This is a genomic window from Pseudomonas sp. (genome assembly GCF_017744435.1).
Classification (GTDB): Bacteria; Pseudomonadota; Gammaproteobacteria; order Pseudomonadales; family Pseudomonadaceae; genus Aquipseudomonas.
The window spans coordinates 168,529-224,555 of the sequence record NZ_JAGIBG010000008.1; the positions used below are offsets into that span (position 1 = coordinate 168,529).

The 56,027-nt window shown below is 64.3% G+C and carries 52 protein-coding genes (2 of these 52 only partly in view); 19 read left to right on the forward strand and 33 right to left on the reverse strand.

Features of this window, described 5'->3' with window-relative positions:
* Positions 1-114, reverse strand: the start of a protein-coding gene (locus J7573_RS08280) for a pirin family protein (protein ID WP_294332330.1). The gene continues 585 nt to the left of window position 1, outside the view; only the first 114 of its 699 coding nucleotides appear in the window; it begins with the start codon at positions 112-114; its stop codon lies beyond the left edge, outside the window.
* A 186-nt stretch (positions 115-300) separates the two neighbouring features.
* Between J7573_RS08280 and J7573_RS08285 the strand changes: the two genes are divergently transcribed.
* Positions 301-2,733 (forward strand): UvrD-helicase domain-containing protein, encoded by a 2,433-nt coding sequence (locus tag J7573_RS08285; RefSeq protein ID WP_294332332.1) that lies wholly within the window; start codon positions 301-303, stop codon positions 2,731-2,733.
* Positions 2,734-2,740: 7 nt separating this feature from the next.
* Here J7573_RS08285 and J7573_RS08290 read toward each other — a convergent pair whose 3' ends face one another.
* Entirely contained in the window at positions 2,741-7,621 is a 4,881-nt protein-coding gene (locus J7573_RS08290; RefSeq protein WP_363263416.1) for an NEL-type E3 ubiquitin ligase domain-containing protein, read from the reverse strand.
* 256 nt (positions 7,622-7,877) lie between these two features.
* Here J7573_RS08290 and J7573_RS08295 point away from each other — a divergent pair, with 256 nt between their 5' ends.
* From J7573_RS08295 to J7573_RS08310, 4 genes are all read left to right on the forward strand, one after another.
* Positions 7,878-8,804, forward strand: coding sequence for an alpha/beta hydrolase (locus J7573_RS08295; RefSeq protein ID WP_294332335.1), 927 nt, complete (start codon positions 7,878-7,880; stop codon positions 8,802-8,804).
* Positions 8,805-8,880: 76 nt separating this feature from the next.
* Entirely contained in the window at positions 8,881-9,300 is a 420-nt protein-coding gene (locus J7573_RS08300) for a VOC family protein (RefSeq protein WP_294332338.1), read from the forward strand.
* Entirely contained in the window at positions 9,297-10,076 is a 780-nt protein-coding gene (locus tag J7573_RS08305) for an alpha/beta hydrolase (protein WP_294332341.1), read from the forward strand. The genes J7573_RS08300 and J7573_RS08305 overlap by 4 nt, the downstream gene beginning before the upstream one ends.
* Positions 10,077-10,265: 189 nt before the next feature.
* Positions 10,266-11,939 (forward strand): MFS transporter, encoded by a 1,674-nt coding sequence (locus J7573_RS08310; RefSeq protein ID WP_294332342.1) that lies wholly within the window; start codon positions 10,266-10,268, stop codon positions 11,937-11,939.
* 117 nt (positions 11,940-12,056) lie between these two features.
* On the opposite strand, the gene J7573_RS08315 is transcribed toward J7573_RS08310, so the two are convergent.
* Both J7573_RS08315 and J7573_RS08320 read right to left on the reverse strand, forming a co-directional pair.
* Positions 12,057-12,626, reverse strand: a complete 570-nt coding sequence (locus J7573_RS08315) for a hypothetical protein (RefSeq protein ID WP_294332345.1) — start codon at positions 12,624-12,626, stop codon at positions 12,057-12,059.
* 75 nt (positions 12,627-12,701) lie between these two features.
* Entirely contained in the window at positions 12,702-13,088 is a 387-nt protein-coding gene (locus J7573_RS08320; protein WP_294332347.1) for a VOC family protein, read from the reverse strand.
* A gap of 207 nt (positions 13,089-13,295) precedes the next feature.
* On the opposite strand from J7573_RS08320, the gene J7573_RS08325 reads away from it, so the two are divergent.
* Complete coding sequence (locus tag J7573_RS08325; protein ID WP_085677657.1) at positions 13,296-14,201, forward strand: LysR family transcriptional regulator; 906 nt, start codon at positions 13,296-13,298, stop codon at positions 14,199-14,201.
* A gap of 127 nt (positions 14,202-14,328) precedes the next feature.
* On the opposite strand, the gene J7573_RS08330 is transcribed toward J7573_RS08325, so the two are convergent.
* Positions 14,329-14,745, reverse strand: a complete 417-nt coding sequence (locus J7573_RS08330; RefSeq protein ID WP_014590706.1) for a RidA family protein — start codon at positions 14,743-14,745, stop codon at positions 14,329-14,331.
* Positions 14,745-16,061 carry an NAD(P)/FAD-dependent oxidoreductase gene (locus tag J7573_RS08335; RefSeq protein ID WP_294332379.1) on the reverse strand — a complete coding sequence of 439 codons (1,317 nt, stop codon included), beginning with the start codon at positions 16,059-16,061 and terminating at the stop codon, positions 14,745-14,747. Before J7573_RS08335 ends, J7573_RS08330 begins: the two co-directional genes overlap by 1 nt.
* Before the next feature lie 293 nt (positions 16,062-16,354).
* Here J7573_RS08335 and J7573_RS08340 point away from each other — a divergent pair, with 293 nt between their 5' ends.
* The gene (locus J7573_RS08340) at positions 16,355-17,032 is read left to right on the forward strand and encodes a DUF1028 domain-containing protein (protein WP_103447616.1); all 678 of its coding nucleotides are present in this window, start codon (positions 16,355-16,357) and stop codon (positions 17,030-17,032) included.
* The gene (gene argE / locus J7573_RS08345) at positions 17,025-18,185 is read left to right on the forward strand and encodes an acetylornithine deacetylase (protein ID WP_294332385.1); all 1,161 of its coding nucleotides are present in this window, start codon (positions 17,025-17,027) and stop codon (positions 18,183-18,185) included. The genes J7573_RS08340 and argE overlap by 8 nt, the downstream gene beginning before the upstream one ends.
* A 120-nt stretch (positions 18,186-18,305) precedes the next feature.
* On the opposite strand, the gene J7573_RS08350 is transcribed toward argE, so the two are convergent.
* From J7573_RS08350 to J7573_RS08365, 4 genes are all read right to left on the reverse strand, one after another.
* Positions 18,306-19,574: a carbohydrate porin gene (locus J7573_RS08350; protein WP_294332387.1), complete on the reverse strand. Its 1,269-nt coding sequence runs from the start codon at positions 19,572-19,574 to the stop codon at positions 18,306-18,308.
* 111 nt (positions 19,575-19,685) lie between these two features.
* The gene (locus tag J7573_RS08355) at positions 19,686-22,103 is read right to left on the reverse strand and encodes a glucose/quinate/shikimate family membrane-bound PQQ-dependent dehydrogenase (RefSeq protein WP_294332391.1); all 2,418 of its coding nucleotides are present in this window, start codon (positions 22,101-22,103) and stop codon (positions 19,686-19,688) included.
* 281 nt (positions 22,104-22,384) lie between these two features.
* Positions 22,385-23,752 carry a hypothetical protein gene (locus J7573_RS08360; protein ID WP_294332394.1) on the reverse strand — a complete coding sequence of 456 codons (1,368 nt, stop codon included), beginning with the start codon at positions 23,750-23,752 and terminating at the stop codon, positions 22,385-22,387.
* A 234-nt stretch (positions 23,753-23,986) separates the two neighbouring features.
* The gene (locus tag J7573_RS08365; protein ID WP_294332397.1) at positions 23,987-24,340 is read right to left on the reverse strand and encodes a cupin; all 354 of its coding nucleotides are present in this window, start codon (positions 24,338-24,340) and stop codon (positions 23,987-23,989) included.
* A gap of 118 nt (positions 24,341-24,458) precedes the next feature.
* Here J7573_RS08365 and J7573_RS08370 point away from each other — a divergent pair, with 118 nt between their 5' ends.
* Both J7573_RS08370 and J7573_RS08375 read left to right on the forward strand, forming a co-directional pair.
* Positions 24,459-25,358, forward strand: coding sequence for a LysR family transcriptional regulator (locus J7573_RS08370; protein WP_294332401.1), 900 nt, complete (start codon positions 24,459-24,461; stop codon positions 25,356-25,358).
* Positions 25,359-25,471: 113 nt separating this feature from the next.
* Positions 25,472-26,671, forward strand: a complete 1,200-nt coding sequence (locus tag J7573_RS08375) for an MFS transporter (protein WP_294332404.1) — start codon at positions 25,472-25,474, stop codon at positions 26,669-26,671.
* Positions 26,672-26,675: 4 nt separating this feature from the next.
* Here J7573_RS08375 and J7573_RS08380 read toward each other — a convergent pair whose 3' ends face one another.
* Positions 26,676-27,287, reverse strand: coding sequence for a LysE family transporter (locus J7573_RS08380; RefSeq protein WP_294332407.1), 612 nt, complete (start codon positions 27,285-27,287; stop codon positions 26,676-26,678).
* 102 nt (positions 27,288-27,389) lie between these two features.
* On the opposite strand from J7573_RS08380, the gene J7573_RS08385 reads away from it, so the two are divergent.
* On the forward strand, positions 27,390-28,388 hold the full coding sequence (locus J7573_RS08385; protein ID WP_294332409.1) for a helix-turn-helix domain-containing protein: 999 nt from the start codon (positions 27,390-27,392) through the stop codon (positions 28,386-28,388).
* Here the strand turns inward: J7573_RS08385 and J7573_RS08390 are convergent.
* The 4 genes from J7573_RS08390 to J7573_RS08405 all read right to left on the reverse strand — a co-directional run bounded on the left by J7573_RS08390 (position 28,355) and on the right by J7573_RS08405 (position 31,912).
* Positions 28,355-29,206 carry a CAP domain-containing protein gene (locus tag J7573_RS08390; protein WP_294332412.1) on the reverse strand — a complete coding sequence of 284 codons (852 nt, stop codon included), beginning with the start codon at positions 29,204-29,206 and terminating at the stop codon, positions 28,355-28,357. The genes J7573_RS08385 and J7573_RS08390 overlap by 34 nt on opposite strands.
* 165 nt (positions 29,207-29,371) lie before the next feature.
* A complete protein-coding gene (locus J7573_RS08395; RefSeq protein WP_294332416.1) occupies positions 29,372-29,983 on the reverse strand; it encodes a cell wall hydrolase in 612 nt (203 codons plus the stop codon).
* A gap of 48 nt (positions 29,984-30,031) precedes the next feature.
* Positions 30,032-30,949: an AEC family transporter gene (locus J7573_RS08400; RefSeq protein WP_294332418.1), complete on the reverse strand. Its 918-nt coding sequence runs from the start codon at positions 30,947-30,949 to the stop codon at positions 30,032-30,034.
* 99 nt (positions 30,950-31,048) lie between these two features.
* Complete coding sequence (locus tag J7573_RS08405; RefSeq protein WP_294332421.1) at positions 31,049-31,912, reverse strand: LysR family transcriptional regulator; 864 nt, start codon at positions 31,910-31,912, stop codon at positions 31,049-31,051.
* A gap of 127 nt (positions 31,913-32,039) precedes the next feature.
* Here J7573_RS08405 and sodC point away from each other — a divergent pair, with 127 nt between their 5' ends.
* Entirely contained in the window at positions 32,040-32,555 is a 516-nt protein-coding gene (gene sodC, locus J7573_RS08410) for a superoxide dismutase [Cu-Zn] SodC (RefSeq protein WP_294332424.1), read from the forward strand.
* Between the two features lie 111 nt (positions 32,556-32,666).
* Here the strand turns inward: sodC and J7573_RS08415 are convergent, their stop codons facing one another.
* The 5 genes from J7573_RS08415 to J7573_RS08435 form a co-directional block, all read right to left on the reverse strand.
* Positions 32,667-33,587, reverse strand: a complete 921-nt coding sequence (locus tag J7573_RS08415; RefSeq protein ID WP_294332427.1) for a LysR substrate-binding domain-containing protein — start codon at positions 33,585-33,587, stop codon at positions 32,667-32,669.
* An 82-nt stretch (positions 33,588-33,669) separates the two neighbouring features.
* Positions 33,670-34,269: an START domain-containing protein gene (locus J7573_RS08420; protein WP_294332430.1), complete on the reverse strand. Its 600-nt coding sequence runs from the start codon at positions 34,267-34,269 to the stop codon at positions 33,670-33,672.
* A gap of 90 nt (positions 34,270-34,359) precedes the next feature.
* Positions 34,360-35,196, reverse strand: a complete 837-nt coding sequence (locus J7573_RS08425; protein ID WP_027918838.1) for a bifunctional allantoicase/(S)-ureidoglycine aminohydrolase — start codon at positions 35,194-35,196, stop codon at positions 34,360-34,362.
* A 132-nt stretch (positions 35,197-35,328) separates the two neighbouring features.
* Positions 35,329-36,693, reverse strand: coding sequence for an LLM class flavin-dependent oxidoreductase (locus J7573_RS08430; RefSeq protein WP_294332436.1), 1,365 nt, complete (start codon positions 36,691-36,693; stop codon positions 35,329-35,331).
* A 16-nt stretch (positions 36,694-36,709) separates the two neighbouring features.
* Positions 36,710-37,681, reverse strand: a complete 972-nt coding sequence (locus J7573_RS08435; RefSeq protein ID WP_294332438.1) for an aliphatic sulfonate ABC transporter substrate-binding protein — start codon at positions 37,679-37,681, stop codon at positions 36,710-36,712.
* Between the two features lie 192 nt (positions 37,682-37,873).
* On the opposite strand from J7573_RS08435, the gene J7573_RS08440 reads away from it, so the two are divergent.
* Positions 37,874-38,752: a hypothetical protein gene (locus tag J7573_RS08440; RefSeq protein ID WP_294332441.1), complete on the forward strand. Its 879-nt coding sequence runs from the start codon at positions 37,874-37,876 to the stop codon at positions 38,750-38,752.
* Here the strand turns inward: J7573_RS08440 and J7573_RS08445 are convergent.
* The 9 genes from J7573_RS08445 to J7573_RS08485 all read right to left on the reverse strand — a co-directional run bounded on the left by J7573_RS08445 (position 38,749) and on the right by J7573_RS08485 (position 47,644).
* A complete protein-coding gene (locus J7573_RS08445) occupies positions 38,749-39,633 on the reverse strand; it encodes a DMT family transporter (RefSeq protein WP_294332443.1) in 885 nt (294 codons plus the stop codon). The two genes, J7573_RS08440 and J7573_RS08445, sit on opposite strands and share 4 nt — an antisense overlap.
* Before the next feature lie 181 nt (positions 39,634-39,814).
* Complete coding sequence (locus tag J7573_RS08450; RefSeq protein WP_294332445.1) at positions 39,815-40,477, reverse strand: class I SAM-dependent methyltransferase; 663 nt, start codon at positions 40,475-40,477, stop codon at positions 39,815-39,817.
* A gap of 27 nt (positions 40,478-40,504) precedes the next feature.
* On the reverse strand, positions 40,505-41,326 hold the full coding sequence (locus tag J7573_RS08455; RefSeq protein ID WP_294332447.1) for a phosphatase PAP2 family protein: 822 nt from the start codon (positions 41,324-41,326) through the stop codon (positions 40,505-40,507).
* A 2-nt stretch (positions 41,327-41,328) separates the two neighbouring features.
* Positions 41,329-42,006 (reverse strand): histidine phosphatase family protein, encoded by a 678-nt coding sequence (locus J7573_RS08460; RefSeq protein WP_294332449.1) that lies wholly within the window; start codon positions 42,004-42,006, stop codon positions 41,329-41,331.
* Positions 42,007-42,164: 158 nt separating this feature from the next.
* Positions 42,165-43,370, reverse strand: a complete 1,206-nt coding sequence (locus J7573_RS08465) for an MFS transporter (protein WP_294332452.1) — start codon at positions 43,368-43,370, stop codon at positions 42,165-42,167.
* 72 nt (positions 43,371-43,442) lie between these two features.
* A complete protein-coding gene (locus tag J7573_RS08470) occupies positions 43,443-44,489 on the reverse strand; it encodes a DUF3445 domain-containing protein (RefSeq protein ID WP_294332456.1) in 1,047 nt (348 codons plus the stop codon).
* 17 nt (positions 44,490-44,506) lie between these two features.
* Complete coding sequence (locus J7573_RS08475; protein WP_294332458.1) at positions 44,507-45,475, reverse strand: PDR/VanB family oxidoreductase; 969 nt, start codon at positions 45,473-45,475, stop codon at positions 44,507-44,509.
* A complete protein-coding gene (locus J7573_RS08480; protein WP_294332461.1) occupies positions 45,472-46,077 on the reverse strand; it encodes a dimethylamine monooxygenase subunit DmmA family protein in 606 nt (201 codons plus the stop codon). The genes J7573_RS08475 and J7573_RS08480 overlap by 4 nt, the downstream gene beginning before the upstream one ends.
* A gap of 142 nt (positions 46,078-46,219) precedes the next feature.
* On the reverse strand, positions 46,220-47,644 hold the full coding sequence (locus J7573_RS08485; protein WP_294332465.1) for a gamma-aminobutyraldehyde dehydrogenase: 1,425 nt from the start codon (positions 47,642-47,644) through the stop codon (positions 46,220-46,222).
* 216 nt (positions 47,645-47,860) lie between these two features.
* Between J7573_RS08485 and J7573_RS08490 the strand changes: the two genes are divergently transcribed.
* Positions 47,861-48,610, forward strand: a complete 750-nt coding sequence (locus J7573_RS08490; protein ID WP_103447590.1) for an FCD domain-containing protein — start codon at positions 47,861-47,863, stop codon at positions 48,608-48,610.
* Between the two features lie 42 nt (positions 48,611-48,652).
* Entirely contained in the window at positions 48,653-49,399 is a 747-nt protein-coding gene (locus J7573_RS08495) for a cache domain-containing protein (RefSeq protein WP_294332476.1), read from the forward strand.
* A gap of 119 nt (positions 49,400-49,518) precedes the next feature.
* Here J7573_RS08495 and J7573_RS08500 read toward each other — a convergent pair whose 3' ends face one another.
* On the reverse strand, positions 49,519-49,974 hold the full coding sequence (locus tag J7573_RS08500) for a GNAT family N-acetyltransferase (protein ID WP_294332479.1): 456 nt from the start codon (positions 49,972-49,974) through the stop codon (positions 49,519-49,521).
* Positions 49,975-50,108: 134 nt separating this feature from the next.
* Here J7573_RS08500 and J7573_RS08505 point away from each other — a divergent pair, with 134 nt between their 5' ends.
* Genes J7573_RS08505 through J7573_RS08515 form a run of 3 tightly spaced genes read left to right on the forward strand, consistent with a single transcriptional unit; the run spans position 50,109 to position 52,249 of the window.
* The gene (locus J7573_RS08505; RefSeq protein ID WP_294332483.1) at positions 50,109-51,305 is read left to right on the forward strand and encodes an MFS transporter; all 1,197 of its coding nucleotides are present in this window, start codon (positions 50,109-50,111) and stop codon (positions 51,303-51,305) included.
* A gap of 54 nt (positions 51,306-51,359) precedes the next feature.
* Positions 51,360-51,560: a DUF1289 domain-containing protein gene (locus J7573_RS08510; protein WP_103447586.1), complete on the forward strand. Its 201-nt coding sequence runs from the start codon at positions 51,360-51,362 to the stop codon at positions 51,558-51,560.
* A 53-nt stretch (positions 51,561-51,613) separates the two neighbouring features.
* Entirely contained in the window at positions 51,614-52,249 is a 636-nt protein-coding gene (locus J7573_RS08515) for a LysE family translocator (protein ID WP_294332491.1), read from the forward strand.
* 27 nt (positions 52,250-52,276) lie between these two features.
* Here the strand turns inward: J7573_RS08515 and J7573_RS08520 are convergent, their stop codons facing one another.
* The 3 genes from J7573_RS08520 to J7573_RS08530 form a co-directional block, all read right to left on the reverse strand.
* Positions 52,277-53,578: a nitrate/sulfonate/bicarbonate ABC transporter ATP-binding protein gene (locus J7573_RS08520; protein WP_294332493.1), complete on the reverse strand. Its 1,302-nt coding sequence runs from the start codon at positions 53,576-53,578 to the stop codon at positions 52,277-52,279.
* 9 nt (positions 53,579-53,587) lie between these two features.
* Positions 53,588-55,309: an ABC transporter permease subunit gene (locus tag J7573_RS08525; protein ID WP_294332496.1), complete on the reverse strand. Its 1,722-nt coding sequence runs from the start codon at positions 55,307-55,309 to the stop codon at positions 53,588-53,590.
* Positions 55,310-55,644: 335 nt separating this feature from the next.
* A complete protein-coding gene (locus tag J7573_RS08530; protein ID WP_159410264.1) occupies positions 55,645-55,827 on the reverse strand; it encodes a DUF2986 domain-containing protein in 183 nt (60 codons plus the stop codon).
* Positions 55,828-55,951: 124 nt separating this feature from the next.
* Between J7573_RS08530 and J7573_RS08535 the strand changes: the two genes are divergently transcribed.
* On the forward strand, positions 55,952-56,027 hold the 5' end (the start) of the coding sequence (locus tag J7573_RS08535) for a tetratricopeptide repeat protein (protein ID WP_294332503.1). 329 nt of this gene lie beyond the right edge of the window; only the first 76 of its 405 coding nucleotides appear in the window; it begins with the start codon at positions 55,952-55,954; its stop codon lies beyond the right edge, outside the window.

Sequence of the window (56,027 nt, forward strand, 5' to 3'; positions counted from 1 at the left end):
GCCCCAGTGCATGCGCGCCGGGTCGTAGTATTCGGCAAACGAGAAGTGGTGGTGGGCATCGAGCCAGCCGTGGTTGGCATGGCCGAGGCCTTCGAACGGTCGCAGTTGCAGCATGGTCGTGCTCCTTGAATCAGTGGAATGGAGCCATGATGCGCCTAAAATAGATCGAAAATAAGCGTAAATATCGGCTGATTATCATCATATAAATAGATTGATAGTAGCGATGTGGATTATGCGATTCATCGCCTAATCCACTGATCTGCAAGCATTCGCTGGTGATTTTCGGCAGATACGGCGAACATGGCCGCTGATCTGATTTTCAACGGAGTGACCGTGGCCCACGAGCAACCCCAGGCCCCCGCCGAACTGACCCCGCCCGCCCAACTGCCGTGGTTGCGCCGCCTGGCCGCCCGCCTGCTGGGCCGTGGCTTGAACCGCCTGCAGGCGCAGCACCGCGAATCCTGGTCTCTTGGTTATGAGGCCGGTCGCCAGTTGCTGGTTATCCGCGACGCGCGCCCTGACACCGCTGCCGTGCCCGGGCAGGACGACAACCTGTTCGACGATTGGCGCCTGCCGTTGAGCGCCGAACTGAAAAAGCGCTTCAAGGCTGATGTGGCCCAGCGCCTGCCCGCCGAGGCCCAGCCCAGCGCGGCGCAGTGGAAGCTGATCTTCAGCGACACACCGTCCACCTGCGTGGTGGCCGGCGCCGGGGCGGGCAAGTCGACCTCGCTGGTGCTACGCATTCTGCTGCTGCGTCACTACCTGGGCTACGAGCTGGACGCGATGACCGTGGTCACCTTCACCCGGGAATCGCGCAAGGACTTCATCAAGCGCCTGGTGCAGGTGTTCGCCCTCTGGCAACTCGACCTGCAACCGGCCAAGGCTCGCGAGCTGGTGCGTACCTTCCATTCGCGAATCCTGCCGTTGGTGCGCAGCTTGCCGGGCTTCAGCCAGGTGCGCGCGTTCGAGACCCTGGGCAACGAGATGCCGGCTGGCCATGAGGCAGAAGCCGAGAGCAACCCGTTCGACCTGCGCCTGAACGATGCCCAGCGCCAACAGCTCAACCAGTGCTACAGCCAGTTGCTCGGCGACAGCCCACGCTTCGCCGAGATCGTCGCCACCTTGCGCCGTGAGGCCTTGCAACTCAAGCCACTGGACCCGGACCACCCGGATGTGCAGAAGCGGGTGCAGGTCACCCAGCTGGCCGCACAGCGTGACGAAGAATTGTGCGACGTGATCGAGGACCTGTGGTTTGCCGCTGGCGCCTGGCCAATCAAGGGTATCGAGCCCTGCCGCGAAACGGTCGAGATCCGTGGCAGTCGCTTCCATGTGCATGGCCGCCTGGAAGGCCTCGATGCCTGGGTGGTGCTGGGTTTCGACCCGGCGGAGAGCGCCCAGTATCAACGCCCCGGCGCCAAGCTGGCGGTGCGTGCCGAGTGGGCGGTCAAGCGCACCTTGTTGCAGGCGTTCTGCGACAAGCCGCTGATCTGGCTCGACAACTACGCCATGGCCCGGCGCCTGGCGGCATCACTGGCCGGCGATGCCGTGGCCGGGCCCGGGTTCGAGTACAAGGTCAAGGGCGAACTGGCCCCGGCGCCGTTGCTCGACGCCTTCGTCGGCGCCGCCAACTTCATCGAAAACCTGGGCCTTGAGGTGAACCCGGCCGTGGCGGCCATGAGCTTCCCGTCCGGCGACACTGACGCGCTGTTCTTCGAGGCGTTGGCGCTGTACTGGAAAGCCCTGGAAGCGCACCTGCTCGACCAGTCGCCACCGGTGATGAGCTACAACCGCATGTTCGCCCTGTTCGGCGAGAACAACCCGGAGAACCTGCAATTGCTGCCCGACCCGCTGCTGCGGCCATTGGTGCACCTGATGATCGACGAGTTCCAGGACGTCTCGCCGCAGATCGTCAGCTGGCTGCGCGCCAGCCTCGCGGAAATCCGCCGCCGCGGCCCGGCCATGCATACCGGGCGCAATGCCCAGCATTCTTCGCTGATGTGCGTGGGCGACGACTGGCAGTCGATCTATGGCTGGCGCGGCAGTTCGCCGAAGTACTTCATGGAGTTCACCCAGGCCTTCCCGTCGCCGGCCAACACCCGGGTGATGCTGGTCGACAACTACCGTTGCCAGCAGCAGGTGATCGACGCCGCCGAACACCTGGTCAAGGGCACTCCGGCCATTGCCGGCAAGAAGGCTCGCGCCAGCGGGCCGGCCGCCGAGCTGCCCGTATCCCCAGTGCGGGTCTTCGACCGTGATGAGGCGGCGCTGGGCGAGACACTGATCGAGCATTACCAGCGCGGTGAGTCGGTGATGATGCTGTACCGCAAAGGCAGCGACAAAGCCCTGATGAACGATCACCTGCAAAGCGTCCTGCACGCCGAAGCGCTGTTACCCGCTGAGCAACGGCGCCTGCGCCAGCTGACCTACCACAGCGCCAAAGGGTTGCAGGCCGATGCGGTGTTCATGCTCGGCGATTGCCAGTACCTGACCAGCTCGCCTTACAAGAATCAGGTGTATCGCCAGGCCGGGCTGGGCAAGGCCGGTGATGCGCAGCCGTTCGACACGGCGCAGAAGGAAGAGGTGCAGCGCCTGGCCTATGTGGCGGTGACCCGTGCGGTACGGCACTGCTACTGGCATGTCGAGGCCGCCAACGGCGAAGCGACGGGTGCGCCTCGCGCGTCGGCCCAGGTGGATGGTCGGCAGGCCTTCTTCGAAGACCTGCGCGGTCACTGAGTAGCGCTCAAGCGTCGATGACTTCCAATTGCCGGGTAAGGCTGAGCAGCAACCCGGCCTCCACTTGCTGTTGCTCGCGCGCCAATGCGCTCGTGGCGTTGTCGAACGCTTGTTGCCCAAGGGGTACACGGCGTAACGCGCCGTTTTCGTCCAGGGGAGGGGTTGGCATGACCGGACCCAATGCACGCGTTATGGCGCTGTCCAGATGGGTGATGGGCTCGTTGTCGGCATCCCAGCAATAGAACAGATAGTCGAGGCCAGGGCGCCAGAAGTCGGTGATGGCCTCGAACTGACTGGCGTAATGTACTTTCAGGTATTTGACCCAGACCGGCTGTTGGGCAATCCACTGCTGCCGGGCAGCGGTGTCGGCATCAAGTTTGCGCACCGCCGAATCCACGTTGTCGATAATCTGCCGATTGATCCTTGCCGCATCACGATAGAGCATGCCGCTGCTAGGCTCGGGAAAATCGAGCGTGCTGGCCAGGGACTGGCGCAAGGCCAAGCGGACTTCGATATCGTCAACCAAGCCCGTTTCCAGGGCTACATCGGGGAAGGCAGAAGGCAGATCCAGTTCGTCATAGGCCGGTAATTCGTCGTCCATGACGTTCTCCTGCAGCGCCTGCTTGCGCTGACCGCGCTTGAAGCTGATGCGATCTGCCAGTTCATTGACCTTCTCACGGCGATACAGTTGGCGGTACAGGTCGAACAACGGTTTGCCTGAGCCATGTGCCTGAGCAGCTGCGTGGCTGGCCAGCAACTCCACTTCCAACGCGCTGAAGGCTTCGGCGCCTGCGTCACCGCAGGTAGGGGGGTACAACTGTGCGACCTCGTTCAGGCGCTCGCGCAGCGCAGTGTCCTCATGGGCCTTCTCCAGCAGCGCCCATACCCGTTCGCGCAGTCCGTGTGGATCGCTTTGTGCTTCCTTCGAATAGGTCAGGCGCTCCAACACGGCCTGCAAGTCACCGTTTTCGCTCTGCTCGAACAGGTCTGTCCACAGCTGGTCCTGGTGCGCATTCGCCGAATCACGCCAGAGCCCCTGCCACTCGGGGCGTTCGGGTGCGTGTTCGAAGACATTGACGCCACTGGCCCGCAGGCGCCTGTGCGTTTCGGCTTCCAGACCGTTGTAGTTGAATAGCCAGCGGCGCTCGGGCAGGCGGGCGCTGACATCGCGCGCATAGGGGCTGCGAAGTATGTTCGACAAGTCTGCAAGGTGATGGATGCGGTTGGATGAAAGGTTCAGATAGCGCAGCTGATATTGAGGCTGGCTCATCAAGGTGGTGAGGCCCTCGGGCCATGCGGGTAGTTCGCAGTTGTTAAGATCCAGATACTGAAGGCGGGCCATGTAACGGACATCGGGTGCACGCTGCAGTGGGTTGAAGCTGAGGTCCAGTTGCCGAGGATGAACCAGATCCTGAAAACGCCTGGCGAGGTTCTCATCGAGGGTGATGCGGTTGCTACCCAGCCTCAGGATGTCCAGTGGTTGACTGGCGAGAAAGGCCAGCGTGGTTTCATCCAGTGTCAGTTGGTTGCGCCGCAGGTTCAGTTGGCGCAGGTCGGGCATCGCCGTCAGTGCGTTTTGCGCACTGGGTGGGAGGCTGGCAAGGCCATTGCCTGTCAGGTCCAGGCTGCGCAGGTGGGGCACCGATGCAAGCGCGTCGAACAGCCTCTGGGCATTGATCGCCGGGTTGCGGGTCACTTCCAGCACCTGCAGATTGGGGAAGCAGGACAGGAATTGGGCATCCAGTTGCTGCAGCTCCAACCCGGTCAGCCTGAGTTCGCGGATATGGGGCAGACGGGCGGTCACTGCGGGCATCCGGGGTATGCGCATACGCTCCAGCACCAGCGTCTCGCGATCACTTGCGCCTTCCCGCCGCCAAGCGTCTTTGAGCAGCCAGGCGCAGCGCTGTCGATCCTGCCGCTCGAACACGTCAGTGGCGCTCCAGATCCAGTTCTCCAGATCGCGGCCAAGCGTGTGCCATTCTGCTTGCAACTGCTTGACCGCAGCGCCCAGATCACCCGTTTTGCTCAGTTCGGCCCGCAAGTCAGAGAGCTGGCTGGCGTTGAGCGAGGGGAACAGCGAACGGAGCCGATGTTCAGCAGCACCCACACTGCCTCGGCCACTGAGCGGGTAACCGATGCGACCATGGGCCAGTCGCAGGGGAGAACGCCAGCCTGGTTTGATAGGCTGCTGGCCCAGCAGCGTGGCACAGCCCGCCCGGTCGGCAACGGCGAAATCCAGTAGTTGGGCTTCATTCGCGTGTGGATGTCTGGACAACAGGGCCTGGCGCAGCTCTTGGCTGTCGGCATTGGCCAGGCTCGGTCGATACAGACCAAGCAAGGCTCGGTCAAGGCGGGTACGGGCTTGCAGGTGGCGTGCTTCTTCCGCCACGCGCAAGGGTACGCGGCCTTGCGCCAAGCGTTGGCGTTCGCTGTAACTGGCCTGTTCGACGAGCGCTTGCAGGGCACTGCCGGGCAAACCGGGAAACTGGCGGCTGATGGTCTGCGCTTCAATGCTCAAGGGTGTTCGCCGGCTTTCGAGCATGCGCTCGAAGACGTCGCCACGACGCGTTGTCAGGCGGCTCGCCAGTTGCTCGTCCAAGGCCCTTTCCCGTTGTTCGGGAGCAATGCCAGGGAGCAGCTGCTCGATGGCGTCCTCATCCATTGCGGTCAGGACGACCTTGCTCAGCTGGCCCTGGTCAAGTTCCTCGCGGCCGATTTCGATCTGCACCGCGTCACCTGCGTCCGCAGCACCGTAATAGACCGCATCTCCCCATTTTTCGGCGCCGGCGAACACCTTCAGCCTGTAACGTGTCGGCCAGCCTGGCAGGCCCACAAGTTCAGGCAAGGCCCAGTTCTTGTGGGTTGCAAGCGGTAGGCCATGCCGAACCCGGTTGATGATGTCCGTTGCATCGTTGTCAAGCTGCAGGCGCAGCAGGATGTCGGTCAGCAAGGCCGGTGGGCGCGAGCCGTTGACCTGGTGGTAGCGCAAGACGTCAGCGCTGTCTCCGGCAATACGCAAGGCTGCGAGCTGCTCCGCTGTCTGTAGTCCCTGGCTGAATGTGCCAAGCCCTTGCAGCAGCTTTTCATCGTTCCAGCCGAGCGGGTCGTCATGGGCCATTTGCCAGCGCTTGTCGCCCAGGTAACGCAAGGGTGGCGCGTAGGCGTCGGTGCTCGCAGGGTGGCGAACATACCATTGCCGGTCGGTGGTCTCGAACACTTCATACAGCTGACCCTCCAGCAGCACGTGGTGCTTGCCGTCGATGCTGTAAAGCCCTCGTGCATCGGCCTGCGCATCGGCAGGCAGCGCTGCATTGCTGGCGTATGGGTGCATGTCGGGTTTCCACAACTGTTCGCGGCCATCCTTCCAGACGCTTTCCAGCGCATCAACGAAGCCCGACGCCTTCAGTGCATAGGTGCCGGCAGCGAAGCCGGCAATCACCGCCGCATTGACCGCCAGCGATTCAAGCTGGTCCAGCGCCTCTTGGGTATCGCCATCCTCCCAGGCCTCGAAGCCGGTGAACACCGAGTCCATGATCTGATAGGTGAACACGCCCAGCATGACGACATCCAGCCCTGGGACAAAGAAGGCGGCGACGTTGAGCACGTTCATGCCGGTATCCAGCCAATGCTGCAGACGTTTCTGGCGTGCCGCAGCGTTGGCATCTGCAGTGGGCACGGCGATCACTTTGGCGTCAGCCATGAGGCGCTGCTTGTGGTCGTTGAACAAGGCGTGCCATATCGGCAATGCCAGCAGGGTCGGGACGATAGGGATGTGTGGGGACTTTCGCGGTTTGCGCTCGCCCGTGTCGGTTGTTTCGAACAGGGCGGCTTCGAGCTTGCGGCTCAGCTCGATCTGACTGGTCTTGTAGGCGAAATTGATCAGCAGGTGGCGGAACCTGGTTTGCAGCAACCGGCTGCGCAAGTAAGCGCCGACGTCATGCAATGACTTGAACTCCCTTACCGGGTGTTCGGTGTCGTTGGGGATGTAGAGTACGCAGGGGCTTGCCTGGCTTGGATCATCAGCGCCCAGCAGCAACACATCATGGATCGGGATGCCGAATAGGCTAAATCGCCAGCAGCGAAGAGGCCGAGCGTTGTAGTGCGGCTGGCTTTCGTTGTTGCACAACCCCACCAGTGCATCGCGGCCTGCCTTCGTCAGCAAACCTTTTAGCCAGGCGATCATGGCCTGGACTTTGAGTGCTTGGCGCTGTGCCTGCCCCCACAGCCGTTCGATCTCACTCCCCCTTGGCCCTTCGTAAATGGCTTGCAGATGGTTCTGGTACTTCTGCCCAAGGTCCAGTTCTCGGCATTGACGCGCGAATGCTAAAGGCTCGAGCCGAGGCAGTGCGCCGTCGTCTTCTGGGCCAAGGACCAATGTATCGTAAGGCCCCACTTCATCAAGCCCTTCGAAGTTGTGCAGGGCTGCTTCCAGCAAGGAACGCTTCTGTGCCGCTCCCTTGGGCCGCGTGGTAGTGGGTTCGAGTTCCACCGCAGGTGCCAGTTCGAACTCCAGGCCAGGCGGGTTCCTCCACGGGGTGAGCTCCTCGTACGGCTGCTGGACATATTGCGCCTTGTCTACCTCGACACCCAGATTCAACTGTGCTTTCAGCAGAGGCTTGCAGAACGTCCTGATGTCCTGGAATCCCCTCAGTGCGCCATGCAAGGCCTTGAGCTGGGTTTCCCGATAGCCGATGAGGCGCCGCAGCAGCGCCTGGATATCGGGGGGCGCGGCCGCATACCAAGCGTAGGGCGCACCGTATTCATCCAGGTAGTCCTTACGCAGGCTGCGCACGATGTGGCGGGTGTGGTCAGGGTGCATCGTCTGAATCCAGGCGGGCAAGGCACGGATGACCTGTGCCTGGTGGAGAGGGGGAGTTGTCTGCGTCATGCTGTCGGTACTCTGGTGTAAGGAGTCAGCAGTCGACCGCAGTCGGTCCAGGTGGTGGTGGTACATATGTTGCGGGTCAGGGTCGGTCCTGTGCACGCGAGGGTCGGTGGCAGGCCAGCGCAGGCAGGGCGGTTAGGGGATGGTGGAGTCTGGCATGGCGTGGGCATGCCGTGTGGGTGGCGCCGTTGCGGCCTGCTGCAGGCCGGCGCTGCGTGACGCCTGGCCTCGGGCCGGCACTCTGACAGGGAGAACTCCGATGCATTCGCTGTGCAGTCCCAAGGATCACCTGCTGGACCTCGAGGGTATTGAAATAGCGGTAAGGACCTGGGGGCCTGAAGATGGCATCCCGGTGCTGGCCTTGCATGGCTGGCTGGACAATGCGGCCTCGTTCGAGCGCCTGGGGCCGCTGTTGGAGGGCTGCTTCGTGGTTGCACCGGACCTGGTCGGCCATGGCCGCTCCGATCACCGCCGCCACGACAGCGGCTATTACCTCTGGGAACATGCCGAGGACATGCTGGCGGTCACCGATAGCCTGGGCCTGTCCCAGTTTCATGTGCTCGCCCATGGCATGGGCACCGGTATTGCCTCGCTGCTCGCCGCCATGACCAGCGGCATCGCCAGCATGATCTTCCTCGATGGCATCGGTGCGCCGTTCACCGTCGCCGAGGATGATCGCGTGCAGCACCTGGCGCGCGCCTATCGGCTGAAAAAGATGGTCCAGCGAAGCCAGTTGCAGGGTTTTGGTGAGCCCGATGGCAGCCGGTTCGACAACCTGGAAAGCGCGCTCGAACAACGGCGCAAGCGCCTCGATGGCGAATTGAGCGAGGAGGCCGCCCGTCTGCTGGCCCTGCGCGATCTGCTGCAGCTGGCCGACGGTTACTGTTGGCGTCACGACCCACGGCTGGTGCTGCCCGAGCCCATGCCGCTGACCGAGCGCGAGGCGTGCGACCTGCTGCGGGAAATCCGCTGCCCGTTGTACCTGATGTTCGGCAGGCAAGGCGCATTCACTGGCACGGGTTTCGAACAGCGTCAGGCGGCGTTGCCGGGCCATGCCAAAGTGTCCTGGCACCCCGGTGGCCATCATTTCCACCTCGAGGCGCCGGACCGGGCACTGGTCGATCAGATCCTGCGCATCCTCGCCTGCCATGAAGGCGGCCTGCTGCAGCGCCTGGTGAATGAATAGGCGGTGATGGTCAGCGGCCCAGGTCCTGGGCTATGGTGGCGAACGTTCACGGGCACTCGCCACAAGGAGACCTGGCATGCGACCGTTCGCCATCAAGCACATCGACCACCTGGTGCTGCGGGTCACCGACCTGCCGCGCAGCGTGGCCTTCTACCGTGACCTGCTGGGTTGCACTGTCGGCCGTGAGCGCCCGGACCTGGGCATGGTCCACCTGGCGACCGGCACGGCAATGATCGACCTGGTAACCCTCGACGGCCCGCTGGGCCGGCCTGGCGGTGCGGCGCCGGGGGCGGAAGGGCGTAATCTGCACCACTTCTGCCTGCGCATCGAACCGTTCGACGAGCAGGCCCTGACGGCTTACCTGCAGGCGGCTGGGGTGGCGGTCGAACCAGCCGAGAAGCGCTATGGCGCCGAAGGCGAAGGGCTGTCGCTGTACTGTTTCGACCCCGATGGCAATCAGGTCGAGCTCAAGGGCCCGGTCGAGGGGGCGGCATGACGCAGGTCGACGTGCTCGAGCACTGGATCGATACGCCTGACGGCAAACTGTTCGCCCAGGACTGGCGCCCCCTGAACGCCCAAGGCGTGCCGATCATACTGTTGCACGATTCGCTGGGCTGCGTTGCCTTGTGGCGTGACTTCCCCGGACTGCTGGCTACAGCCACCCGGCAGCGGGTGATTGCCTATGACCGACTGGGCTTCGGCCGCTCCGATGCGCATCCAGGCCGGTTGCGCCGAGGCTTTGTCGAGGCTGAAGCGGAGCAGGGCTTTGCGGCGTTGCGGCGGCAACTGGGCATCGGCGACTTCATCGTCTTTGGCCACAGTGTCGGCGGCGGCATGGCCGTCGGCTGCGCAGCAACCCATGGCAAGCATTGCCGCGGCCTTGTCATCGAATCGGCCCAGGCCTTTGTCGAGGATCGCACCTTGCAGGGCATCCGCGATGCCGACCAGCAGTTCGCCGCCCCCGGGCAGCTGCAGCGTCTGGCGCGTTATCACGGCGACAAGGGCGAATGGGTGTTGCGCGCCTGGGTGGACACCTGGCTGGATGACGCCTTCGCCGACTGGACCCTGGATGCGCTGCTGGCGCAGGTGCATTGCCCGCTGCTCAGCCTGCATGGCGACCAGGACGAATTCGGTTCGCCAGCGCATCCCCGGCGCTTCACCACGCTGGCCGCAGGGCCGAGCGTGATGCGTCTGCTGCCGGGCTGCGGGCATGTTCCGCACCGGGAACAGACCGAGGCCGTCCTGGCCGAGGTGCAGCGGTTTCTGGGGTGATGGCATCTGGCGATGCTGGCAAGTGGATATTGCAGCAAAGCCGATTATGCTTCAGTTAACTTGCTGCGATCCGAGGCAGCTGACCTCGTCGTGCTTCGCGCAACCAATGCTAGCCCTAGGGCCTGGGTGCGACGGTGAAATGGGTGTGAGGTACTCCGGCCTGCGATAACGACAAGACGGAGGCAACCCATGGCGGTTCTCGACAGCGCTTCCACGGGCAGTAGCGCGCCCCAACGGGGCATCACCAAGGAGGAGCGCAAGGTCATCTTCGCCTCCTCGCTGGGCACTGTGTTCGAATGGTACGACTTCTACCTGTACGGCTCGCTGGCAGCGATCATCGCCAAGCACTTCTTCGCCGGCGTCAATGAAACCACCTCGTTCATCTTCGCCTTGCTGGCCTTTGCCGCCGGCTTTGCCGTGCGGCCGTTCGGGGCCATTGTGTTCGGCCGCCTGGGCGACATGATCGGGCGCAAGCACACCTTCCTCATCACCATCGTCATCATGGGCCTGTCCACCGCAGTGGTGGGGCTGTTGCCCAGCTATGCGGCGATTGGCGTGGCGGCACCGATCATCCTGATCACCCTGCGCCTGCTCCAGGGCCTGGCGCTGGGTGGCGAGTATGGTGGCGCAGCCACCTATGTGGCCGAGCACGCGCCCAAGGGCCGGCGCGGCTTCTTCACGGCGTGGATCCAGACCACCGCCACGCTTGGTCTGTTCCTTTCGCTGCTGGTGATCCTGGCTTGCCGCACCGTCATGGGCACCGAGGTGTTCGAGGCCTGGGGCTGGCGGGTGCCGTTCTTGTTGTCGATCCTGCTGCTGGCAATCTCGGTGTACATCCGCATGCAGCTCAACGAGTCGCCGGTTTTCCTGAAGATGAAGGCCGAGGGCAAGGCGTGCAAGGCGCCGCTGACCGAGTCGTTCGCCCGCTGGGAAAACCTCAAGGTGGTGATCATGTCGTTGCTCGGCGGTACTGCCGGGCAAGCGGTGGTGTGGTACACCGGGCAGTTCTACGCGCTGTTCTTCCTGTTGCAGATGCTCAAGATCGACCCGCAGACCGCCAACCTGCTGATCGCCGGTTCCTTGCTGATCGGCACGCCGTTCTTCATCTTCTTCGGCAGCCTGTCGGACCGCATCGGCCGCAAGAAAATCGTCATGGCTGGCTGCATCATCGCCGCGCTGACCTACTTCCCGATCTTCAAGGCGCTGACCGAGTACGGCAACCCGGACGTGTTCGTCGCCCAGGAGCAGAACCCGGTGGTAGTGGTCGCCGACCCTGGGCAGTGCGCGTTCCAGTTCGACCCGGTGGGCAAGGCCAGATTCACCAGCTCGTGCGACATCGCCAAGAGCCTGCTGGCCAAGCGTGCGATTCCCTACACCAACCAGGCGGCCGAGCCTGGCAGCGTGGCGCAGGTTCGCATCGGTGAGCGGGTGATCCCGAGCTTCGACGGCAGCAGCCTGGCGGCCGCTGACTTGAAGGCCCAGAGCGATGCCTTCACCGCGACCATGGGCAGTGCCTTGAAGGAGGCGGGTTACCCGGAAAAGGCCGACCCGGCGAAGATCCACTACCCGATGGTGCTGTTGCTGCTGACCCTGTTGGTGATCTACGTGACCATGGTCTACGGGCCGATCGCCGCCTGGCTGGTTGAACTGTTCCCGGCGCGCATCCGCTACACCTCGATGTCGCTGCCATACCACATCGGCAATGGCTGGTTCGGTGGTTTCCTGCCGACGGTGGCGTTCGCCATGGTGGCGGCGACCGGGGATATCTACTACGGGCTGTGGTACCCGATCGTGATTGCGCTGATGACGGCGGTGCTGGGGATCTTCTTCCTGCCCGAGACCAAGGATCGGGATATCAGTTAGGCAGGTCTGGCCTCTTCGCGGGGCAAGCCCGCTCCTACAGGTACACGCCGTTCGCTGGGCCGGTGATGTACCTGTAGGAGCGGGCTTGTCCCGCGAAGGGGCCGGCACAGGCAAAAGTCAGTCGAAATACCCGCGCAAGGTAAAGGCATACCCGGTATCCACCCCCTTGGCCTCACCCCGACTCCAACGCTTCTTCATCACAAATTCAAAAGCAGGTTCGTACAGCCCATCCCTGATCAGCGCCCCTGCCAGCACCTCGACGTCATACCAGCCATTGTCCAGCTCGATGATCGGCCGCCCCGGCACCTGGTAGCGCGCTATCAGGTCTCCCAGCGTCTTGTTGGTGAAGTGCTGCAGGATGCGCCAGGTGTAGAGCATCACCGCGCGGTGCTCGACCTGCAGCACATAGCCGTTGCGCCGGTGCTTGAGCCGGCTGCCGGGTTCGAGCAGGGCCGGTGTGTGGCCATCGAGGGTGAACAGAATGTGGTAAGGCAGGTTGTCGACCCCCGCCAGCGGCACCACCACGCCTTCGGCCACGGCCTTGTCGCCGCTGTCGTTGCTGGTGAACTCGCGGGCCAGGTCGTCGGACAGGTGGTTTTCGTGTTTGAAACGGTCGAGCAGCTGGATATCGCCCAGCAGGAAATAGTCGACCAGGTCATTGAGCACTTCGCTGAATTCGTGGCGCATCTGTTTTCCTTGTTGTGGCGCACGGGGTACAGCTGCAATGTAGCCAATGGCAGCACTGGCTGCCATGGGCGCTGCTCAGTGTTTCTGGGCGATCTGGATCAGGTTGCCGCAGGTGTCGTCGAACACCGCGACCGTGACCGGGCCAAGGTCGGTGGGCTCCTGGGTGAACTTCACGCCGGCCTTGCACAGCCGGGTGTACTCGGCCTGGATATCGCGCACGCCGAACGAGGTGGCCGGAATGCCGTCCTGCTTCAGCGCTTGCTTGTAGATTTTGGCCGCCGGGTGCGCATCGGGCTCCAATAATAGCTCGACACCATTCGGGTCATTGGGTGAGGTCAGCGTCAGCCAGCGATGCTGGCCCATGGGGATGTCGTGCTTGGGCTCGAAGCCCAGTACGTAATGGTAGAACGCCAGGGCCTTGGCCTGGTCGTCGACGAGGATGCTGGTGACAACGATCTTCATAGGCGCACACCGTACCTGCGGGTCGTTACCTTCCAGTAAAGACGTTCTGGCCTGTTTCACCAGCGAGGCGTAGCCCGGAGGGCAACACAAAAGTATGTTCAAGCCATAGGCAAATCCTTCATCACCCAGCAGCGCGCTGAATCAGGCCACAAGGTAAAGTGGCAGGAAAATTCCAAGGCGCCCGCGAACGGCGCCAACGAGGTGCCTGTGGCTTCCTATACCCTGCGACAACTCAAATACTTCGTCACCACCGTCGAGGCCGGCAGCGTTGCCGAAGCCTCGCGGCAGCTGTACATCGCCCAGCCGTCGATCTCCACGGCGATCAAGAGCCTGGAAGAAAGCTTTGGTGTGCAGCTGTTCATCCGCCACCACGCCCAGGGCGTCTCGCTGACGCCAAGTGGCAAGCGTTTCTACGCCAAGACCAAGTCGCTGTTGCAGATGGCCCACGAGTTCGAGCAGAACGCCCTGGCCGACAACGACACTGTGGCCGGTCAGATCGACATCGGGTGCTTCGAAACCGTGGCGCCGCTGTATCTGCCGCGGCTGATCGCCGGCTTTCGCGAGCGCTATCCGGGCGTGGATATCCGCCTGCGCGACGGCGAGCAGCAGGACCTGATCCAGGGCTTGACCGCAGGTACCTTCGACCTGGCGTTTCTCTATGACCACGACCTGGACGGCACCATTGAAGCTGAGCCCTTGATGCCGCCGCAAAAGCCCTACGTGCTGCTGCCCGAGAAGCACCGCTTCGCTGGCCAGGCGCAGGTGTCGTTGCGCGACCTGTGCCCTGAGCCAATGATCCTGCTGGACGTGGCGCCGAGCCGGACCTACTTCGTCAGCCTGTTCAATGAAATGGGCCTGACGCCGAACATCGTCTTCAGTTCGCCATCGATCGAGATGGTGCGCGGGATGGTGGGGCAGGGTTTCGGGTTTTCGCTGCTGGTGACCCGGCCGCACTCGGAATGCACTTATGACGGGCAGAAGCTGGTGACGATCGACATCGCCGAGCCGGTGGCGCTGTCGGGGTTGGCGGCGGCGCACCTGAAGCGGGTGCAGCTGACCAAACCTGCGCAGTTGTTCGTCGAGTTTTGCCGCGAAGAATTGGCCAAGTTCTGAAGACATTGGGGGCGCTCTGCGCCCCTTTCGCGACACAAGGCCGCTCCTACAGGGATCACATATTTCCTGTAGGAGCGGCCTTGTGTCGCGAAAGGGCCGCGAAGCGGCCCCAGCTATCTCAAATGGATCATTGCTGATCCGGCACCACTGCGATCACGTCGATTTCCATCAGCCACTCGGCCTGGGCCAAGCCGGCCACCACCAGCCCGGTGGAGATCGGGAACACGCCCTTGAGCCACTTGCCCACTTCCTTGTACACCGGCTCACGGAAGCGCGGGTCGGTGATGTAGGTGGTGGTCTTGACGATGTGCGACAAGTCGGAGCCGGCCTCTTCGAGCAGTTGCTTGACGTTCTTCATCGCCTGCTCGGTCTGCGCCCGAGGGTCACCCAGGCCTACCAGCTTGCCTTCGAAATCGGTGCCGACCTGGCCGCGCACGTAGATGGTGTTACCGGCCCGCACGGCCTGGCACAGGTCGTTGTCCAGGGTCTGGTTGGGGTAGGTTTCCTTGGTGTTGAACATGCGGATGCGAGTATGGGTAGGCATCAGTGGGCTCCAAAGGTGCTGACGTTGCTGATCGGGTTTTCTTGCTCATCCGCGTCGCGTTGTTCGCGGTCGCGGTAGGCCAGGTAGGTGCGTTGCGTGGCGATATGGCCGGCGACATGCTTGGCGTCGTGCCACACGCCCCAGATGAACGACGAGCCACGGCGCGACAGCCATGGCAGGCCGAGGAAGTACACGCCCGGCTCGCGGGCGACGCCACGCTGGTGCTGGGGCTTGCCGTTGGCGTCGAAGGTGTCGACCTGCAGCCAGCTGAAGTCCACGCCGTAGCCGGTGGCCCAGATGATGCTGGTGACGCCGGCCTGGGCCAGGTCCAGTTGCTGCAGCGGGTTGGTCATGCATGCCGGGTCGGCCAGGCGCTTGCGCGCTTCGGGTTCTTCCGGCAGGTCCAGGCCGTTGCGCTCGATGTAGGTATCGGCGGCATCCAGCAGGGCCAGGTAGTTCTCGTCGCCGCGGTTGATGTTGTCGACCAGGTTGTCCTGGAAGCGTGCCACGCCGTTTTCGAACGACTGGGTCAGGCCGACCAGGGTCATGCCCTGGTGGGCGAGGGCGCGGAAGTCCACGGTGTGGCCGCCACGGGCGCCACTGACGGCGATGGTCACGTGCTCGCGGCCCGGTTTGGCGATTTCCGCGTCCCACTCGCCCAGTACGCCCAGCCACCAGCAGAAGTCGCGGTTGCGGTAGGCCCGTGGCGGGCGGTCGTGAGCGCCTACCGACAGGTACACCTGGCGCCCGGCACGCATCAGCTCTTCGGCAATCTGCACACCGGAGGAGCCGGCGCCTACCACCAGCACGGCGCCTTCAGGCAGCTGCTCGGGGTTGTAGTAGGCGGCGGAGTGGATCTGGTGCAGGTTGGCATCTTTCGGCGCGATGGCCGGGATCACCGGTTTCTGGAACGGGCCGGTGGCAGCCACTACACGGTTGGCGCGGATCACGCCTTCGTTGGTCTCGATGGTGAAGCCGGGGCGGTCGGCATTGCGTACCACCTTCTTCACTTCGATGCCGGTGCGTACCGGCAGGTTGTACTTGCGTACGTACTGCTCGAAGTAGTCGGCGACCTGGTCCTTGCCGGCGAAGGCGTCGGCGTCGAGGTTGAATTCCAGCCCCGGGAAGCGGTCGTGCCAGACCGGGCCGTTGGCCACCAGCGAATCCCAGCGGCCAGTGCGCCAGGCCTCGGCGATGCGCTTGCGCTCCAGCACCAGGTGCGGCACGCCAAGCTTGCTCAGGTGTTCGCTCATGGCCACGCCGGCCTGGCCGGCGCCAACCACGAGGGTGTCGATTTCGATGTTGTTCAGTGTCATGTCCGAGCCCTTGTTCAGGCGGTTTTTGTCAGGTCGGTTTGGAGGACCGCCGTTGCCTGGGGTCAGACTAGGGATGCCTGGAAAATCGCGAAAATAGTATTTAGCTGGGGCTTGCCGATAAAACGGCGAAGACCCCGATTTGCCTGGGCTTGGCCGGGGTTTGCAGGGCTTTTCGTGGGGTATTGGCCGGGCTTAGTTTTTTCCTGTTCAAGGCACAGGAAAAAGTTGGTTTCGTGGCCCTGAAGGTTCCGCCCAGAATGCTGGGCATCGCACAGAACAACAGGAGTTCCACCATGACCTTCTCCATCATCGGTCGCTGCCAGGAAACCGGCCAGGTCGGTATTGCCATCAGCTCGTCGAGCATCGCCGTGGGCGCCCGCTGCCCGTGGGTCCGTGCTGGCGTCGGCGCCGTGTCGACCCAGAACATCACCTTGCCGGCCCTCGGCCCGCAAATCCTCGATGCCCTGGAGCAGGGCCAGTTGCCGCCTGCCGCCGCGCTGGATCGGGTGCTCAGCGCCAATGGCTGGAGCGAGTATCGCCAGGTCACGGTGATCGACAGCCAGGGCCAGGTGGCGCTGTTCACCGGCAAGGAAGCGTTGGGCGTGCACAACGCCGTGGCGGGCGAGCAGTGTGCGGCCGCTGGCAACCTGTTGTCCTCGCTCCAGGTGATCGAAGCCATGGTGCAGGCCTTCGAGCAGGCCGGTGGGCATCTGGCGGATCGCCTGCTGGCGGCCATGCATGCGGCGATGGCAGCCGGTGGCGAAGCGGGCCCGGTGCATTCCGCAGCGCTGAAGATCGCCGGCGAGCTGACCTGGCCGCTGGTGGACCTGCGTGTGGACTGGGCCGATGAGGACCCGATCGGCGTGCTCGATGGCCTGTGGCAGGCGTACCGCCCGCAGATGCAGGACTACGTTACCCGCGCCCTCGACCCGACTGCCGCCCCCAGCTACGGGGTACCGGGCGATGAGTGAATTCAGCAGCCGCGCCTTGCTGGAGCGGCTGATCGGCTTTGCCACGGTCAGCCGCGACTCCAACCTTGAGCTGATCGGTTTCATCCGCGACTACCTGGCCGGGCTTGGCGTTGAGTGCGAGCTGTTCCACAACCCGGAAGGCAGCAAGGCCAACCTGTTCGCCACCATCGGCCCCAAGGATATCGGCGGTGTGGTGCTGTCCGGGCACACCGACGTGGTGCCGGTGGACGGCCAGGCCTGGACGCTGCCGGCCTTCGCCCTGACCGAGCGCGATGGGCGCCTGTATGGCCGTGGCACGGCGGACATGAAGGGCTTCATCGCCTCGGTGTTGGCTGCCGTGCCGGCATTCCTGGCGCAACCGCTGCGCATGCCGGTGCACCTGGCGTTCTCCTATGACGAGGAAGTTGGCTGCCTGGGCGTGCGCTCGATGCTGGCCGCACTGGAAAAGCGCCCGCACAAGCCGCGCCTGTGCCTCATCGGTGAGCCTACCGAACTGAAGCCAGTGCTTGGTCACAAGGGCAAGCTGGCGATGCGTTGCGAAGTGCATGGCGCGGCGTGCCACTCGGCGTACGCACCTTACGGGGTGAATGCCATCGAGTACGCAGCCAAGCTGATCGGCAAGCTGGGCGAGATCGGTGATGCCCTGGCATTGCCGGCCCATCACGACGAGCGCTTCGACCCGCCGTTCTCCACGGTACAGACCGGGGTCATCAAAGGGGGCAGGGCGCTGAACATCGTGCCGGAGGAATGTGCGTTCGATTTCGAGGTGCGCGCGCTGCCGGGGTTCGAAGCGCAGGCGGTGGCCGACCAATTGCAGACCTACGCCGAGGCCGAGTTGCTGCCCCGCATGCGCAAGGTCAACGCCGGCAGTGCCATTCGCCTGCAACCGTTGAGTGCGTATCCGGGGCTGGCTACGCCAGCCGACAGTGAGGCCGCGCGCTTGGTGGCATTGCTCAGTGGTTCGGATGATTTCGGCACCGTGGCATTCGGCACCGAAGGCGGCCTGTTCGACCAGGCCGGTATTCCGACCGTGGTGTGCGGGCCAGGCAGCATGGACCAGGGGCACAAGCCGGACGAGTTCGTCAGCGTCGAACAGATGCAGGGTTGTGATGCGATGTTGCTGAGGTTGGTGGACTACCTCAGGCAGGTATGAAGGTGTCGGCTTCTTCGCGGGCATGCCCGCTCCCACAGGTACTGCACAGGGCTTGAGAGCTGTGGTGTCCCTGTGGGAGCGGGCGCGCCCGCGAATGGGCTGCGAAGCAGCCCCGGCGGCTTAGAAGGTTGCCTTCACCTGCAGGCCAAAGACCAGCGCGTTGTCGATCTCCTTCCCGGAGAACGCCCCTGGCTCGATGATGTACTGTACATCCGGGCGCAGGTTCAGCCACGGCGTGGCCTGGTAGCCATAGCTCAGTTCGATCAACTGCTCGGCATTGTCGATGTTGGGGAACTGTTGCCCGGCATTGAATGCAGTGTCTTCCAGCACATCGCGGCTACGCGGGTTCGGCACGGCGCGGCCATAGCCCAGGGCCACGGTATCGCGCGGGCGGCCTTCGAACGGCTTGTACAGCACCACACCGGCGCCGTACCACTTGGTGAACGGCGAGGCGGCCTCGCTCGCTGCCGAGTACTGGCCGAAGGCGTGCAGGCTGCGGCCCGGCGAACCGGCGTCGTTCCACACGGCCTGGTCGACCAGCAGGTAGTGGCCACCGCGACCGGACACTTCCTTGCTGCTGTCGACGCGCTTCACGTCGGAGCTGTCGTAGTAGTAACCCAGCTTGTACTCGCCCGGCAGTTCGCCCTGCAGCTTGTACACCAGTTCAACAGGCACGACGGTGCCGGTGGTGTGCTTGGGCCCCAGGTGCCAGGCGCGGCTGGAGTTGCCGTTGCTTTCCGGGTCGACGTTGAACGCCGCCACGCGCAACTGCCAGGACGGCGACAGGTCGTACTTCACGCGCACGCCGAGGTGGGCGTTGGGGTAGTTGGTCCAGCCGCTGCCGCCGGACATGTTCAGCGGGTGGCCGCAGAAGCCGGCGTTCATGAAGTTGCACAGGATGCCGCTGTCGAGGCCGCCGAGGTCGTTGCCCATGGCCATGTAGCCGAGCTTGACGTTGAGCGCCGGGGTAAACAGGGTGCGTTCGTAGCTCAGTTCGGTCAGGCGGGTATACAGGCCACCGTAGTTTTCCTGGATCGGCAGGCGGTTGCCGACCAGGTCTTCCGAAGCGCTGTTGCCGCGGCGGTCGTTGATGGTCAGCTGGACCTTGCCGCCGTTTTCCAGGCCGTACAGTTTCGACAGGTCGAACTGTGCGCCGAGCTTGATGTTCTGCGAGTAGCGCGCCGAGCGGTGCAGGCCGCCGTGGGCGTTGTAGGCGGTTTCACCGCTGTAGTCGCCGGTGATCTTGACGCCGTCTTCTTCGAGCTGGTGACGCAGGCCGCCCCAGTCACCGGTCATGGTGCTGCGGTTGAGCAGGTCGCCGTCGGCCAGGGCAGCGGTGCTGGCGAGGGCCAGAAGCAGGGTAGGGGTGATGCGGATTGCGGATGGCATTGCTGTGTCTCGTTTTGTTTTCGGGGGGCCATTCGCGAACAAGCCCGCTCACACCAGGATCAGGGGAGAGCCTGTGGGAGCGGGCTTGCCCGCGAATGCAGCGACGCGGTCTTACGGCAGGGCGTAAGAAATCACATAGTCGCCACGATCAGTCGACTGGCGCGCACCGCCAGCGGTGACCACCACGTACTGCTTGCCGGTCTTCGGCGAAACGTAGGTCATTGGGCCACCCTGGCTGCCTACAGGCAGGCGGGCTTTCCAGATTTCGTTACCGTTGCTGCTGTCGTAGGCGCGCAGGTAGAAGTCCTGGGTACCGGCGATGAACACCAGGCCGCCTTGGGTCGACAGGGTGCCGCCGAGGGTCGGCAGGCCGATCTTGATCGGCAGGTGCATGCGGATGCCCAGGGGGCCGGTGTCTTCCACGGTGCCGACCGGTACCTGCCAGGCGATCTGGCGGGTCTTCATGTCGATGGCGGTCAGGGTGCCGAATGGCGGGGCCTGGCACGGGATGCCGGCGACCGACAGGAAGCGGTTCTTGTTCACGGCGTACGGGGTGCCCTTGAGCGGTACCGCGCCCATGCCGGTGTTCAGTGCTTCACCACCGGAGGCCGCGCCACCCTTGTTCTGCGACGGGATCATCTGGATCCACAGGCCCAGGCGCATGTCGTTGACGAAGATGAAGCCATGCACCGGGTCGGTGGAGAGGCTGCCCCAGTTCATACCACCCAGCGAACCCGGGAAGCTCAGCGACAGGTCAGTACCCGGCGCGGTGTACAGGCCGTCGTAGCGCATCTTCTTGAAGTCGATACGGCACAGCAGCTGGTCATACGGCGTGGCACCCCACATGTCCGATTCGCTCAGGGTCTGCGCGCCGATCTGCGGCATGCCTACCGATTTGGGCTGGGTCGGGGAGTACGGTTCGTTGGGGATGTTGCTTGGCTTGACCGGCACTTCGTCGACCTGGGTCAGCGGTTTGCCGGTGGCGCGGTCGAGCACGTAGATCTGCCCGGCCTTGGTGCCGATCACCACTGCAGGCACGGACTTGCCGTCGTCCTTGGTGAAGTCGATCAGGCTCGGCTGCATCGGCAGGTCGAAGTCCCAGAGGTCGTTATGCACGGTCTGGAATACCCACTTCTGGTTACCGGTGGTGGCGTCCAGGGCCAGCACGGAGGCGCCGTAGGTGTGGTCCAGCTTGCTGCGTTCAACGCCATAGATGTCGGTGGACGACGAGCCCATTGGCAGGAACACGGTGTTCATCGCCGGGTCGTAGGACATCGGTGCCCAGCTGTTCGGGGTGCTGCGCACGTAGGTGCTGTCGCCTTCCGGCGCTTTGCGGTCTTCCGGGTTGCCTGGGTCGAAGGCCCAGCGCATTTCGCCGGTGATCACGTCGAAACCACGGATCACGCCGCCTGGCATGTCGGTCTGGACGTTGTCGGCAACGCGGCCGCCGACCACCACGGTGGTGCCGGCCATCAACGGCGCGGAGGACAGCTGGTAGTAGGAGTCCGGCACGTTACCCAGGCCGGCCATCAGGTTGACCTGGCCGTTGTTGCCGAAGCCCTGGCAGAACTCGCCGTTGTCGGCGTCCACGGCGATCAGGCGACCGTCGATGGTGTTGGTCAGCAGGCGACGCTGGCAGTTGGCACCGGCCGCGACGCTGCCGCCGGTGATCGGCGAGCTGTTCGGCTGGGTCGGCTGGGCGATCGCGGCTGTAGCGTCGAAGTAGGCCATGCCACGGCAACGCTGCCAGACCTTGGACTGGGCGTTGATCTCGTTCTTCCACAGCTCTTTGCCGGTGTCGGCATCGAGGGCGATCAGGTTGTTGTGCGGGGTGCAGATGAACACCTTGTTGCCGATCTGCAGCGGGGTCAGCTGGTCTTCGGCACCGTTGCCGTCACTGATGGCGACGTCACCGGTGTGGTAGGTCCAGGCCACCTTGAGCTTGTTGACGTTGTCGCGGTTGATCTGGTCCAGCGCGGCGAAGCGGCTGCCACCTTCGGTGTTGCCGTAGTGGGCCCAGTCCTTTTGCTCCTTGCCGGTTTCGACCGGGGTCATGCCTGGGCCTTTGCCGGTGGGGGCAACGCTTGGATGGGCGACGAACATGTTGCCTGCGGCGATTACCAGCACCACGGCCAGCACGCCGGCGATGCCGTAGGCACCACGGCCTGCGCTGGCGCCATTGGCACGGGCGAGCATCGGGTAGACCAGCGCCACCACCATGCCGATCGCGCCGAACATGAACAGGCGCGAGAACAGTGGCCAGAACACCAGGCCAGCGTCGCTCAGCGCCCAGATTGCGGTACCGACCAGGAACGCCGCATACAGCCAGGCGCCGGCCTGCTTGCGGCGAGCGATGAGAATACCGGCGATGGCCATGGCCAGGCCGCCGATCAGGAAGTACCAGGAACCGCCCAGGCCGGCAAGCTTGACGCCGCCAGCAGCCAGGAGCAGGCCGAGCAGGGCGACGATCACGCCCAAGCCGACCAGGATGATGTTTGTGGCGCCAGAGGCGCGCGGTGTTTCGTTCATGCCAGGGATCTCAGCAGGTGGAATGTGCGCAGTTTAAGCCCTTAGCTTGCTAATTAACAAGTTAGTACATAATTTTATGAGGCTGATTGTCGCAGGATGAAACTTACCGAAATGTGGCTATAAGCCTAGATTGTGCTAGGAAATTTGCAGTAGATAAGCGGTTAAGCTCAGTTTTGATTTACCTGGCGGTATTCGACTTTTGTCTCAGGAAGCGGGCTTGGCATTAGGACTTGCCAGCACAGCTGGCATTGTCAAGTCCAAGTGCCATGCCGGTTGCAGGCTCAGTCGATTGCCAGGTTGTCAATGATGATCTGATCTCCCCAGCCTCCTTGGACCCTGAGGATGCTAGGCGCATCGACCTCGACCTCCACGCGGCCGAAGCGCAGTGGGCCGGTGTCATCGTCTTCAAGCAGCCGGGTCTCATGCCCGGTGTTCAGGTCGACTACAGCGCATGTCGCATCGCATCCCCAGGAGAACGCCACCTTGCGTTTGCCGCTCGAGCCTTCGATGGCATCCACAGGGATGTCCACGGCAAGATTGACGATTAGGTAATTGCCAGCAACGAGCGGAGTGTCATGTCTGACGTTGCTGATTTCGACGTACTTAGACAGGGCGGTAGCAAAACCAAGCCCGCCAGAGACCACATCAAGAGGCTGCCCGGTTGGCAGGTCTTCGAAGTCCACGCTGTAATGGGTAACGCCCGGGCCGATTGCCTGATCACCCTCCAGATAGCTGATCACGGTGGTTGAGTCCGGAGTGCGGGGCAGCGCCAGGCGTATCAACGGCAGTACTTGCCCGTATTGCTCGTAGTAGCGGGCCTGGTCATATCTGGCTTTGGCCCGGGACTGAAGGTTTCTGGTCGGATAGAAAAAGGAGTGGATAGGCAGCGTAGCGCCCTTGCCGGTTTCCCACGTTGAAAGCATCAATTCGTTGAACACTTCACGGGCCGAACCGGTACGGCCTTGGTGAGCATCAATCGATGCCTTGAACCAGGACGCCGTCGGGCCTGCACCGTCTCGCACGTCCCAACCACAGATGTTTTCCATCGGGACCTGCTTATACTTGTCCAGCCAGGTTGGGGCATCGTTGATGCCGAGATTCTGACAGGTATCGGTATCGACAACACCTGTGAGCGGACCACAGCCTTGCAGCGTAGGTCGTTTCCAGGTCAGGGCATTGGTCGGGAAGCTGCAGAGAACCTTGATGTCTTTGATCTTGCCTTCAGGAATGGCCTGGTTGGGATACAGGATGAAGCCGTTCCAGTCTTCCCAGGTGGAGGTGAAAGTTTGATCACTGCGCAACCAGGAAAATGAAACCCCACCCAGCGTAATCGCACCGGGGCTGGGATCCCAGGGTAGAAAAGCCGGGTTGCTATCGGTGGCCCGCAACATGATGCCACTGCACAAGTGTGCAGGTTTGTCTGGGCCACCACACTGTGCTGGCGTGGCGTCGTACCAGTCCTTCAGCTGACGGGCTGAGGCAGGCCCTTTGGTCGCCAACTGCCCGGGTAGCTGCAATGGCTGGCCGGGCAGCTGGCTGATGCTTACTTGTGCCGGTTGGGTAGGCTTGGCGCTGCGGTCATTCCCGGGGGGCTTGGGGATGCATCCCGATGACAGGAACATAAGAGCGAGTAATGTTGCGATGCGCATGTACAAGGTCCCGGTTAATCCATGGCTTGTGGCTTGTGTCATGCAGTTGAATCATTGCCGACTCGAAGCCTGTTAAGGCATGCGCAATCGGCGTAGATGGACGTTTTTGCCTGTATCTAGCGACCTTTTGGCAAGCAGGCAAAGTATTGAGGCGCGAGTCGGGACCGACAACTGGCAGAAATAGCAGGTACCTGTATGTGCTGCAGCTGGCTGGTGTGAAGAAAAACCAGCATGTCAGGATGTGGGCCATGGCGCATTGCGGTCGTAGAACACGGCTAGCCATATGGTCGGCTGCCCCAGGGCAGTCCATTCCACGCGATGCCGGCAATGCGCCGGAATGTCCAGACAGTCGCCAGGCACCAACAAGCGGGTGTAGTCCTCATGCTCAAGGCGCAGCCCGGCGCTGCCGGTCAACAGCATGATCCATTCGCCTTCGGCCTGGTCGTACCAGTAGCCCGGCGGGCTGGCCTGGCCGCAGGAAACGATGCGTTCGATGCGCAGGCCAGGGCGCTGCAGCAGTTCATCGACCCGTTCGGCACCGGCAGGGTCGCAATGGGGCAGGGCATTGAGCAGGCTGGTGAGGGTCATGGGCAGTTCTCGCACGGATGGAGGTGCTTCCACTATGGACCTGATCGCTCTGTTGTGCGCTTCTTGACCCGCTTCGTGGTTTGTAGGACTGTTCCGAGATTTGAGAATCGGGGTATCCATGGACAAGCTCCTGGCGATGAGGATGTTCACCACCACAGTCGACGCCCAGGGCTTTTCTGCGGCAGCGCGCAGGCTTGGCGTTGCTACCTCGTCGGTGACGCGCCTGGTCGATGGGCTGGAGTCGGAGCTCGGCACGACCTTGCTCAACCGCTCCACGCGCCAGGTCAGCCTGACCGAGGCGGGCGCACGTTACTACGCCCGGGCCAGGGAAATCTTCGACGCGTTGGACGAGGCCGACGCGAGCGTCGCCGACCGTGGCGATGAGCCGGTCGGCGTGCTGCGCCTGTGCCTGCCTGTGGAGTTCGGCCGCCGCGTGATCGCACCGCACCTTGGGCCATTCCTGGCCCGCCACCCGTCGCTGGAGCTGGACATCGACATGAGCGACCGGCTCGATGACCTGCTCGACGGCCGCTACGACCTGTCCATTCGCCTCGGCGACCCATCACCGCACGACGAACTGGTGTGCCGGCCACTCGGCCGCTTCCAGCGCTGGCTGGTGGCAAGCCCCGATTACCTGGCCAGGCGCGACGCGCTGCTGCATCCCGAGCAGTTGCTGCAGCACGCCTGCCTGCTTTTTCGCTACGGGCAGAAGGCGCGCGCCTGGCGCCTGCAGCGGGCCGATGAGGCACTGGAGCTGGACGTGAGCGGGCCGTTGCGCAGCGCCAACGCCGACCTGTTGCGTGAAGCGGCACTGGCCGGCAGCGGTATTGCCTTACTGGCTGACTGGCTAGTGCGCGAGGATGTGGCGGCCGGGCGCCTGCAGCGGATATTTTCGGACTGGCAGGTGAGCCCCGGCACCACCAACGACAGCATCAATGCCTTGTATTTGCCCAACCATCGCGGCTCTCGGCGGGTCAACGCGTTCATCGGCTTTTGCGAAGGCCTGCTCAAACCCTGATCGCTGCCGTTGCGCCTGGCGCAAAGCCCCGTTGCGCCGGAGCCGGATTCTCTCGCTGGCAAGCGCTCGGTAAGGTGCCTGGCATATTCCAACCCGATGCCGAGGTACCTCGCATGAATTCCTCCCTTGCTGCAGCACCGCCAGCCCAGGCCGGCCTGAGCCGTGCCCTGGTCGCGCTGCTGGCGTTCTGTTGTGGCGCGATCATCGCCAACATCTATTACGCGCAGCCCATCGTCGGGCTGATCGCCCCGGACCTGGGCCTGTCCACCGAACGCGCCAGCCTGATCGTGTCGCTGACCCAGCTGGGCTACGCACTGGGCCTGCTGTTGCTGGTGCCGCTGGCGGACCTGGTGGAAAACCGTCGATTGATGATCGTCACCGCCGTGCTGGCCTGTGTCAGCCTGTTGCTGGCGGGGACCAGCAGCAGCGGCCAGGGGCAACTGTTCCTGGTCTATGCCTTGCTGATCGGCTTCAGTTCGGTGGCTGTGCAGATGCTCATCCCGTTGGCCGCGCACCTTGCGCCTGAGCAAGCGCGCGGGCGGGTGGTCGGCAACATCATGGGCGGCCTGCTGCTGGGCATTCTGCTGGCGCGGCCGCTGTCTAGCCTGGTCGCCGACCACTTCGGCTGGCGCACGGTGTTCATGGGGGCTACTGGCCTGATGTTGGCAATCATCCTGTTGCTGGCGCTGACGCTGCCGCGCCGGGTGCCTGAGCACAAGGCCACTTATGCCGGGCTGATGGTGTCGTTGGTTGCCCTGCTGCGCCAATACCCGGTGTTGCGCCAACGCGCGCTGTACCAGGCATTGATGTTCGCGGCGTTCAGCCTGTACTGGACCGCGGTGCCGCTGGCTCTGGCCAGTGAGCACGGCCTGTCCCAAAGCCAGATCGCCTTGTTCGCCCTGGTCGGCGCGGTCGGCGCCATCGCCGCGCCCATGGCCGGCCGCCTGGCCGACGCCGGCCATGCCCGTGCCGGTTCGTTGCTGGCGCTGGTGTTGGCGCCGCTGGCGCTGCTGCTGGGGCTGACGGCGCCCGGCTACAGCGTGATCGGCCTGGGGTTGACCGGGGTGTTGCTCGATTTTGCGGTACAGATGAACATGGTGATAGGCCAGCGTGAAGTCTATGCCCTGGACCCGGCCAGCCGCGGGCGGCTGAATGCGCTGTATATGACCAGCATCTTCCTGGGCGGGGCAATGGGTTCGGCGGTGGCCAGCGCAGTATTCGCCCAGCAGGGGTGGCACGGTGTGGCGCTGGTGGGGGCGGCATTGCCGGGCATGGCCTTGATAGTCTTCCTGCTGGTTACGCGGCGCGCTTGAGCTATCACCGGCCCAGCGGCAAAGCCACGCCAATCAATGCAAACAGGCTCCCGCAGCAGCGATTGAACCCTTTGCCGCCCTTGGCCAGCCAGGGCCGGATACGAAACGCCAGGCGCGCCAGCACGTATTCGACCACGCATTCCACGCTGGCAAAGGTCGCGGCCATGATCACGAACTGCAGCAGCAGCCCACGCTGCGGGTCGATGAACTGCGGCAGGAAGGCACCGTAGAACAACAGTACCTTGGGGTTGGCGAAAGCAGACAGCAGGCCTTGGCGGAACATCCCCTGGTTGCTCAGGCGGGCAGCGCGTTCGGTCACCTCCAGATGCAGCGCAGGGCTGCGCCAGAGCTGGATGCCCAGCCACACCAGATAGGCTCCCCCCACCCATTTGAGCACGGTCAGCACCGAGGCCGAGGTCTGCAGCAGCGCCGTCAGCCCGAACATCGCCAGGGCAATGAGTGCGCTGAAGCCGAACACCCCGCCAACGATGGTGAACAGCGTGCGGCGCGCGCCATACAGTGCACCGTGGGTCAGCGCGAGCAGACTGTTCGGGCCAGGGGTCAGCGACAGGCCGATGCTCGCCAGTAGGTAGATGAACCAGGTATCCAGAGCCATGATGGGCGCCTCAGGTATTCACGGGCAGCCAGTCTATGAGACGGCACGGCAAGTGCAGGGTATGATCTGGACATTCAATGGTGTTTTCTGGACCTGTTTCGAATGACCCCTGATATTCGCCTGCTGATCCTGCCGCTGCCGGACTTCGCCTTGCTGCCGTTCGGTGCGTTTCTCGACAAGCTGCGCTTCAGTGCCGACGACGAGGATTACAGCCGGCAGCGCTACTGCAGCTGGACCCTGGCCAGCCTCACCGGCGAGCCCGTGTCGTCGAGCAGTGGTGCGGTGATGCAGGTGCAGGCCATTACCGAGCAGTTGCGGTGGAATGACTACGACTACCTGGTGCTGTTCGGCAGCCGCAATGCCGAAGCCACGGCTGCGCTGGCGCCGCGCTACAAGCCCCTGCTCAAGCGTGCGGGCAGAGCGGGGGTGAAACTGGTCGCCATCGACAATGCTGCTTTCCTGCTGGCCGCCTGCGGCCTGCTGGACGGGCACAAGGTCGTGGTGCACTGGCGCCATGAAGCGGAGTTCCGGGCATCCTTCCCGCATCTGCAGGTGTTGCGCGAGCAGTTGTACTGCGTCGACGGCGCGCGTATCACCTGTGCCGGCGGCACGGCAGCCCTCGACCTGGCGGTGGAACTGCTGGCGGGCGCCTGCGGGCGTGCCCGGGCGCTCAAGGGCCTGGCCGACATGCTGGTGGACGAATCGCGTGACAGCCGCCATGCCTTGCGCTCACTGGAGGCCGGCGCCGGGCAGGGGCGCCAGGTGCAGCGTGCGCTGGCGCTCATGCGCCATCACCTGGGGGCGCGTTGTTCGATCGAACAACTGGCGGACGAACTGGGCATCAGCCGCCGGCAATTGGACCGCCAGTTCCAGGCCAGCCACGGCATGAGCGCCAAGGCCTGGTGGCTGGAAATGCGCCTGCAGCAGGCGCGCTGGCGATTGCTCAACTCCAGCCACAGCCTGGCGCAGATCGCCGATGAGGTCGGACTGGGCGATGCCAGCTACCTGGGCAAGTGCATGCGGCGGCGGTTTGGCTGCACAGCAATGGCGCTGCGCAGCTCAAACGGTCATTGCGGCGTGCCGAACAAACCGGTCCAGTAGATGCCCGCATCGCTCTTCGGGTCTACCGCATAGGCCGCACCCATTTCGCGGAAGTCCGGGTTCATCAAAGTGGCGCAGTGGCCAGGGCTGTCGAGCCATCCATCCACTACCTTCTGCGCGGTGTCGCGCCCGGCGGCGATGTCTTCGCCGATCTGCTGGTACAGGTAGCCGGCCAGTTCCGCCCGGTCACCCGGCGTGCGCCCGTCCTTGTCGATATGGTCGAAGAAGTTCTGGTTGGCCATGGCCCGCGTATGGCTGGCTGCCACGCCCGCCAGCGCCGCGCTCCAGTTCAGCGCAGGCGCTGCGGCAAACGGCTGGCCGCCGCATTGGCGGGGCGCCTTGCGTGCGGCATTGATGGCCTGCAGCACCTTCTGCCCCTCGGCCTGCCAGTCACCCAGGCGCCCACTGAGCAAGGGCCGGGCAAGCACGATGCGCCAGTCGCGGCCTTCCTGGCTGACGCCGATATCGACAAACTGCGGGTCGAGCACCACTTGGCAGAAGCTCTCTTCGATGGCATGCATGGCTGCACGGGCATCGCGTGGGCCGGACAGGCTGATGGCCTGCACATTGACCATGGGGTAGGCGGCACGGCTCATGGCCTGCTGCAGGTCGCGAGTGCCCTCCGGCGACAGTGCCAGGCGCGTGTCGCTGTTGAGCGGCGGCAGTTCCACCGACACCTCGTCACCGCAGCGCTGGGCCTGGCTGCGGTAGGTATTGATCGAATCGATCAGTTGCGCCTCTTCGCCGGTGACGGCCAGGGCCCCGGTGGACATGACCAGGCCCAGCGACAAGGCGGCAACGGATGACAGGACGCGCATGTGGATCTCCCTGTGACTGGCAGCGTCTTGGTATGCGCTGCTCATCCTACACAAGCGCGAGGCTTTTGGCCCAGTCTCGTGCAAAGCAAAGAAAACGCCAGCAATGACTTGCGGGCGGCAAAAGAGGGAGTAGACCGGTGAGCGCCAGAAAAGTGCGATGGTGAGTCACCGCGCCAGCGCCTGGTTCGGCTTGTAGAACAGGAAGTGCCGGGTCTCGGCCGTCTTGCGATAGGCCTTGGCCCAGTCCGGGTGCACATTGCGGTCATGGAAATACAGTGCGCCGCCTGTACTGTCCTTGAGTTGCTGGTTCAAGGCCTTGCGGGCGATTTCCTTGGCGATGTCGTAACGATCCTTTTCCTCGACCTGGTCCGGGCGGCCGTCACACCACCAGGAAAACTGGCAGGCTTTGCTCTCCACACCTTGCTTGACCACCCCGCAGATGGTGTTCGGGAACCCGTCCTTGCCCAGCCGGTTGATCACCACGCTGGCCACCGCGCTCATGTCCTCGGCGTCGGCGCCCTTGGCTTCCCAGTAGATGGTGCGGGCCAGGCAGGTAATGCTGTCATCCATCGGCGCCTGGCCTGCCGGGTCCACCGCCTGCACTTCGCCCGGGGTAATGGTTTCCGTCTTTTTCGGCGGCGGGGCATCTTCCACCACCTTTTTTTCCAGCTTCTCTGCCTTGTCTTCGGCCACGGCGGCTTTGGCACTTTCGGCGGCATGCAAAGGGCTGGCGAGCAGGGCTGAGGTCAAGCAGATCACCATCCACGAGAGGCGCATGGTCGAGTTTCCGAAGTGTGGGCTGAATCACAGTCTAGCCAAGCGGTTTCACTTCAGCGCAAGCATGAGCATCAAAGGCAAGGTCACGGCAGCCAGCACGGTCTGCAGGGCGATGATGGTGGCCATCAATGGTGCGTTGCCGCCCATTTGCCGTGCCATCACATAGGACGAGGATGCCGTTGGCAGCGCCTGGAACAGCACGGCTACGACCGCGGCTTGACCACTGAGCCCAAGCAGGCGACACAGGCCCCAGGTGGTCAGCGGCATGACCACGAACTTGAAGGCCGATGCCGCCAGCAGTGGCCGCACCTGCTGGCCAAGGCTGGCGCCGCCGAGCGCCGCCCCGACGCACAGCAGGCCCAGGGGCAGGGCGGCCTGGCCCAGCGCCTTGACGGTGGGTTCCAGGCCTGCCGGCAGCCCCAGGCCGCTGATCCGCAACAACAGGCCCCCGGCGCAGCCGACGATCAGCGGGTTGGCGAAGATGGCCCGCAACACTGTTGCCGGTGAACTGTGGCGTGCGCTGAAGCGGGCGAACACCAGCACGCAGAGCAGATTGACCAAGGGCACGATGGCGGCGTTGGCCACGGCGGCCAGGGCAATCCCGGCGCTGCCGTAGATGCCAGCCGCGAGGGTGGCGCCGATGTAGTTGTTGAAGCGCACGCCGCCCTGGAACACCGAAGTGAAGTCAGCACCATCGTGATTTACCGCGCCTTGGTAGAGCACCAGCAACACGGCGCCGAGCAGGGTGGAAAGCATCAGTACGCCGACCATGCCCAGCACCGGCACGCCATCGAGATTGGCCGTGGCCAGGCCATGCAGGAACAGCGAGGGCAGCAGCACGTAGTAGCTCAGGCGTTCGGCGCCCGGCCAGAACGACTCGGCGAGAAAGCCGCGGATACGCAGGAAGGTGCCCAAGGCAATCAGCAGGATGATGGGCACTAGAGTAGTCAGCAGCAGGTGGAGCATGGTGGTCGTTCCGTGGTCGGGTACGGGCACAGGTTAGCGCGGCTGACTGGTTGGCAAAAACGTTGATTTCTGCACTGACTGTTGAGAAAAACTGTACCTTCACGCGTCCATGGCGGTCTTCAGCACGGCGGTGAGGTGCCGCCGCTGGCTCTTCTCGTGTTCCAGCAACACCACCCGCCGCACCAGCTGCGGTTCGCCAAAGGGCAGGCAGGTGGCCGCCGGCAAGCGTTGCAGGTCGTCATCGGCCATGGGAATGATCGCCACCCCCAGCCCCATGACCGCCATGCGCGCCAGTGCTTCCTGGCTGTCCAGCTCCATCTGTTCACTGACCTGCAAATGCTGGCGGCGCAGCTCCTGCTCGATCTGCCGTCCGGCCCAGGCACGCTTGTCGAAGCGCAGGAACGGTTGGCCTGCCAGCAGCTGCGGCAGGCTCTGGCCAGCCAGTTCGGGGCTGGCGATGGCCCAGAAGCGGTCTTCGAACAACGGCGTGAAAATCAGGTTCTGCGGGTAGGGGCTGACCGGTTCCGTGGTGATCGCTGCATCCAGCTCGCCATCCTCGACGCGCCGCGCCAGCTCGGCCGACATCCCTGAATTCACGCTGATGTGCAGTTCTGGGTGATGCGCCTTGATCCACACCAGGGCCTTGGGCAGGCGTCGGGCCAGGACCGTGTGGATCGCCCCCAGGCGCAAACGGCCACGCAGGCTCGGGCCGCTGGCCAGGGCATCGGCCAGCTCGTCGTAGGCGCCGAGGATGTGCTCGGCCCGCGCCACTGCCAGTTGCCCGGCTTCGGTCAGCACCACCTGGCGGCGGCTGCGGTCGAACAGCGCGACCTTGAGTTCATCTTCGAGGGTCTTGATGTGCAGGCTCACGGCCGAAGGGGTGAGGCTGAGCAGGTCGGCGGCGCGGGCGAAGGTGCCGTGGCGGGCGATGGTCACCAGGGTGCGCAGGGCTTTTAGGGACACGCGAGCGGGCTCCGGGTTGCAAGGGAAGTGTTTCAGTCTGTGGCTGGATGGAATGCCTGGCAAGCTGCGCAGTCCCACTCGTTATGTGGGTATGAAGCCCGCCAGTCCCAAACCATGGAGAAACGAAATGAAAGCAGTACTCTTCACCGCATTGCTGGCCTCGGCCGGTCTCGCCCAAGCCGCCCAGACGGTGGAACTGAAGCTGGCCGAGGCGGAAGGCCCGGGCAAGTCGATCGGGACCATCAGCATCGAACAGAACAAGTACGGCACCGTGCTCACCCCCGACCTCAAAGACCTGCCACCGGGCGTACATGGCTTCCACCTGCACCAGAAGGGTTCGTGCGCAGCGGCAGAAGAAAACGGCAAGCCGGTGCCAGCCGGCGCGGCGGGCGGGCACTGGGACCCTGACGCCACCAACGCCCACAAAGGCCCCTATGACGACAGTGGCCACCGTGGCGACCTGCCGGCGCTGTATGTGGGCGCTGACGGCAAGGCCACCTACCCGGTACTGGCGCCACGTCTGAAAGCTACGGATTTCAAAGGCCACGCGCTGATGGTGCATGCCGGCGGCGACAATCACAGTGACCATCCAGAGAAGCTGGGCGGTGGCGGGGCCCGCGTGGCTTGTGGGGTTGTTCAGTAGTCCTTTTCTTGAAGTTGTCGCGATCCCTGTGGGAGCTGTGCTTGCCGGCGATGGGCCGCGAAGCGGCCCCGGCAAGCACGGCTCCCACAAGTACAGCGTAAGCCTGGGCGCTCAGCTGCGTAACCACTCCACCAGCCCCAGTACCGTGGCCGTGGTGTCGCGGCCATGGGGGACCACCAGGTAATACGCTTCGCGCGGTTTCACCACCAGGTCGGTCAGGCGCACCAGCTCGCCCGAGGCCAGCAGGTGATCGAGCATGCGCCCCCAGCCCAGCGCCACGCCATGGCCGTGCAATGCGGCCTGGATGGTGTCGGTGTACAGGTGGCAGCGCAGCCCGTAATCGAGCTTCGGTGGGTTGCCGCCGAGGGCGCGGAACCAGGTCGGCCAGGTCATCCAGCCCTCGGTGGTGGCATCGGCGTCGAGCAGGTCGGCGGTGTACAGGGCCTCGAGCGAGTCCGGCATGGCATGGCGTGCCAGCCAGGCTGGCGAACACACCGGGAAAACCTCTTCCTCGAACAGTTGCAACGCGGTGCCATCTTCCCAGCGGCCATTGCCGTAGCGCACCAGCAGGTCGATATCGTGATTGCGCAGATCACCGGTAAACATCTGCGTCGCCAGGCGCAAGCGCACGTGAGGCATGGCCGCGCGCAGATTGCTCAGGCGTGGCATCACCCGCAACTGGGAGAAGGTCGCGGTGGTGCTGAGCACCAGTTCCTGTTCGCTGCTGCCTTCACTGAGACGGTCGAACATCGCCGCGACTTTCTGCAATGACTCGGACATCACCGCGAACATCGCCTGGCCTTCACTGGTCAGGCGGATGCCGCGGTGCAGGCGCTGGAACAGTTGAACCCCAAGGTTTTCCTCGAGCTGCCGGATCTGCTTGCTCACCGCCGCCTGGGTCACGCCCAGCTCGCGGGCCGCCAGGGTGACACTGCTGTGCCGGGCGACTGCCTCGAACTCGAGGAGGGCGGTCATCGATGGGATGATGCGTCGGTAGCCCTTGTGCGTGTTGCCGTTTTCTTGTGTTTTCATGGGACGTCCTGGCAAGGCGCGACACGCTGGTCCGCGTCGCGCGCCGACAGTGGCAGAAAACGCGGCAGGGCGAAAGGGCTGCTCAGGGCTGGCGCTCGGCTACCGCACGCAATGTGCGCAGCGTCACCACCGGGGCATCGACGACGAAGCGGTTGGCCAGCCAGCCCGGCACGTCTCCGGCAGGGTCTGCCTGCAACTGGTAGGTCACCTCGGTTTCCCGCTCGCCGAGCGGCTTCATGACCCATTCGCCCGACAGATGCTGTACGCGGATCAACCCCGGCTCTTCAGGCAGGCGGTTCGGTTCGGCGCTCAAATGCCGCACCAGGGTGCCGTCATCCAGACGTTCGGTACGGACCTTGAGAATGATGTCGCGCGGCAGGGTCGGCCATGGCAGGTTGGTGGTCAGGTAGACCCAGGTGCTGTCGCCATCCACGTCCAGCAAGCGCATCTGATCGCAGGCATACAACCACTTGCATGCCACCCGCAGGTTTTCCTGAAGGTCGGTGAGGGTGCGCACGCTGGCTTTCATGGTGCTGACGCCGCGGAACTGCTGGTAGGGCGAATCAGGTGCCGCGGCTAGGTACACGCGGATACCTTCGCGGTCGTAGGCGATCTTCCAGTCATCAGCCGCCAGGCTGGCGCTGGACACAAACAGTACGGCAAGCATCAGGCAGCGGTTCATGGCGAGTACCGCGCTAGGGGCAGGGCTTATCAGTATGAGCGGCAAACAGAAAGCCCGCCAGGAGGCGGGCTTTCGGGCATCAGCCTGAACTCAACGCTGTGGGTTGAGGGTCAGGTGCACGTGACGGTTCACGTCCTTGTACAGCAGGTAGCTGAACTTGCCTGGGCCGCCGGCGTAGCAGGCTTGCGGGCAGAAGGCGCGCAGCCACATGAAGTCGCCGGCTTCCACTTCGACCCAGTCCTGGTTCAGGCGGTACACCGCCTTGCCTTCCAGCACATACAGGCCGTGTTCCATGACGTGGGTTTCAGCGAACGGAATCACGCCGCCGGGCTGGAAGGTGACGATGTTGACGTGCATGTCGTGGCGCATGTCGGCCATGTCGACGAAGCGGGTGGTGACCCAGCGGCCTTCGGTGCCCGGCATTTCGATGACGGTGGCGTTGTCGCGGTGGGTGACGAACGACTCAGGCACGGCCAGGCCTTCGACTTTCTGGTAGTGCTTGCGCAGCCAGTGGAAGGTGACGTTGGCCTTGCTGTTGTTGCGCAGGCTCCACTCGGCGCCCGGGGCCAGGAAGGCATAGCCGCCTGGGGTCAGGGTGTGGTGCTTGCCTTCGACGGTGATGTCCAGCTCGCCTTCGACGATGAACACCACGGCTTCGGCGTTCGGGTCCAGCTCAGGGCGCTCGCTGCCGCCTTCCGGGGCCACTTCGACGATGTACTGCGAGAAGGTTTCGGCAAAACCGGTCAGCGGGCGGGCGATGACCCACATGCGCATCTTGTCCCAGAACGGCAGGTGGCTGGTGACGATGTCACGCATCACGCCTTTGGGGATGACGGCATAGGCTTCGGTGAACATGGCACGGTCAGTCAGCAGCTCGGTCTGAGCTGGGTGCCCACCGTGGGGGGCGAAGTAGGAGTGGTTCGACATGAGCGGTCTCGACTTGTTGTTCTCTCCCCGTGCCTTGGACCACACCGGCCGGTGCGTGCAGGGGATGTGCGGACAGCATAGGGGGCAGCCCGCGTCATCCACAAATTAAATGTTGAAATACTCGACATTCAGTTACTGAATGTGAACCTGGCGCCCCGCGTGGGCTTCGGGCAGCCGGTCGCCGTGGCCGAACAGCTTGTGGCGCAAGGTGCCGTCGGTGTAGTTCAGCGGGTAGCGGCCACGGCGCTGCAGCTCCGGGATCAGCAGGTCGACGACATTGGCCAGGTCGTCCGGTTGCACGGCATAGGTGAGGTTGAAACCGTCGATGCCGGTCTGGTCGAGCCAGTGCTCCAGCTGGTCGGCAATCTCGTCAGGTGAACCCACCAGTACCGGGCCACGCCCACCCAGGCCGACGAATTCGGCGGCTTCACGCACGGTCCAGCGGCGGTTGGGGTCGGCGGCGGTGAACGCCGCCAGGGCGGCACGGCCGGCATCGTTCTCGACGTACTCGATGGGGGCATCCGGGGCGAGGCCGGCGAAGTCGATGCCGGTCCAGCCCGAAAGCAGGGCAAGAGCGGCGTCCAGGTCTACGTAGCGGCGGTATTCGGCAAAGCGCGCCTGGGCCTCTTGCGTAGTCGGCGCGACGATCAGCAGCGCCTGGGCATAGATCAGCACCTCGTCACGGCCGCGCCCGGCCACCTCGCTGGCCTGGCGGATGCCGTCGGCGTAGCGGCGCAGCACGGTGGGCGTCGGGCCACTGATGAACACGCACTCGGCATGTCGGGCGGCGAACTGTTGGCCACGCGCCGAGGCGCCGGCCTGGAACAGCACCGGGGTGCGCTGGGGAGAGGGCTGGCACAGATGCATGCCGGGCACCTGGAAATGCTCGCCGGCATGCTGGATGGCATGCACTTTCGACGGTTCGATATAGCGGCCGGTTTCACGCTCCAGCTGCACCGCGTCGTCTTCCCAGCTTTTTTCCCAGAGCTTGTACAGCACCTCCAGGTATTCCTCGGCCAGGTCGTAACGCTGGTCATGGCCCAGCTGGCGGGCCAGGCCCAGGTTGCGCGCGGCGCTGTCGAGGTAGCCGGTGACGATGTTCCAGCCGACCCGGCCATTGCTCAGGTGGTCTAGCGTGGACATGCGCCGGGCGAAGGGATAAGGGTGTTCATAGGTCAGCGAAAAGGTGACGCCGAACCCCAGGTGCTCGGTGACCCCGGCCATGGCCGGCACCAGCAGCAGCGGGTCGTTGACCGGCACCTGCACGCCACCGCGCAGGGCGGCTTGCGGGCCACCCTGGTAGACGTCGTAGATACCCAGCACGTCGGCGATGAACAGCGCATCGAACAGCCCACGCTCCAGCAGGCGTGCGAGGTCGGTCCAGTACTCGAGGTGGTTGAACGCCACGCTGGTGTTGCGCGGGTGGCGCCACAGCCCCGGGGACTGGTGGCTGGCGGCGTTCATGCTGAAGGCGTTGAAACGGATGTGGCGGGGCATTGCCTTCACTCCCTTGTCACGGCAATACAGAAGCCGGGTAGACGGCATCGGCCACCTGCAACTTGTGCGGGATCAGGCCCAGGCCCTGGAAGGTATCGGCCAGTTTCTGCTGCTCGGAGACGATCTGCGGGGTGATGGCCACGGCGTTATAGTTGCGCCGCTCGCTGGCCACCTCCAGCACATTGGCGCTGATGCCCAGTTGCGGTGCCAGCAGCGCGGCGACTTCGGCGGGCTTGGCGTTGGCCCACTGGCTGACCTTGCCCAGCTCGCTGAAGAAGGTCTTGAGCAGGTCGCGGTGCTGGTCGGCGAAGGCGGCGGTGGACAGGTAGAAGGTGCGGTTGTTGGTCAGGCCGCTGCCATCGCGCAGGTTCTTCAGGCCCGGCTGGCTTTCGGCCGCCGCGAGGAACGGGTCCCACAGGGTCACGGCCTGCACGCTGCCCGATTGCAGGGCGGCGACGGCATCGGCGGCGTTGTTGACATAGGCCGGGGTGATGTCCTGATAGCTCAGGCCGGCCTGCTCCAGGGCCACCGCCAGCAGGTACTGGGCGTTCCAGCCGCGGCCGGTGGCCACGCGCTTGCCTTTGAGGTCCTGCACCGCAGTGAGGTGATCCTGTTCGCGCACCACCAGGCCGATGCCACGCGGGTAGGGTTGTTCGGCAGCCAGGTAGACCACCGGCTTGCCGGCGGCCTGGGCGAACACCGATGGCGCGTCGGCAGCGTGGCCCAGGTCGATGGCGCCGGTGCTCAGTGCTTCGAGCAGCTGCGGGCCAGCGGCGAACTCGTGCCAGCTGACTTTAACACCCTGGGGTGCCAGGGCTTTTTCCAGCGCGCCGCTGCCTTTGAGGATGTTGATGCTGTTGAATTTCTGATAACCGATGCGCAGGGTCTTGGTGTCTTCGGCCAAGGCGCTGGACCAGGGCAGCAGGCTGCTGGCGACGGTCGCCAGGAGGCCGCCGACGAGCAGGCGGCGAAGGGGGGAGAAGGGCATGGGCGTCGCTCCTTGAACAGGGTGGGAAACGGTGTCCTCAGCCTAAGGAGGTGGCGTTTGGCTTTCAATTTTATAATTCCATTTTGTTAGATTGTTTTGTTCTTTTTATATCCTTTTGTGTTTGTGTCGTCTGATGACGACATTTTCGTATCCTCTTGCTAGGATTCGGGCCAACCTCAAGGAGCCCCGTTCATGCCCATCCTGCATCGGCGCAGCACCCGTATCGCCCTGGCAGCCACCACCGGACTGGTGGCTGCCACCTTGGGTTTTTTCGCCTGGCAATCGTTCTACCCGGTGCAGGCCGCCAGTGGCTGGCGTGTCGAGGTGCTGCACCGCGACGTGGCCAAGGCCGCTTCTTTGCTGCCCCAGGCCGACGGCAGCCTGCTGGTCAGCCGCGAGCTGGATGACGGCCAAGGCAGCATTCTCAAGATCAGCGCCAGCGGCGACCGCGTGGTGCTGATCGACAACCTGTCCAAGCCCGACGGCATGGTCGCTGCGCAAGGTGGCTGGGTGTTCAGCCAGGAAGGTGGCCAGGCGCCGGTCAGCCTGTCCCGCGATGGCCAGGTCACCCACCTGTTCGAAGGCAACAGCGTGCAGGGGCTGTGGAACGATGGCGATCACCTGTATGCCATCGAAGACCGCAAGGGCAATGGGCGCCTGATGCGTTATGACTGGGCCAGCGGCCAACTCGAGGTGCTGCGTTCGGCGCTGACCGAAACCGAAGGCCTGACCCGCTGCGCCGACGGCCGCCTGCTGTACACCGAGAAGGGCACCGGCATCGTTCGTGCGTTGTCCGACGACGGTAAAGACCCGGTTGTGGTCGAGGGCCTGCGCCATCCCACTTTCCTGATGTGCGACCACCGTGGCCTGTGGATCAGCGAAGACAACACCCACCGCGCACGCCTGCTGCGGGTGGATGCCGACGGCACCCAGCACGTGGTGCTGACCTTCCTCAAGGCGCCGCAGTCGATCATCGCCGATGGCAAGGGCGGCTACCTGCTCGCCGAAGGCGGGCGCAATCGCGTGCTGCAGCTGACCCCGCCTGCCGACGAGGCCACTGCCCAGCGTTAACTGGGCAGGCGGCGCTTGCGCCCTGGCAGCAGGCCCAGCACCAGCAGGCAGCCAAGCAGGATCACCAGGCCACCTGCAGCCTGCAGCAGGCTCAGGGCTTCGCCGAGGAACAGCGCGCCGACCAGCACGGCCACCAGGGTGACGACGAACTCGACGCTGATGGCGCGGGTCGCACCGATGCGTGCCACCAGGCCGAAGTACAGCACGTAGGTGGTGGCGCTCATCACACTGCCGCTGAGCGCCAGGTACAGCCAGTCGCTGGCCTGCGGCAGGGTCGGCACCGGGACTATCAGCAGCAATGGCAAGGTCAGCAGGCCACCGGCCAGGAACGCGCCGCCGGTCACGGTCCACGGGTCCTGTCCGCGCAGGTGCAGGCTGGCGTAGTTGCTGCCGAAGGCCGCGCACACGCAGCCGAACAGCGAAGCAAGGCAGCCGTGGATGAAGTCCTCGGTCACCGCCTGCGCCGGGAAACCTACCAGCATGACCATGCCCAGCAGGCCCAGCAACAAGCCGACCAGGCCTTGCGGGCTGATCTTCTCCAGGCCCCAGACCCGGCCGATGATCATCGAGAACAGCGGAATGGTCGCGACGAAGATTGCTGCCATGGCCGTGCCGATGCGCGGGGTGGCATAGGACAGGCCGATCAGCTGCCCGGCGACGGTGGTAGCACCGACCACCAGCAACGGCTTGAGCAGCGGGCGCAGGCGCAAGGTCCGGCCCAGCAGGGCGGCGAGAATGGCCAGGGTGCCGCCGGCGATGAAGGCGCGCAGGCTGACCGCGCCGACCCAGCCGAAGGCATGCACCACCTTGAGCACCACCAGGAATGAAAAGCCCCAGGCGATGGCCAGGAACAGGTAGGCGGCGATATCGCGCGGTTGCATGGGGCCGGGTCCATCCAGAAAGGAGGGGTGCAGGCTAGCGGGTTGTTGCAAAGGTTTTCAAGATTGATGTCGACAGTTCCGGCCTCTTCGCGGGCTCGCCCGCTCCCACAGGTATTGCGCCGAGCTCAAGTAAAGTGGGTACCTGTGGGAGCGGGCATGCCCGCGAAGAGGCCGGAACAGGCTACCCAGCCACCATCAGCAACGACTGCGGCACCGGGCTCTGCGGATGCTGCGGCTCCTGCAGGCTCAGCAACCTGAACCCCGCCATGTCCAGGGCATTCAGCCAGCTGGCCAAGGTCCGGAAGTACCACGGCATCGGCTTCCATTCCCCGGCAAAGTTCGCAAACGACTCCTCGCGCCAGCCGTCCTGATAATCCCCGCCTGCCACGCTCCAGGGGTGCAGGGTCTGGATCACCAGCACGCCATCGGGCGTCAGCAGGGCTTTCATGGCCGTCAGCAAGGGGATGATGTCTTGATGCAGCAGGGCGAAATTGGCGCAGATCAGCTCATAGCCGCTGCCGATGTTCACCTCACCTGCGGCCAGCTGCGCATAGCTGGCCTGGTGCACGTGCGCCGAGCCTGCGGCCCGCGAAGCCTCGACCAGCGCGGCGTCGCCGTCCACGCCAGTCACCTCGATGCCGCGATCGGCCAGCGCCCGCAGCAACCAGCCCTCACCGCAGCCGAGGTCCAGTACCCGCTCAGGCTGTCGCCCGAGGATCGCCAGCAGGATCGCTTGGTCGGTGACCTGCTGGCGGCTCTCGATAGCGCCGCCACGTACCACGTCTATCCAGGCCCGGGCGTTGTGCCGCCAGCTGTGCTGCAGGGCGTCTTCGGGGGTGGGCATGTCGGAGTTCCTGAGCAGTGGGGCTGCTCAAGCATAGGCGTTTGTCGACGTCTTGTCCGAGGGGGCACGAGCCGGCGCCTGAAGCGCCTCGCGCCCATAGAAGCCCAGGGCGGTGGCCCAGGTGGTCAACCACACGAAGATCCCGGCCCAGAAGGTATGCGACATGTAGTGCCAGCCTTGCAGTACGCGGGTGGTGCCATACACGAAGCCGATCAGCAGAATGGCCACCAGCAGCTTGCGCGCATGCTGCCAGCGGTAACGCAGCGCCACGAAGTACAGCGCCAGCAAGGTGAAACCGCTGGAAGCATGGCCGCCCGGCCAGCAACGACCTTCACCCGCCTTGCTGAACCAGCGGAAGTTCTCGTACCACTCCACGTGCGCCTCGGGGCCGCCGTAGAGGGTGGTTTCCACCGGGCAATACACGCTGGTGTGGCTTTTCAGGTAATGGATGACCGTGGTGCTCAAGGCAAATGCCACCACCACGAACAGGAAGTCGCGGCGATGACGGCTGGTAAAGCGCAGCACCGGGCTGATTCTGGCAGCATTCAGGCCACGGGTAATCAGCGCGTCGGGGTGGTTGGCCAGAAGGGGCCAGATGAACGACAGCAGCGAGCCGATGATCGCCGCCTCGCCGGTCCAGTTTGGCAGGATGCGTGGCCATTTGTGGGTCACTTTTTCGAACAGCTGGTCATGCAGCAGCGGGAACTGCCCGCTGACAGGGTCGAGCAGCAGGTTGCTGATCCAGCGGTCCAGCGTGGTGAGGTCGAACAGCAGGAACGTGATCGCAGCCAGCAACAGCGGCAATAGCAGGTTGTTGACGTAGAACGTGGTGCGTGAAGAAACGGGCATGCTTACTTCCCTGTGCTGCTGTTGAGTGTCTGCCATTGATTGGCGTTGAGTTGCCCGAGCAAGTGTGCCTTGCCGTTGCTGTCTTTGCTGATGAACAGTGCGCTGGCATAGCCGGCAACGCGTTCGCCGCCCGCTACGCGCAGCTGCCGTTCGAGGTGGTCGATGCAGCCGCTGTGGGTGACCAGCACCAGGTTGTGGCCCTCGCGCTTGTGCGCCAGGGCGGCGTTGGCAAAGGTGCTGTCGCAGCGCGCCAGCCATTCCTGGGTTTCGATGGCCTTGCCGAAGACGAACGACGCCGTTTGCTGGGTGCGGACTTCCGGGCTGCTGAGGATATCGGCATTGGCCAGGCCCAGGCGGCGAATGCCGTCGCCGACGGCGGCTGCGGCCTGGCTGCCGTCCACGGTGATGCCGGCTGGGTCGCCAAGGCAGGCATGGTTGGAGCGGTCGCAGCGTTCGGCATGGCGGATCAGGACAATCACCTTGCCGCTGTTCCAGGCGCTGTAGACGCCCTGTTCGCTCATCAATTGCGAGCTGCCCAGGTTGGTGACATGCGTGCGCAACACGTGCCAGAGGCCGAACGCCGTGAAGGCCAGCAACAACGCCAGCAGCCAGACAACAGGCAGTTTCCGGCGTTTCAGGCGCTGAAGGCGCGGGTGCGTCGCAATTACATTTTCCAGCATGCTGCCACTCCGAGGACAAGGCTGGCAGCACCTTATCCTCGGCTTTGTGGCCCAATAGTGAAGCGGATGTGAAAATTGTCTTATCCCTGCCAACCGCCGCCGAGTGACTTGTCGGTCAGGGGGCTGGGTGATGGGCTGTCGTTCGAATAGCGGCCGAATCAGGCTGTTGCAGCAACCGGCAAGGGTGGCTGCTCACGGCGAATACTGGCCAGCGGCACCGCCACCAGCAGCAGGGTCAGTACCACTGTCACGCCGATGCCCCAGGCCGCCAGGCTGAAACCACCCAGCGAAATCAACCCGCCGGAAATCGCCGGCCCCACCGCCAGCCCGAGGCTGAGGAAGCTGCCGGCGGCAGCCACCACACGGCCCTCGCGGTCCAGCGCCGCAGCCAGGCCAGTGAGGTAACTGAGGGCGTAGAAATAGGTGATGCAGATGGTCATCACCCCGGCGGTGTACAGGGTCTTGGAGTGCTCGCCCAGTACATAGCTGAGGCTGGTTGCACCGGTCAGCAGGATCGCCAGGATCACCGGCGTGCTCATGCCGAAGCGCTTGCCGACCATGGCTGCGATCAGCGGCCCGATCAGGCCGACGAACGACTGGAACGACAGCAGCACGCCCAGCTCATCGCCGCTGTAGCCGACCATGGTGCCGATCCGCTCGACAAAGGCCCAGCCCATGGTGTCGCGGGCCTGGAACACGAACATCGCCAGCATCATGCAGATTGCCGGCAGGCTCAGCAGGATATTGCCTGCGCCTGGCTTGCCGGCCGGCGCCTGTGGCGAAGGTTCGGCCACCGGCGCGCGCTGCACCATTGCCGGGATGGCCAGCAGCATCACCGCCATGGTCGCCGCCATCGCGTAGTACAAACCGTGCAGGCCATGGGCGGCCATGACCTTGGCATAGCCCAGCATCACCACGATCATCAGCACCACCGACAGCACGTTCATGTGCCCGGCGACCCGGTCCGGGTGCTTGGCGCTGGACACGGCGGCGTTGCCGCAGGCCAGGGCCAGGCCGGCGCCGATACCCGCCACACAGCGTACTGCCGCGAGTGCGTAGATGCTGTCGACATTGGCACTGAGCAGGTTGGCGGCAATCGCCAGCAGGGTGCCGGCCAACGCCAGGGTGCGCCGCGGTGCGCGGCCCATGAACGGGGCGACCAGCAGCGAGGCGAGCATGGTGAAACCGAACTCGGCCGACATCAGCAGCCCGGCCTGGGCTTCGTTGAGTTGCAAATCGTGAATGATGGCGCTGATCAGGAACGGCAAGGCCCACAGCCCGAGCAGGCCGACGCCGTAGGCAGACGCGGCGGCGGAGAACACCAGGCTCCAGCTTTCGGGCAAGCAGTGTTTTATTGTTTTCATTGGGGTAACCCCTGAATGGCAGGCACGGCATTGGGTAGACGCGCGCAGGTTAAGGCGCGCGCAGGGTACGGGTTACTGCTGGCTTTCGTCGACCGGGGTGCCGTCGTCGTACTGCGACAGCCAGCTGACCATGGCATCGCGGTAGCGGGTGAAGCCCTTGTAGTCGACCAGTTCCTGGTCCAGGTCGCGGATCACCCGGTGCATGCGCTTGGCCCACTGTGGCGCGAACTCGGCCAGTTCCTGCAGGCTGACCAGGTAGGTCCGCACCGGGAACAGCACGGCGTTGCTGCGTGGCAAGCGGTGCAGGGGCTGCAGCTCGATACGCAGGTTGACCCGTTCACCGGCGTTTTCGGCGGTCACGGTGGTGCGCTCCGGGGCCCAGTCGGGCAGGGTTTCGGCGGAGGTTTCCAGGCGCGGGTCGACGGTGATCGACCAGTTGGTGCGGCGCACCGGGTGACCAGGGCGCAGGCGCAGGAGGAACTTCAGTGCCCGCTGCAGGATGCCCATTTCATGCAGCTTGGGCACCGGGCCGTGGAACTCCATGAAGCTCATGCCGAGGTTGAAGCGCAGCGAGTAGTCGGCGCGCTGGGTGGCCATGCCGGCGCCCATCACCAGGGTGTCGTCACGCTCTTCGAGGAGAATGAACTCGCCCTGGGCCTGGCGGGTGATGTATTCCATCGGCTCCATCGGCAGGGTGCTGGCATCACCGAAGGTGAAGGTCTGGTCGATCTGCAGCGGGCGGTTGATCCAGTGCCACTGGCTGCCTTTCTTGTCCAGGGTGAAGTGCTCGGGGTAGTCGCGCGAGTACGACTCCATCAGCAGTTCCAGCAGGTCCCACTGGGCTTCCATCATGTGCGGCAGGGCGGCGTAGTGCACGCCCGGCTGGCTGTCGAGGGTGTGCGCACGGTGGTGGCACTCGGAGATGTAGTGCTCGTCGATGTCGAACTGCCCGCGCAGCGCGCCGGTGCCGAACGGTACGTGCGGCTCGACGTTCATCGAGTACATGTACTGGTCTTCCGGGTACGGGAAGGGCAGACGCAGCACGGCTTCGCGGCTGTTGCTGTAGGTGTGGCCCTGGCCTGCGTCGGCGTAGGATTCGATCGGCTTGAATACGGTCATGTTGTTGTTTTCCTGTCTCAGAGGTCTACGACCAGGCGGCTGCAGTTGGCGCGGGATACGCAGGGCATGAATTTGCGCTTGCTCAGCTTGTCTTCCTCGCTGAGCCAGTCATCGCGATGGTCGAGTTCGCCATCGATGTCCAGTACTTCGGTCTCGCAGTAGCCACAGGCACCGCCGCGGCACAGGTAAGGCACCTTGTAGCCGGCCTGTTCGGCGGCCTCGAGTAGCGACTGTTCGGCCGGCACCTCGATGGTCACGCCCTGGCGTGCCAGGGTGACGCTGAATGGCTGGCCGCTGGAGCCTTGCTCGACGAAGCGCTCGTAGTGAATGTGGCTGTCGGTCCAGCCCAGTGCGCGGGCGCTGTCGAGGGTGTCGTCGATCATGCTGTCCGGGCCGCAGACATACACGTGGCTACCCAAGGGGCGGTCGGCAAGGATGTGGCGGATGTCCATGCGCGCATCGACGCCTTGCACGTACAGCTGCACGCGCTCGCCGTAACGTGCCTGCAGCTCCAGGCCCAGGGCAGTGTGCTCGGGGCCGCGCACGGCCAGGTGCAGCTCGAAGGTGGCCTGCTTGAGTTGCAGTTCTTCCAGTTGCGAGTAGACCGGGGTGATGCCCACGCCGCCGGCAATGAACACGTGCTGGCGGGCATGCTTGGCCAACGGGAACAGGTTGGCCGGCTGCAGGATCTGCAACAGGTCGCCCTCGGCGACCCGGTCATGCAGGTAGCGCGAGCCGCCACGGCCATCGCAGACCCGGCGCACGGCGATCTGGTAGGCGCTGGAGTCGTAGGGCGAGCTCATCAGCGAGTAGGCGTTGCGGTGGGTCTTGTCACCGTCTTCGAGCACCACCACCACGTGGCTGCCGCCGGAAAACGCCGGCAGGTGCTTGCCGGCCGGGTCGACCAGGGTGAAGCGGGTGATTTCCGGGGTGAGCGCTTCGATGCGGGCGACGCGCACGCTGAGGGTGCCGTTATGGGTATTCATGTGTCGAGCTCCTCGGCTGCTGGCAGTTCGCCCGGGACTTCGCCATCGGCCTTGATGCCCTGGAAGGCGGCCAGGCGGCGGGAATAGTGGTCGCGTACCACCAGGTCGAGCTGGCAACCGGGGCAGCTGAACACGCGCTGGGTGACGTTCTCGGTGTAGGTGTCGCAGTGCGCGCACCACACGCGGCGGACCAGGGTGCCGCTGTGTTCGCGCAGAACTTCGTCACGGTTCAGGTCGACCGCGTTGGCGGCTTGCATGGCGGTGCCGATGAAGCTTTCCGAGCCGCTGAGGTACAGGCGCGTGCCCATGTGGGCCTGGCCCAGGCGTTCGCGCAGGGCGGCGATCAGCGCCTGGTTGCTGGGGAACACGTCCAGCCCGGCCGCTTCTGCGGCTTGCAGCGCCTGCAGGTGATCGTGCCCGGAGAACGACTCGGTGGAGTAGAGCAGGGTGCTGCGCGCGCGTTGCGCGGGCGACATGTCCGCGATCAGGCGCAGCATGGCCGCGCCGCCACTGCCCTGGCCCGCGATCAGGTGGCGCAGGCCGCCTGCCATGGGCCGCAGCTGGTCGTAGACCGGGCGGCTTTTGATGCCGGTGATAAGCATGGTGACACACCTCGTAAGCCCGAACCCCCGGCCTGTGCCGGAAGGTAACGTTGACGGCTGTTTTCAGGCTCGGGCATGGGCGGAAGCAGAACCCATGCCATATTGCCTATGGTTTTATATGTTTTATGACCAAAGTCGACAATCAGTGCTTGAACATCACGTGGCGCACACAGGTGTAGTCTTCCAGGCCGTACATCGACATGTCCTTGCCGTAGCCCGACTGCTTCATGCCGCCGTGGGGCATTTCGCTGACCAGCATGAAGTGCGTGTTGACCCAGGTGCAGCCGTACTGCAGGCGTGCAGCCAGGCGGTTGGCGCGGCCGACGTCGCGGGTCCACACCGAGGAGGCGAGGCCGTAGTCGGAATCGTTGGCGTAGGCCAGGGCCTGGGCTTCGTCGGTAAACGGGGTAATGCTGACCACCGGGCCGAACACTTCACGCTGGACGACCTCGTCATCCTGGCGGGCATCGGCCAGCACGGTCGGCGCGAAGAAGAAGCCGTCGCCTGCACCCCGATGGCCGCCAGTGACCAGGCGGATGTGCGGCTGGGCCTTGGCGCGCTCGACGAAACCTTCGACGCGCTCCAGGTGCTCGCGGGTGATCAGCGGGCCGAGCTCGGTTTCAGGGTCGTCCTGCAGGCCCATGCGCAGGCTGGCCACGGCTTCGCCCAGCTTGCTCACGAACTGCTCGTAGACGCCTTGCTGGACATACAGGCGGCAGGCAGCGGTGCAGTCCTGGCCGGCGTTGTAGAAGCCGAACGCACGGATGCCTTCGACGGCGGCATCGATGTCGGCGTCGTCGAAGATCAGTACCGGCGCCTTGCCACCCAGCTCCATGTGGGTGCGCTTCACGCTGCTGGCGGTGCTGGCGATGATCCGTGCACCGGTGGCCACCGAGCCGGTCAGCGACACCAGGCGCACCTTGGGGTGGTTGACCAGCGGTTCGCCGACGCTCGGGCCACGGCCGAACAGGATGTTGACCACGCCGGCGGGGAACAGCTCGGCCATGATCTCGCCCAGCGCCAGGGCGGTCAGCGGGGTTTGCTCGGAGGGCTTGAGCACCACGCAGTTGCCGGCGGCCAGCGCCGGGGCGAGCTTCCAGGCGACCATCATCAGTGGGTAGTTCCATGGCGCGATGGAGGCGATTACGCCGAGCGGGTCACGGCGGATCATCGAAGTGTGCCCCGGCAGGTACTCGCCGCCGGCCGAGCCGGACAGGCAACGGCTGGCGCCGGCAAAGAAGCGGAACACGTCGGCGATGGCCGGGATTTCATCATTCAGCGCCGCCTGGTAAGGCTTGCCGCAGTTCTGCGACTCCAGGCGGGCGAGGCGGGCGGCTTCGGCTTCGATGCGGTCGGCCAGCTTGAGCAGCAACTGGGCGCGGTCCTTGGGTGCGGTCTGCGACCAGCCGACGAAGGCCTGGTCGGCGGCCTGCACCGCAGCATCCACCTGGGCAGCGCTGGCTTCGGCGATAGTCACCAGCACCGTGCCTTCGGACGGGTTGTACACGGCGTACGGGCTGCCTTGCCCGTCGACCAACTGGCCGTTGATCAGGAGTTTGGTTTGCATGGCGGATTCCTTGGTCGGTCTTATTGGTAGAAATCTAAACCTATGAAACCATATCTTAATATTTTTAGTTTGCCAACCACTGCGAAAATCCACTTCCAGGCGGTAGAATGGCCGGCAAATCGGTATCGGGCGCTGGCCCGTTCGCTATAAGATGCGAAACTGAACCTTTTAGCCGAGGCCCGCGCCCAGCCCGGCAATGCTCGATAGGGAGAGGCAATGACTGCCCTGAATAGTGCTCGTAACACCGCCTTCATCCGGTTGCGCCAGGAAGGGCGAACCGATGAAGTGGCGCGCCGCCTGGTGGAGGCGATCGAGCTGGGGATGTTCGCTGAAGGGCAGCAACTGCCCAGTGAGTCGGAACTGGCCCTGCAATTGGGTGTCGCCACGGTGACCTTGCGTGAAGCGCTGGTGGTGCTGCGCCAACGTGGCTTGATCGAGACCCGTCGCGGGCGCAATGGCGGCAGCTTTGTCTGCGCCCCGGTGGAATTGCCCGAAGCGCTGCTGCTGCAACGCCTGCGTGACATGAGCGGCCCGGACCTGCGCGACCTGGGCGATGAACAAACGGCGATCTCCGGCACGGCGGCGCGCCTGGCCGCCAAGCGCAGCTCGCCAGAGCAGCAGGCACGTATCGCCCAGCATATCGAAACCCTCAGCCAGGCCGGCTCGCGCCTGGCCCGGCACCGCGCCGATGCACGTTTTCATATCGAAGTGGCCGCCGCTGCCCAGTCGCTGCGCCTGACCAGCGCAGAAATGCGCCTGCAGTCGGAAGTCGGTGAACTGCTGTGGATGGAGGCCGCTGGCGGCGGTGACGTGACGGTGGTCGAACACGAGCACCGGGCCATTCTCGAAGCGCTGGTCGCCGGTGATGCGGTGCTGGCTGGCGCCTTGGCCGAAGCCCATGTCAGCCGTGGCATCAAGCGCCTGATCAGCCTGCGTCTGGAGCTGCTGGCCGACGGGCAGGACTGAGCCGTCCATAACAACAAAGCTGTACCTGCGTGAGGTAATGCCATGTTTGCCCTGAGCGAAAACGACCCGCTGTCAGCCTGTGCCCAGCAACTGGACCACACCCTGGGGACCATCTTCGGCCAGGTTCGCCAGCTGGTGGAAGAAACCCGAGCGCTATGGGAGCGGGTACTCGCCGAAGGGCGCCAGCCGTGCGCCAAGGACCTCGCGACCCTGCGCCCGGCCATCGACCAGCAATTGCTCACCACCGGTGCCTTTGGCTGTGGCGGCGGCATCATCGTCGCGCCCAACGGCCTGGCCGACCGCGAGATGCACCTGGAGTGGTGGTACCTGGCCGACGGTGGCAAGACCCTGCCGCTGCGGCCGAACTTCGATCGGCGCCGCGAGAACTACTACGACTACACCGAAATGCCCTGGTACAGCCGGCCGATGAAAACCGGCAAGAGCGTGGTTGAAGGGCCGTACGTGGACCTGTACGGCACCAACATGTACGTGCTGACCTTCACCATGCCGATCGAGGTGCAGGGCCGGTTCATCGGCGTCGCCGGGCTGGACCTGTCGCTGCACAATGTCGAGCGCCTGCTGGTGCGCAGCCTGATGCGCCTGGAGCATGAGGCGGTGCTGATCTCGGCGGACGGGCGGGTGATTGCCTCGAACACCGCGAACTGGATGGTCGGTGACCTGGCCCAGGCCTTGTTGAACACCTTGCCGCGCGATGGCATTCGCCTGGCGTTGGCGGAGTCCGAGGCGGGGTGGTCGTTGGTGCGCTTGCCGGTGCTCAGGCGCAAATGATCGGCTGCCTGACAGGGCCTCTTCGCGGGCTCGCCCGCTCCCACAGGAATATCACAGGCCTCAAGCTCGGCACAGTCCCTGTGGGAGCGGGCGTGCCCGCGAAGAGGCCGGCCCAGGTTTTACAAGGCCTTGCGCATGAACACCCGGGCAAAGCCTTGTTCTTCAGCCCGGTGCGTCTCGACATACCCCAGCCTGCGATAGATCTCGATGTTCTCGGTCATCCGTTCATGGGTATACAGCCGCACGGCATTGCACCCTGCTTGCCGTGACCGGGTTTCACAAAGCTGCATCAGCACCTTGCCAATCCCCCGGCCCTTGCACGCGGGCGAAACCGCAACATTGGCCAGCAGCATCTCATCGCCTTCGCACTCCAGCACCAGTACCCCCACCACTTGCGTGCCTTGCAGTGCCACGTGCACCTCTGCATCCGCCACCACCTGGCGATAGTCATCCAGCATCGGTGCTGGCGGCTTGCCGATGCGGCAGATATAGGGCGAGTAGGCCGCCTGGACCAGTTCCGTGATCGCCTCGATGTCGGCCAGTTCGGCCCTGCGCAGCGTAAGGTCCGTGTTCAAGGTGAAGCCTCCTGAAGTTCGCCTGAGCTTGATAGGTATGAGTCTGCCACGCTTCACTCCGCTGCTTTCATATCCAAACGCCGGTCACCCCGTGATAAAAACCGGGCACTCGACAAAAACAACCGGAATGCCCGATGTCTGCAAGTCAACCACCTGCCAATGGCCTGTTCGCCACCTTCTGCCTGAGCAGCTACCTGCTTTCGCTGTCCTACGGCACCACCTTCCTGCTGGCCATGACGTTGCGCACACACGGCGCCAGCGAAGCCGATGCCGGCACGGTGATCTCCGCCGCCATGCTCAGCACGTTTCTGGCGGTAATCTTCTCCGGCCACCTGACCGACCTGATTGGTGCACCCAAGGCCGTGGCCGGTGGCGCGGTGTTTCTTGCCGCGGCCTGCCTGGGCTTTGCCGCCGCCCCCGGGTTCGGCACAGCCATCCTGCTGTGTGGCCTGCTGCTGGGCTTCGGCTGGGGCCTGTTCTACACGTTGGGGCCGATCATCGTGGCGATGCTCATCGAGCCGGCACGGCGGGTCAAATACTTTGCCTTGCTCTCGGGCAGCATGATGACCGGCATCGGCACCGGGCCGTTGCTGGGGCGCGCGGCGCAGGCACTGGGTTATCCGGTGGAGGCGGCGTTCGTCGCTGCAGCCGCGGCGAGCGCGCTGGGTGGCGTGATGTTCCTGCTGATGGGGCCGCGCATGCAGCAGCTGAAAACCGGCGCCGTCGCGGTATGCAAGATCACCCCGGCAGCCACCCGTGCGGTGATGTCTTCCAGGGCGGCCTTCGCCATCCTCATGGTCGGCCTGGGTGGCGCGATCTTCGGTGGGCTGTCGAGCTTCCAGACCTCGTATGCCAGTGCCAGGCAACTGGACTATTCGCTGTTCTTCCTGGGTTTCATGTCGGCTGCGATCTCTTGCCGCTTGCTGATTGCCGGTTTCATCGTCAAGCGTGACCCGTACCGCATGGCCTGCCTGCTGACGGCGTTGATGGTGCTGTCGGTGCTGCTGTTCCTGTACGGCGTCGACAGCACGGCGACCTATGTGCTGGCGGCAGTGGTGCTGGGTGTCGGCTATGGCCTGACCTATTCGGTGATCAACGGCCTGGCGGCCAATGAAGCGCCCGCCGGGCAGACAGCCCAGTCATTGGTGCTGTTCAGCCTGGCCTATTTCGTTGGCGTGTTCGGTTTCCCGCTGCTGGCCGGCAAGGTCATCGTCCAGGCAGGCATGCCGGCGCTGCTGCAATTGCTGCTGGTGATCGCCTTGGCCAACTGGTCGATCACCGTCGGCCGCCTGGTCTGGCGGCGCCTGGACGGGCGTGTCGTGGCAGCTTGAGTATGCCCGGCTGCTGCCTCAGGGTATGATCCGCGGCCGTGATTGGAGCCCGCCATGGCCAAAGACATCGAAAACCCCTGCGTCTCGCTCTGCCAGCTCAACAGCGAGCTGTGCGTGAGCTGCGGTCGCACCCGTGAGGAAATCCGCAAGTGGCGCGGCATGAAACGCCCTGAAAAGATGGCTACCGTGCAACGCGCGGCCACACGGATGAAGGCCATCACCAAGAAGAACGCCAAGCGCCAGGGTAACGACTGAAGCCGCTGCGCTTGTGTAAGATGCATGCTTCGTAACGTTCCCGAGCCTGCCGTATGGATACCCACTCGCTTCTCGCCTTCACCCTGGTTGCTGCAATCGCCATTGCCAGCCCAGGGCCCGCTACCCTGATGGCCATCAACAACAGCCTCGCCCACGGCCAGCGCAGTGCCGTGTGGTCGTCACTGGGCAATGGTACGGGCCTGTTCTGCCTGTCGGCGGCAGCCATGCTTGGCCTGGGGGCGTTGCTGGCCAGCTCCGAGATGCTGTTCAACGCGGTCAAGCTGATCGGTGCCGGCTACCTGTTCTACCTCGGTGCCCGGCAGTTGCTCAAGAAAAGCCCGATGCTGGTGGATCAGGCGGCGGTGAAGGTCAGCAAACCGACCCCCTTGAAGCTGTACAAGTCGGCGTTCCTGACCGCCGTCACCAACCCCAAGGCGACGATGTTCTTCACTGCGCTGTTCCCGCAGTTCATCGACCAGGGCGCGGCACTGCTGCCGCAGTTCCTGACCTTGACCGGGATCTTCGTGGCCCTGTCGCTGACCTCGTTGAGCCTCTATGCCGCGCTGGCGTCGCGGGCCAAGGGGGTGCTGACCCGGCCGGCGCTGTCGCGCTGGGTGAGCCGGGTGGTTGGGACGACCTTCATCGGCTTTGGCGCGGCGATTCTCAGCATGCGCCGCCAGGCCGGTTGACAAACTGAGGCGCAGCGGTCGCCGGCATCAGTGTTCGCCGGTGATTTCCCGCGCAAGGGTCAGGCGGCGCGTGTGGAAGTCGTACTCATAGAGTTCGGCATAGCGCCCCCACTCGATGGCCACCTTGAGCACGCGCTCGGCTTCCTCGGCGTCCATGTACTCCGTCAGGCGGTCGAGCACGGTCTTTTCCAGCAGGCCGGCGGGCTCCAGGTGGAGGCTGTCGAGGATGTAGCTGATCAGCGACACACGGCCCTTGCACTGGCGCGCGAACAGGTCCTGGCGCCGCGCCTGGCGGGCCGTCACGTAGTTGCGGCCCTGGCGTGTAAGGCGGATGTCGCCCTCGATCACCTGGGCGAAGCCGAGCAGGCCGAGGGCCTCGTAGATCGGGAACAGCACCTCGTCGGGCAGCGCGGTTTCCTCGGCCAGGTGCGGCAGGTCGGCCTCGCCGTTGAAGGGTTCGCCGGCGATGAGCTCGAGCACGCTCTCCATCCGCGCGATGTCGGCGTCGGGCAGCCGGTAGCCCAGCTCCACGGCCGGTGGGGCACCGGCGGCGGCAATGGCTTCGGGGCCCTGGGTCATGAGCGCGTAAACCTCGTCGATCATCGCGCGGACTTCTGCTGAGTCGGCATTGCGCGGACGCGGCAGGTCGATGTGCAGTTCCGAGCGCACGCGGCCCGGGTCGCTGGAGAGGATGAGGATGCGGTCGGCCATCATCACCGTCTCCTCGATGTTGTGCGACACCACCAGAATGCTGCGGGTGGTGATGCGGCGTTCTTCCCAGAGCTCGAGCATGTCGTCACGCAGGGTTTCGCCGGTTAGCACGTCGAGCGCCGAGAAGGCCTCGTCCATCAGCAGTACTTCGGGATTCATCACCAGGGCGCGGGCAATGCCCACGCGCTGACGCATGCCGCCGGAAAGTTCGCGCGGCAGGGCGCCACCGAAACCGGACAGGCCGATCAGCTCCAGCGCCGTGTCGGCCAGGCGCTGGCGCTCGGCCGGGTTCATGCCCTGGGCTTCCAGGCCTAGCTCGACGTTCTGCTGCACGGTCAGCCAGGGGAACAATGCAAACGATTGGAAGACCATGGCCACGCCGCCCACCGGGCCGTGGATCGGCTGGCCGCGGTAGGTGACGGTACCGCGGTCGGCGCCGACCAGGCCGGCGATGATCCGCAACAGGGTCGACTTGCCCGACCCGGAGCGCCCGAGCAGGGCCACGATCTCACGCTCGCGCAGATTCAGGTCGACGCCTTCGAGGACGGTGCGCGGGGTGCCGTCGGAAGCCTGGAAGGCCTTGCTCACGCTCTTGAGCTCGATCAGCGATGGTTTCATGGCAAGTCCTCAGCGAAGGTTTTCGGCAAGCAGGTACAGGCGGCGCCAGAACACGCGGTTTACCAGCATCACGTAGATGCACATCACGCCGATGCCCAGGGCAATGCGGTGAAAATCGCCGGCATCGGTCATCTGCTTGATGTAGCTGCCCAGGCCATTGGCCACCAGCGAGGTATCGCCCCAACTGACATACTCGGCGACGATGCTGGCGTTCCACGAGCCGCCACTGGCGGTGATGGCGCCGGTGATGAAACTGGGGAACACCGCCGGCAGGTATACGCGTTTCCATTTCAGCCAGCCGCGCAGGCCGAGGTTGTCGGCGGCCAGGCGCAGTTCGTAGGGAATGGTCGCGGCGCCCGCGACCACGTTGAACAGGATGTACCACTGGGTGCCGAACACCATCAGCGGGCTGAGCCAGATGTTCGGGCTGAGCTGGAAGTGCACCAGCACCAGGACCACCAGCGGGAACAGCAGGTTGACCGGGAAGGCGGCGAGGAACTGTGCCAGCGCCTGGACCTTCTGCGAGTAGCGGGGCCGCAGGCCGATCCAGATCGACAGCGGCACCCACACCAGCGAGGCGAGGGCGATCAGCAGCATCACCCGGCACAGGGTGATCAGGCCCAGGCCGAGCACGTGCAGAGCCTCGCCCCAGCCAACGTCCTGGTGCACGAACAGTCCCAGGCGGACGAAGGCAAAGGCGCAGACCAGCACCAGGGCCGCGTCCCAGGCGCGTGACCACCAGGCGGGCAGGCGCAGCCACTGGCGCCGTGCCACGGTGCCGTCATGGCGTTGAGCAAACCAGCCCATGGCGTTCTGGAACCCCTTCGCCAGCAATGCGCTGAAGCCGCTCAGCCAACGGCTGCGGCGGCCCCAGTCGAGCAGCCAGGAGCGCTGCGCGGTGTCGCCCTGGGTGTCTTCGAAGCGGAAACGGTCGGCCCAGGCCAGCAGCGGACGGAAGAACAGCTGGTCGTAGAGCACGATGCCGGTGAGCATTGCGCCGATGGCCCAGCCGATCGCGCCGAGGTTGCGCTGGTCGATGGCCACGGCGATGTACGAGCCGATGCCAGGCAGCTTGATGTCCTGCCCAGCCACCGAGATGGCTTCGGCGGCAACCAGGAAGAACCAGCCGCCGGACATCGACATCATCATGTTCCACAGCAGCCCGGGCATGGCGAACGGCAGTTCCAGGCGCCAGAAGCGTTGCCAGGCCGAAAGCTGGAAGATCCGCGCGGCCTCGTTCAGTTCCGGCGGCACGGTGCGGAACGACTGGTACAGGCTCAGCGCCATGTTCCATGCCTGGGAGGTGAAGATGGCGAAGATCGCCGCGCATTCCACGCCCAGCAGGTTGCCCGGGAAGAGTGCGATGAAGGGCGCGATGGCAATGGCCTGGAAGCCCAGGATGGGCACCGACTGCAGCACGTCCAGCAGCGGGATCATGGCCTTCTCGGCCGCACGGTACTTGGCCGCCAGCGCGGCGAAGAGGAAGGCGAACAGCAGCGAGAAGCCCAGCGCGGTGAACATCCGCAGCATGGTGCGCAGCAGGTAGTAGGGCAGGTTGGCCGGGTCGAGGGAGATCGGCAGCGCCTCGCCGACTACGAACGGCCGGCTCATCTGCATGGCGCCATAGGCGGCGAGCACCAGCAATACCAGCACCAGCGGCAGCAGGATCCAGTCCCAGCGATTGGGCGCGGCGTTACGCAGGCCTGGCGACGGGGTGAACAGGCGGGCCATGATCAGGTCTCTATCGTCAGGGGCTGGGAAGGGCAGATGTCGCCACGTGAGCCAGTATGGTTCAGTTGGCTTACAGGTCAATGGCAGTGCCAGTCGCAAGCAACTGGCTAGAGGGCGGCAAATGCCTGGGAGAGATTAAGATTTGTTTAATCGCCACTGGCATGGAAGGAAGTGACGATATACCTGCTCAATGCGGCATGGGGAGGGTATGTGGCTGGACCAGCAACTGCGTAAACGATCAATCCCGCCGTCATGAAAAGGAATTCACGAAAAGGGATAGACTTTTCTTGATGAAATATTGCAGAAGCAGCGTTGTTGACCGAACGGGCCGAGGCTCAGGCGATTGCCTGGGCCGCCGGTGTGTCTGAATCGTTCTGTACAACGGCCGCTTCAGTTTCAAGCTTCAGCCGGTCGGCCTTGCTGATGTACTTGGGCTTGTTGCTCTTGGGCGCCAGCTTGGCATTGGCCTTTTTCTGGTGGGCCTTGAGCAGCTGTTTGAGTTTCTTCTGGCGGTTCATTGTGCATCTCTGGTGTGCAACGTGGGTCGCGCATTGTACCTCGGGAACTTCATCCTGCGGGCCCGGTCTGTAGCCTCTCGCCGAATTCACCTGATACTTCCCTGACCCTTTGAGTGCCCGCTCCATGCCAAGCCAGCGCCTGCTGCCAGCACTGCTCCTGTTGTTCAGCACCGTCGCCTGCCAAGGCGCGTTGGCGGGTT

Excerpts from the sequence above, each read along its gene's own strand:
- J7573_RS08285 (WP_294332332.1), top strand. The coding sequence starts at position 301 with ATGGCCGCTGATCTGATTTTCAACGGAGTGACCGTGGCCCACGAGCAA.
- J7573_RS08290 (WP_363263416.1), bottom strand. The coding sequence starts at position 7,621 with ATGACGCAGACAACTCCCCCTCTCCACCAGGCACAGGTCATCCGTGCC.
- J7573_RS08295 (WP_294332335.1), top strand. The coding sequence starts at position 7,878 with ATGCATTCGCTGTGCAGTCCCAAGGATCACCTGCTGGACCTCGAGGGT.
- J7573_RS08300 (WP_294332338.1), top strand. The coding sequence starts at position 8,881 with ATGCGACCGTTCGCCATCAAGCACATCGACCACCTGGTGCTGCGGGTC.
- J7573_RS08305 (WP_294332341.1), top strand. The coding sequence starts at position 9,297 with ATGACGCAGGTCGACGTGCTCGAGCACTGGATCGATACGCCTGACGGC.
- J7573_RS08310 (WP_294332342.1), top strand. The coding sequence starts at position 10,266 with ATGGCGGTTCTCGACAGCGCTTCCACGGGCAGTAGCGCGCCCCAACGG.
- J7573_RS08315 (WP_294332345.1), bottom strand. The coding sequence starts at position 12,626 with ATGCGCCACGAATTCAGCGAAGTGCTCAATGACCTGGTCGACTATTTC.
- J7573_RS08320 (WP_294332347.1), bottom strand. The coding sequence starts at position 13,088 with ATGAAGATCGTTGTCACCAGCATCCTCGTCGACGACCAGGCCAAGGCC.
- J7573_RS08330 (WP_014590706.1), bottom strand. The coding sequence starts at position 14,745 with ATGCCTACCCATACTCGCATCCGCATGTTCAACACCAAGGAAACCTAC.
- J7573_RS08335 (WP_294332379.1), bottom strand. The coding sequence starts at position 16,061 with ATGACACTGAACAACATCGAAATCGACACCCTCGTGGTTGGCGCCGGC.
- J7573_RS08340 (WP_103447616.1), top strand. The coding sequence starts at position 16,355 with ATGACCTTCTCCATCATCGGTCGCTGCCAGGAAACCGGCCAGGTCGGT.
- argE (WP_294332385.1), top strand. The coding sequence starts at position 17,025 with ATGAGTGAATTCAGCAGCCGCGCCTTGCTGGAGCGGCTGATCGGCTTT.
- J7573_RS08350 (WP_294332387.1), bottom strand. The coding sequence starts at position 19,574 with ATGCCATCCGCAATCCGCATCACCCCTACCCTGCTTCTGGCCCTCGCC.
- J7573_RS08355 (WP_294332391.1), bottom strand. The coding sequence starts at position 22,103 with ATGAACGAAACACCGCGCGCCTCTGGCGCCACAAACATCATCCTGGTC.
- J7573_RS08360 (WP_294332394.1), bottom strand. The coding sequence starts at position 23,752 with ATGCGCATCGCAACATTACTCGCTCTTATGTTCCTGTCATCGGGATGC.
- J7573_RS08365 (WP_294332397.1), bottom strand. The coding sequence starts at position 24,340 with ATGACCCTCACCAGCCTGCTCAATGCCCTGCCCCATTGCGACCCTGCC.
- J7573_RS08370 (WP_294332401.1), top strand. The coding sequence starts at position 24,459 with ATGGACAAGCTCCTGGCGATGAGGATGTTCACCACCACAGTCGACGCC.
- J7573_RS08375 (WP_294332404.1), top strand. The coding sequence starts at position 25,472 with ATGAATTCCTCCCTTGCTGCAGCACCGCCAGCCCAGGCCGGCCTGAGC.
- J7573_RS08380 (WP_294332407.1), bottom strand. The coding sequence starts at position 27,287 with ATGGCTCTGGATACCTGGTTCATCTACCTACTGGCGAGCATCGGCCTG.
- J7573_RS08385 (WP_294332409.1), top strand. The coding sequence starts at position 27,390 with ATGACCCCTGATATTCGCCTGCTGATCCTGCCGCTGCCGGACTTCGCC.
- J7573_RS08390 (WP_294332412.1), bottom strand. The coding sequence starts at position 29,206 with ATGCGCGTCCTGTCATCCGTTGCCGCCTTGTCGCTGGGCCTGGTCATG.
- J7573_RS08395 (WP_294332416.1), bottom strand. The coding sequence starts at position 29,983 with ATGCGCCTCTCGTGGATGGTGATCTGCTTGACCTCAGCCCTGCTCGCC.
- J7573_RS08400 (WP_294332418.1), bottom strand. The coding sequence starts at position 30,949 with ATGCTCCACCTGCTGCTGACTACTCTAGTGCCCATCATCCTGCTGATT.
- sodC (WP_294332424.1), top strand. The coding sequence starts at position 32,040 with ATGAAAGCAGTACTCTTCACCGCATTGCTGGCCTCGGCCGGTCTCGCC.
- J7573_RS08415 (WP_294332427.1), bottom strand. The coding sequence starts at position 33,587 with ATGAAAACACAAGAAAACGGCAACACGCACAAGGGCTACCGACGCATC.
- J7573_RS08420 (WP_294332430.1), bottom strand. The coding sequence starts at position 34,269 with ATGAACCGCTGCCTGATGCTTGCCGTACTGTTTGTGTCCAGCGCCAGC.
- J7573_RS08425 (WP_027918838.1), bottom strand. The coding sequence starts at position 35,196 with ATGTCGAACCACTCCTACTTCGCCCCCCACGGTGGGCACCCAGCTCAG.
- J7573_RS08430 (WP_294332436.1), bottom strand. The coding sequence starts at position 36,693 with ATGCCCCGCCACATCCGTTTCAACGCCTTCAGCATGAACGCCGCCAGC.
- J7573_RS08435 (WP_294332438.1), bottom strand. The coding sequence starts at position 37,681 with ATGCCCTTCTCCCCCCTTCGCCGCCTGCTCGTCGGCGGCCTCCTGGCG.
- J7573_RS08440 (WP_294332441.1), top strand. The coding sequence starts at position 37,874 with ATGCCCATCCTGCATCGGCGCAGCACCCGTATCGCCCTGGCAGCCACC.
- J7573_RS08445 (WP_294332443.1), bottom strand. The coding sequence starts at position 39,633 with ATGCAACCGCGCGATATCGCCGCCTACCTGTTCCTGGCCATCGCCTGG.
- J7573_RS08450 (WP_294332445.1), bottom strand. The coding sequence starts at position 40,477 with ATGCCCACCCCCGAAGACGCCCTGCAGCACAGCTGGCGGCACAACGCC.
- J7573_RS08455 (WP_294332447.1), bottom strand. The coding sequence starts at position 41,326 with ATGCCCGTTTCTTCACGCACCACGTTCTACGTCAACAACCTGCTATTG.
- J7573_RS08460 (WP_294332449.1), bottom strand. The coding sequence starts at position 42,006 with ATGCTGGAAAATGTAATTGCGACGCACCCGCGCCTTCAGCGCCTGAAA.
- J7573_RS08465 (WP_294332452.1), bottom strand. The coding sequence starts at position 43,370 with ATGAAAACAATAAAACACTGCTTGCCCGAAAGCTGGAGCCTGGTGTTC.
- J7573_RS08470 (WP_294332456.1), bottom strand. The coding sequence starts at position 44,489 with ATGACCGTATTCAAGCCGATCGAATCCTACGCCGACGCAGGCCAGGGC.
- J7573_RS08475 (WP_294332458.1), bottom strand. The coding sequence starts at position 45,475 with ATGAATACCCATAACGGCACCCTCAGCGTGCGCGTCGCCCGCATCGAA.
- J7573_RS08480 (WP_294332461.1), bottom strand. The coding sequence starts at position 46,077 with ATGCTTATCACCGGCATCAAAAGCCGCCCGGTCTACGACCAGCTGCGG.
- J7573_RS08485 (WP_294332465.1), bottom strand. The coding sequence starts at position 47,644 with ATGCAAACCAAACTCCTGATCAACGGCCAGTTGGTCGACGGGCAAGGC.
- J7573_RS08490 (WP_103447590.1), top strand. The coding sequence starts at position 47,861 with ATGACTGCCCTGAATAGTGCTCGTAACACCGCCTTCATCCGGTTGCGC.
- J7573_RS08495 (WP_294332476.1), top strand. The coding sequence starts at position 48,653 with ATGTTTGCCCTGAGCGAAAACGACCCGCTGTCAGCCTGTGCCCAGCAA.
- J7573_RS08505 (WP_294332483.1), top strand. The coding sequence starts at position 50,109 with ATGTCTGCAAGTCAACCACCTGCCAATGGCCTGTTCGCCACCTTCTGC.
- J7573_RS08510 (WP_103447586.1), top strand. The coding sequence starts at position 51,360 with ATGGCCAAAGACATCGAAAACCCCTGCGTCTCGCTCTGCCAGCTCAAC.
- J7573_RS08515 (WP_294332491.1), top strand. The coding sequence starts at position 51,614 with ATGGATACCCACTCGCTTCTCGCCTTCACCCTGGTTGCTGCAATCGCC.
- J7573_RS08520 (WP_294332493.1), bottom strand. The coding sequence starts at position 53,578 with ATGAAACCATCGCTGATCGAGCTCAAGAGCGTGAGCAAGGCCTTCCAG.
- J7573_RS08525 (WP_294332496.1), bottom strand. The coding sequence starts at position 55,309 with ATGGCCCGCCTGTTCACCCCGTCGCCAGGCCTGCGTAACGCCGCGCCC.
- J7573_RS08530 (WP_159410264.1), bottom strand. The coding sequence starts at position 55,827 with ATGAACCGCCAGAAGAAACTCAAACAGCTGCTCAAGGCCCACCAGAAA.